Origin of the sequence: Streptomyces sp. NBC_00258, from assembly GCF_036182465.1 — a bacterium.
GTDB lineage: Bacteria > Actinomycetota > Actinomycetes > Streptomycetales > Streptomycetaceae > Streptomyces.
Genome location: NZ_CP108081.1, coordinates 10,330,421 through 10,388,091, shown reverse-complemented (window position 1 = coordinate 10,388,091; position 57,671 = coordinate 10,330,421). Strand labels below are relative to the sequence as shown.

The window sequence follows — 57,671 nt, the reverse complement described above, 5'->3', positions numbered from 1 at the left end:
GAGGACGGGGGCTCCGCCGGTGCCGTGCCCGAGGTCGCGGTGCGTCGGCGCGTGAGCATTCCGGAGGGAGCACCGCTCGCCGAGGTGACGGAGGAGGCGATGCGGGTGACCGGGCGGCTGGCCGCACTGGACGGGGTCGTCGGTGCCGCTGTCGCCGTCGATCCGCGTCACTGGGAGGTCGTGCACTTCTCGCTCTGGGCCCATGACTCGCCCAAGGCGGCCGGCGAGGTGTACCGGGTGCTGCATCTCTCGGCACCGGAGCGTGACCGGCTCCGGCGGGGGCGGCAGTGGTGAACGCGGCGCCCGGGGCGCGTCCGGTCTGTGCGACCGGTACCGTGCGGACGGTCCTCGGGGACGTCTCCCCAACGGAGTTGGGGGTGTGCGACGCGCACGACCATCTCTTCTTCAGCAGTCCGCGACTCCCCGGTGAGGAGTTGCGTGACGCAACCGCGGCGACGGCCGAGCTGGTGGCGTTCCGTGCGGCGGGCGGCGGGAGCGTCGTGCAGTGGACGCCGTACGGGCTGGGGCGGCGGGCCGCCGATCTGCCGCTGCTCGCCCGCGCCGCCGGGGTCCACATCGTGGCCGCCACCGGACTGCACCAGGCCGCCCACTACTCCCCCGAGTCGATCGACCGGCTGCGGGACGGTCTCGCCGGTCTCTTCGTGGCCGAGCTGACGGAGGGCCTGGCCACTTCGGGGGTCCGGGCGGGGTTCATCAAGGTCGCCGGCGGCTTCCACGCCCTCGACACGCACGCCCGCTGGACGATGACCGCGGCGGCCGAGGCGCATCACGCGACGGGAGCGCCCATCGCCGTGCACCTGGAACTCGGTACGGGCGCGCTCGACGTACTCGACCTGCTGTGCGGGGAGTTGGGGGTGCCGCCGGACCGGGTGATCCTCGGGCACCTCAATCGCTCGCCCGACCCGGTGGTGCACCTTCAGGCCGCGGAGGCCGGTGCCTATCTGGCTTTTGACGGGCCGTCACGGGCCAACCACGCGACGGACTGGCGGATGCCGGAGGCCGTACGGGCCGTCGCCGAGGCCGGGTTCGGGGATCAGCTGCTGCTCGGCGGGGACACGACGACGGCCGGGGCCCGCTCGGTCGACGGCGGCCCCGGCTTGCCGTATCTGCTGCGTCGGGTTCGCCCCCGGCTCGAACTCGCCCTGGGCGAGGACCTGGTGGAGCGTGTCCTGACCGAGAACCCCGGACGGGCTTTCGCGACGGAGTGGCGTCGGCCGTGACATGGCGGACGCGGCCGGTACGGTCGCCGGAGGCCCCGGTCAGCCCTGGGCCAGCGCCGCGATCGGGTCGTCGAGGACCGGCTGCCACGCCAACTCGGCGGCTCCCACCAGGCTGTTGTGGTCCAGCGTGCAGGCGAGGATCGGGACGCCGCCGCTCTGTCCCCACAGGCTCCGGTCGGCCACCACGGCGCGCAGCCGCTCGGGGTCCGCGTCGAGGAGGGTGCGGTGCAGTCCGCCGAGGATGATGCGGTCCGGGTTGAGGATGTTGACCAGGCCCGCGAGGCCCAGGCCGAGCCGGTCGATCAGTGCCTCGACGGCCGTGCGTACGGTCGGGTCGGCGTACTGGGTGCGGATCAGGTCGTTGGACTGCTGGAGCAGTGACACTTCGGGGCCGGGGTCGCGGCCCGCCGCCGTCAGGAACGCCAGGGGGTCCGCCTCGACGTCCAGGCAGCCGCGGCTGCCGCAGTGGCACGGGCGCCCCTCCGGATTGACGGTGAGGTGTCCGACTTCCAGCGCGAGCCCCGAACTGCCCATGTGCAGACGCCCGTCGAGGACGAGCGCGCCGCCGACTCCGCGGTGCCCGGTCGCCACGCACAGCAGGTCGCGGGAGCCGCGGCCCGCGCCGTGCCGGTGCTCGGCGAGTGCGGCGAGGTTGACGTCGTTGGCCGCGAACGCCGGTCCGGTGATCCCGGCCGCGCGGACGCGCTCCGCGAAGATCTCCCGTACGGGTGCGCCCGCCGGCCAGGCCAGGTGGAGGGGGTTGAGGGCGGTGCCCTCGGGTTCGGCGACGGCCGACGGTACGGCGAGGCCCGCGCCCACACAGCGGCGTCCCGTCTCCCGGAGCAGTTCGGCGCCCGCCTCGACGACCGAGCCGAGCACCTTGGCCGGGTCGGCGTCGACGGTCTCGCAGCCGGGTGCGGTCGCGACGAGCCGGCCTCCGAGGCCGACCAGGGCCGCGCGGAAGCCGTCGGCGTGCACCTGGGCGGCGAGCGCCACGGGGCCGTCCTCGGCGAGTTCGAGACGGTGCGAGGGGCGGCCCTGCGAGCCGGCGGCCGCGCCGGGGCGCGCGTCGACGTGGATCAGTCCGAGCGCTTCGAGTTCCGCGGCGACCGCGCCCGCCGTCGCACGTGTGACGCCGAGCTCGGCGGTGAGTACGGCCCGCGTGGGCGCGCGTCCGGTGTGCACGAGCTCCAGGGCGGGTCCGAGCGCACCCCGCCCCCGGTCCAGGCGTGTCCTGGTGCTTCCTTCTCCCGCCGCTCTGGGGGCCGCATTGCCGCTCATGAGGGCGAGTCTCCCATGATCCGGTCGTCCCGTGGCCAGGGCAACGATCCGAACGAACCGGACGGGCCGGACGAACCCACCGGCCTAGAGGCCGCTCACCCGCAGCGTGACGTTCAGGCGGCCGGTCAGGCCCAACTCTGTTGGCGTCGTGCCCGCGTGCACGCGCGGCACCCCGTGGTACGCGAGCCGGGCGTCCCCGCCGAACACGAACAGGTCGCCGCTGCGCAGTTCCACGTCCGTGTAGGGGCGGGTCCGCGACTCGGTGTTGCCGAAGCGGAAGACGCAGGTGTCGCCGAGGCTCAGCGACACCACCGGAGCGTCGGACTTCTCGTCACTGTCGCGGTGCATGCCCATGCGTGCGTCGGCGTCGTAGAAGTTGATCAGTGCGATGTCGTACGCCGCCGTGGCCGCCTCCGGTCCGAGCGCGTCGGTGACTGCCCGGCGCCCCAGCTCCCCCAGCCACTCGGGGAACTCCTTCACCGGCGCCCCGTCCCCGTCGACGACTGTGCGGGCATACCCGTACGGATACCAGTGCCAGCCGAGGCAGACCTGCCGGGACGTCATCGTGCCGCCGCCCGGGGTGTGGACCGTGCGCAGCCCCGCGGGCGGGCGTGCCCAGGCGCGGCAGGCGTCGAGCAGCTCGCTCTGGCGCTCGGCGGTAAGCCAGTCCGGCAGGTGCACGGCGCCCGGCGCGATCTCCGTACGGGCCCGGGGAAACAGCTCGGCGTCCATGGCTCCCATCCTCGCGCACGTGCTCGGGTGGACGCCGGAAACCCCCTGAGCTGCGCCTCGGATAGCCTGGACCCAATGACCGACCGTATGACGACCCCCTCGGCCGAGCTGCAGCTGGCCCGCTTCCCCGAGGACTCCCGTGACCAGCTCCGTGCGTGGGACGCCTCCGACGAGTATCTGCTGAAGCATCTCGCGGACGGCGACCAGGCACTCGACGGCACGGTGGTCGTGGTCGGCGATCGGTGGGGCGCTCTCACCACGGCCCTCCGGGAGCACCGGCCGGTGCAGATCACCGACTCGTTCCTCACCCGGGAGGCGACCCGCGCCAACCTGGCGCGCAACGGCTCGGACCAGGATTCCGTACGTCTCCTCACCTCCCAGGACCCGCCGGTCGACCGCGTCGACGTGCTGCTGGTGCGGGTGCCGAAGAGCCTCGCGCTCCTGGAGGATCAGCTGTTGCGTCTGGCGCCCGCCGTGCACGAGGGGACGGTCGTCGTCGGCACCGGCATGGTGAAGGAGATCCACACCTCCACGCTGAAGCTGTTCGAGCGGATCATCGGCCCCACCCGGACCTCGCTGGCCGAGAAGAAGGCCCGGCTCATCTTCTGCACCCCGAATCCGGGGATCACCAGACCGGCCAATCCGTGGCCGCACAGCTACTCGCTGCCCGACGGAATCGGTCCCGCCTCCGGCCGTACGGTCGTCAATCACGCTGGTGTCTTCTGCGCCGAGCGTCTCGACATCGGCACCAGGTTCTTCCTCCAGCACCTGCCGTACGAGGGCGGCGCCGAGCGGGTCGTGGACCTTGGCTGCGGCAACGGAGTCGTCGGTACGGCGATGGCGCTGGCGCACCCTCGGGCTCAGACGCTGTTCCTGGACGAGTCGTACCAGGCGGTGACCTCGGCGGAGGCGACGTACTGGGCGAACACCGACGACACGGTGGAGTACGGCAAGGCGGAGTTCCGCGTCGGCGACGGGCTGGAGGGCGTTCCGGACGCGAGCGTCGACCTCGTGCTGAACAATCCGCCCTTCCACTCGCACCAGGCGACGTCCGACGCCACCGCCTGGCGGATGTTCACCGGGGCACGCCGGGCGCTGCGGCCGGGCGGCGAGCTGTGGGTGGTCGGCAACCGTCATCTCGGCTACCACGTGAAGCTGCGCCGTCTCTTCGGCAACAGCCAACTGGTCGCGAGCGACGCGAAGTTCGTGGTTCTGAAGGCCGTCAAGGAGTCCGCGGAGTCCTGAGGGCGGAGTCCTGAGGGTCGTTCGCAGGCGTCCGGTGGGGCTCAGGCGGCGCTCGTCTCACCGCGCAGGGCTCGCGGGGACGCTCCCAGTTCGCGTCGGCACGCCTTGTTGAAGGCCTGCAGGTCGGGGATGCCGACCGACGCGGCGACCGCCGGGATCGACAGGGTCGAGGCCCGCAGCAGATGGTGGGCGCGGTCGAGCCTGCGGCGCCGGATGTACGCGACGACGGTGCCGCCCGTGGTCGCGCGGAAGAGCCGGGTCAGGTGGTTGTGCGAGACGCCCGCGGCGTGGGCCACGGCGGGCACGGTGAGCGGGGCGGCGAGGTTCGCCTCGATATAGGCGATCGCGGCGGTGACGGCGGGGTGCGGTCCGGGCCGCTCGGCCGCCGGGGCTAGATGGGCGATGCGCCACAGAGCGGTCCAGATCTCGGCCCGGGTGCGCTCCGGCTCGCCAGGTACGGAGGCGACCGCCTGGAGCAACAGCCCGGTCAGCATGGGGAGTTCGGGTCCGGCGTCCTGCATCACTGGCACGGTGTACGGCGAGCCTGCGGGGGCGATGCGCAGATGCGCGTACAGGTGCTCCGAGCGGCCCCGGTAGCGGTAGCGGACCGTCGTGCCGGGCGGTACGAGGCTGACTCGACCGGGACGGATGAGGTGCGCCGTTCCGTCGACGGTCAGCTCGGCCTCGTACTGGTACAGATGCAGCTGCCACAGCTCCGGCAGGCGGAAGACGTCCGTACGGCTCGCGACGCCGTGCACGCCGACGCCCGCGTTGGCGACGACGGGCGGCTCCCCGAGGTGGATCTCCGTCTCCCGCATGGTGAAAAACTACCAGCGGTGGTGAAACGGGCCAACGCGACGGGCGGGCTCCGCTCCGTACGTTCGGACCATGACGAATCCCGAACATCCCCCGCTTCCACCCCCTCCCCCTCCCGTTCCCCCTGTGGCTCCGCTGCTGAGTTCGGTGCGGATGGCGCATTTCGTGGCCCACGGTTCGTTGCGCCTCGACGCGGTGGTGCCGGCGGAGATGAACGCCGAGGCGATCGGGTTCCTGGGGCGGGGTGTCCCGGGCGTGCCCTACGGCAGTGCGGTGGCGGACGCCTACCCCGAGGGCTCCTTCACCCGGCGGCTCCTCGACATCCCGGCCGTGGCCGGGGCTCTGCGCAGTCTCGTCGGCCCGAACCCGCGCGTCGACCATCACGCGGTGCATGTCCGCGAGCCCCGCGAGGGGTCGGCGCAGCCGCTGCACGGTGACGCGATCATCGACGTGCGCACCGATGCCTTCGACGTCCAGCTGATGTACTACCCGCAGGACGTGTCCCTCGACATGGGCGGCACCCTCAGCGTGCCGGGCAGCCATCTGCGGCGCACGAACGAAACGGACACCGGCCGCTACCAGAATCTGCTCGGTCAGTCCCGGCTCGTCTGCCCGGCCGGCACCGTGGTGTTTCTGCACCACGGCCTGTGGCACGGTGGGCGGCGCAACGACAGCGACGTGGTGCGGTACATGTTCAAGATCCGCTTCAATCCGGCCGTACGTCAGCGACGGCTGTGGGACACCTCGGACCTCGGTGACCCCCGGGTGGCCGAGGAGCTCTCGACGACCTTCCCCTGGTACGAGCATGCGACCGGCCGGCTGGAGATCTACAACCGCGTGCTGCTGTGGCGGTCGCTGACCGGCGACGAGTCCTTCGACCTGGACCACTGGGTGACCCGTGTCTCCAACCACCCTCAGGAGGAGGTCGCATGACGTACCGTCAGCAGGTTCTGGTGCTCTATCTGGGAACGTCGGCGCTGGACTCGCCGGTGGTCGGCTGGTCTGTGTACGACGGCACGGGGCGTACGTCGCCCACAACCGGGGACAGCGACGAACCCCCGTACAAGTCCGGGGTGGACGCCCTGCGGGACGGCTGGCGGCTGTTCCAGGCGGCCCAGTTGATCCCGCCGTACCCGGGGAGCGAGTACGACGTGTCGTTCCTCAAGCACGAGTTCTTCTTCGAGAAGCTCGTGGAGGGATCGGAGAGCACGGAGGGTCCAGAGGGCTCGGAGGGTTCAGTGGGCGTGGAGGTCGTGGACGCGGGCTGAGCCGTCAGCCGGTGGCGCCGAGGACTCGGATGATCCGTGTCACCGTCTCCGCCATCGCCGCCCGTCCCACGGTCAGGTACTTGCGCGAGTCGACCGCTTCGGGATGGGCGGTGAGGTAGTCCCTGATCGCGCCGGTCATCGCGATGTTCAGAGCGGTGCCGACGTTCACCTTCGTGATGCCGCCCGCGACGGCCGCTCTCAGCTCGGCGTCCGGCACACCGGACGAGCCGTGCAGCACGAGCGGCACGTCGAGGGCCGCGGCGAGACGCTTGAGGAGGTCGTGGTCGAGGGCGGCCGTGCGGGTGGTCATGGCGTGTGTGCTGCCGACGGCCACGGCCAGGGCGTCCACGCCGGAGTCGGCGACGAAGGCACGCGCCTCGGCCGGATCGGTACGGGCGCCCGCCGCATGGGCGTCCAGCGGCGGCTGCCCCGTCTTGCCGCCGACCTCACCCAACTCGGCCTCGATCCACAGCCCTTGGGCGTGGGCCCAGTCGGCGGCGGCCCGGGTTGCCGCGAGGTTCTCGGCGTACGGAAGGCGGGCCGCGTCGTACATGACGGAGCCGAAACCGGCGCCGGCCGCCTGTCGCAGCAGCTCGTCGCTCTGGACGTGGTCGAGGTGCAACCCGACGGGCACGGAGGCGTGTTCGGCGGCGGCGCTCGCGGCGTGGGCCAGCGGGAGCAGCCGTCCGCCGCGGAACTTCACCGCGTTCTCGCTGACTTGGAGGATGACGGGCGCCTCCGCGACCTCGGCGCCGGCGACGACGGCCTCGACGTGTTCCAGCGTGATGACGTTGAACGCGGCGACGGCGGTGCGGGACGCGGCCGCCCGGGCGACCAGCTCTCCGGCTGCTGCGAGAGGCATGGAATCCCCCTTCAGTGTGTGGTGAGGACGACCGAGCGGGTGAGGTGGCGGGGCTGGTCGGGATCGAGGCCGCGGGCCGCGGCGACGGCCACGGCGAGGCGCTGGGCGCGGACGAGTTCGGCGAGCGGGTCGAGACCGCCCTCGACCCACAACGCGCCCGTGTCCCGGACCTGTTGGGCCAGCCCCTCGGGTGCCTCGCCGAGCATCCAGGTCGCGGTTCCCTCGGTGGTCACGCTGATCGGCCCGTGCCGGTACTCCATCGCCGGATAGGCCTCGGTCCACGCGAGTGAGGCCTCGCGCATCTTGAGCCCGGCCTCGTTCGCGAGCCCCACGCTCCAGCCTCGGCCCAGGAACGTGAACTGCGTGCAGTCGACGAGCCCTTCGGGCAGTGGCTCCGCCAGCGCGGTACGGGCGTCGGCGACGACGGCGTCGGTGTGCAGCCCGAGGTGGGCCCGCAGCAGGGTGAGCGCGGTGGTCGCGAACCGCGTCTGCACCACGGACTTCTCATCGGCGTAGTCGAGCACGACGATGTCGTCCGCCGCCTCCATCACGGGAGTTCGCGGATCCGCGGTGACCGCGACCGTGCGCGTACGCCCCTTCAGCCGGCCGAGCAGGTCGAGCACCTCGGTGGTGGTGCCGGAGCGGGTCAGGGCGACCACACGGTCGTACGAGCGGCCGTGCGGGAACTCGGAGGCGGCGAAGGCGTCGGTCTCGCCCTGGCCCGCCTGCTCACGCAGCACCGCGACGGCCTGCGCCATGAACCACGACGTGCCGCATCCGACGACGGCCACCCGCTCCCCCGCGGCGGGCAGCGCGTCCCCGTGGGCCGCGGCTTCCCCCGCGGCCCGTACCCAGCACTCGGGCTGGCTCTTCAGCTCGTTCTCGACATGGCTCACGCCCGCGACCTCCCCGCTGGAATGATTGTTCTTGCAAGATATAGCGAAGTTTCGAGCACAATCAAGCATTCCTGGGTGAACGGTGTGCGTTAGGGTCGCCGAAAGATCAGATCCATGGGCGGATCCAGGGACGGGTCGATGGCCGGATCGACGGACGGAGGGTGCGGATGTCGCGCGACGCCCGCTGGCAGGCGCTGCTGGAGCTGCTCGTGGAGCGGGGCCGGCTGGATGTCGAGGAGGCGGCGGCCGAGCTGGCGGTGTCGGCGGCCACGATCCGGCGCGACTTCGACCAGCTAGCCGAGCAGCAGATGCTCGTACGGACCCGGGGCGGCGCGGTCGTGCACGGCGTCTCGTACGAGCTGCCGCTGCGCTACAAGACGGCCCGCCACGCCTCCGAGAAGCAGCGCATCGCGAAGGCCGTGGCGAACCTCGTCGCGCCCGGCGAGGCGGTCGGCCTGACCGGTGGCACGACCACCACGGAGGTGGCCCGCGCACTGGCCGTCCGCAGTGATCTCGCGTCCGGCTCGCCCGCCCTGACGATCGTCACGAACGCCCTCAACATCGCCAACGAGCTGGCGGTGCGGCCCCAGTTCAAGATCGTGCTGACCGGCGGCGTCGCCCGCCCGCAGTCGTACGAGCTCGTCGGCCCTCTCGCCGACGGCGTACTCGGCCAGATCACCCTGGACGTGGCCGTCCTCGGCGTGGTCGCCCTCGACGTGGCCCATGGCGCCGCTGCGACGGACGAGGCGGAGGCCGCGATCAACCGCTTGCTCTGCGAGCGCGCCGAGCGTGTGATCGTCGCTGCCGACTCCAGCAAGCTCGGGCAGCGGGCCTTCGCCCTGATCTGCTCCGCGGAGTCGGTGGACACGCTGGTCACGGACGTGGCGGTGAGTGAGGACATGGTGCGGCGGTTCGAGGAGGCGGGGGTCACGGTCGTCGCCGTCTGAGGCGTCGGCGGACTGCTCACGCGTACACGTCCCAAGGACCGTTCGCCGGTACACGGGGTCCCTCGGCGCGCAGTCGGTCGAGTCCCAACACCGAAGACCTGAGCCGCACACCAACCGACACTTCCGAACTCTTCTTACCCCTGTGCGGCAAAGGGAGTCACGGCATCCCTTGTCCCTGGTTAACCGTCAGTTGCCATGCTAATTTCACTGCTTGGTCAGGCAGGCGTACCGACTCATGGGGGAAAGTCGGTGGAGACGGGCGTGGCTTTCGACGAGTCCGGCGGTAGTTCCTGGCATGGGCCAGGAGTTGAGCTGTTGTTGCGACTGACCGAGGTGCTCTGCGAACTGGGCTGCATGCAAGACGCTTCCGGACGAGGGCAGTTCGCCGTACTGCTCGGAGACCAGCTGCACCAGCACATCGACCTGCGCGGCGTCAGGCTCCGCGAGGACGTGGTGACACTGGTGCGTGCCGCGTTGAGCGCACCGGGCGGGGAACGCGTACTCGTGTGGGTGGTCGATGTCTGCGAAGGGACCGAGGCGGCTGCCGAGTTGAAAGCGGTGGTCGACTCCGCCACCGCGCCATCCGCCTCGATGCCGCCGCCCGGCCCGCTGTCCGGCTACGACGAGAGCACCGCGCACGCCCTTCTGAATGCTGTCAGAGAGAACGTGCCGACGACCCGATTACGGGACGCACTCGTCGAGGAGTTGCACGGTATGGACCTCCCCATCGGGCGGACCATCGAACAACTCTTCACCTATACGGTCGAGTTGAATGCCCAACCGGACGGACTGCCGCCCGCCGTACTACTGATCGACCATGCCGCCCGGCTCGTCGGGGCTGCCGACCATCGCAAGGCACTCTCGGACTGGGTCGAGGCATGGGCACGGCACGCGGACCTGCTGGAGCCCCTGGAGCGACGCCGGGCCCGGCGCGCCGCCACCGAGTACGATCCCGAGATTCCGCGCTGTCTGGTCGTGGCCGTCGAACCGGCCCGCGACGGTTCCGACGAGATCGTCGTACGCCCTTGGCTCAACACCGCGCCTGGACGCTGGCAACCGCAGCCCGGTGAGCCCGTCACGACGACTCTCGGCCGTCTCGGCCCCGCCGTCGAAGGTGTGCTTCGCCAGGGGGCCCGGCTGTGGGCGGTTCGCCCCGAACCAAAGCAGGAGGACCGGGAACAGCCACCGCCGTACATCGAGTTCGTCCTTCCGTATGACCTCCTCAACCACGATGTGGCCAGGCTGAGGCTCACTACCGGAGGCGGGAACGCGCTTCCGCTCGGCCTGAGGTACGGGGTGCACCTACGCAGTCTGGATCGCATGCGTACCGATGACGTACTCGTCATGGACCAGTGGCGGGAGCGCTGGCGCACCATGCAGCAACACGGGATCTCGGTGCGGAGCTGGGGCGAGCCGGATGGCCTGCGGGTCGACGACTGGCAGGTGTCGCTCGCCGAGGAACACGACCGGACGGCCGTGGTGCTGGACGCCCCCGCCGAGCCGCTCGCACTCGAGGCACTGAAGGCAGCCATCGCCGAGGGCATAGGTCTGGCGGTCTGGGATCGCAGGGGCGTTTTCCTCGATGAGCGGCGGGAAGTAGTGACCGCCGTGTTCGCGTCAGTGCCGACGCCCGCGCAGGTTCCGATGGCCGTCCACCGCCTTCGCCGAAAGGCCGAAGCCAATCCTCAAGGTCCGCTGCTTCTGGGAAGGCACATTGCCTTCTTCTGGGACGACCCCACACGACTCGTCGACATCCAGACCACCGATCCCGGCGATCTCGCCAGCGAGGAGGCTCCGGCATGACCGCACACGAGCAGACGGGCGCGAACGGCTGGCGGGTGTTCGAGGCCAGTGGACTCCCGCCCCGGGACCAGCCGCCGGCGCTGCCCACGGCGCCGCCCTGGCGCCGGTTCCGCGGAACCCCGGTGCAGCCTCCGCCGCCGGGCGGGGAGGAGGCCGCGCTGCGCCGTCTGGGACTCGGCGACACGATCCCCCAACTGGGTCCCGACGAGATCGACATCGTCAACGCCGCGCTGGTGCTGCGGCGTCCGCTGCTGGTCACCGGGCCCCCGGGCATCGGCAAATCCACACTCGCGTACCTCGTCTCGCGCGAGATGGGCCTGGGCCGGGTTCTGGAATGGAGTGTCGTCAGTCGCACGGTGCTGCGGGACGGCCTCTACGTCCACGACGCGATGGGACGCGCACAGGCCATCGCCGCATGGCAGGCCGGGCTGAACATGGCCGCGGATCAGAAGGCGGCCGCGGCAGCCGAAACGGACGGCGAGGGCGGCGGTGCCGTTCGGTCCGGCGAGGCCGGTGCGGAGCCGCCGGCCGACAGCCGCAAACCGCCCTCTCTGGGCGACTTCATCACCTTGGGGCCGCTGGGCACGGCGCTCCTGCCCTACGAGCGCCCACGTGTCCTCCTCATCGACGAGCTGGACAAGAGCGACATCGATCTGCCCAACGATCTGCTGCACGTCCTCGAGAACGGCAGCTTTGAAATCCCGGAGCTGGAACGCGCCGCGGCTCGCAGCGCACGCGTGCACACCGCCGACCCCGGAGGGCATGCCCTGGTGCAGCACGGCCGGGTCGAGTGCCTCGAGTTCCCGGTGGTGCTGATCACGAGCAACGGCGAGCGGGAATTTCCGCCGGCCTTCCGCAGGCGCTGCCTTCCGCTGGAGATGCGCACCCCCACCCGGGAGCAGCTTCTGGCCATCGTGGAACGCCACTTGACGACCCGCCCGGAGGGCACGGAAGCCCTGGTCGACCTGTTCGTACAACGTGTGCAGGGCGGCGGAACACACGCACTCGATCAGTTGCTGAACGCTGTCCAGTTGACTACTGCGGGTGGTTTCCAGGCCGACGGAGAGGGGCGTAAGCTCGTTGAACTGCTGCTCCGCGATCTCGCGAAGGGCCGCTGAATGACCGGCTTTCCCAGGGAGCGTGCATCCGGCCCCGGCGACACCGACCCCACCTCGGAGGTGTCGTCGCTCTTGGCGTTCCCTGAGACCGAGTCCGCGCCCCATTGGCAGCAGCTCGGCGACGCCGTCTGGCTGGCGGCCCTCTGGGCTCGCCACGGCCGCACCGCCGGCTCGCCGTCGAGCCCTCTGCACGACGGCATCACGGCCGCGCAGCGGCCCGACCACCGTCCGGCGGCCTTGGACGCCGAGGAACGGAACCGCCCTCGCGACGAAGGCCGACCGGCGGACACGCCGTCCGACGGCATGTCACGCAGTGGCTCACCGGAACCGGCCGCGGATCCGGGTTCACGGCCGGGTGCCCGGGACGCCTCCGGGCACGACGCACTGTCCGGGCGACCGTTCACGGGGGCTCCGGGGCCACCTTCCAAGCTGTCGCTCGTCCCCGCCCCCGAAGGGCCCGACGCCATACACCTGGAGCGCCCTCTGCTGCCCGTCTCCGGCTCCGGACCGACGAAACCGAGCCGTGGCAGTCGCACCGCCCAGCTCGCCCGGTCCCTGCACGGGCTCGCGCGTCGCGTGCCTTCCCGGCGTGCGACGGAGCTGGACGAGCGGACCACGGCGGAGCGAGGCGTCGTGGACCAGCTCTGGCTGCCCTTCCACCAGCCCGTCCGCAGTTGCGCCTTCGACCTGGTGTTGCTCGTCGACGACGCCCCCACCATGCAGATCTGGCAGGACACCGTGGCCGGCCTCGCCGAGGCCGCCGAGCAGAGCGGCGCCTTTCGGGTCGTCCGCACCGTCCGGGTCAAGGTGCCTCTCACCGGTGATCCGACGCTGCGCTGGCCGACGGGACGGTCCGTCACGGGCTTGGGTGAAGTACTGGACGGCAGCGGCGGCCGGCTCTTCCTGGTCGTCACCGACGGCCTGGCACACGGATGGGCCTCATCGACCGCCGACAGCCTGCTCGGGCGCCTCGCGGCCGCCGGCCCCACGGCCCTGGTGCACCTCTTGACACCCCATCTGCGCCATCGCTCCTCCCTCTATCCGTACCCGGCGGTCCTGGAGTCCGGCGGCTTCGGCGCGCCCAACGCCAGGCTCAGGCATCTCGCGCCGTCCGCCGGGCCCGACCCGATGCGCCCGCTGCCCGAGGCCGGCGACGGATCCGTGCCCGTTCCGGTGTTGTCGCTCAAGGCAGGCTCCATCGAAGCCTGGGCCTGCCTCGTGACCGGTGAGCGTGGGATGCGCCGGGAGTTGCCCGTGGTCCTGGCCGGCAGTCTTTCCAAAGGAACACCGGCGCCTGGACTGCGTGCCCCTCGCATGCCTGCCGCAGCCGACCGGGCGGTGGGTGCGTTCCTCGAACTCGCCACGCCGATGGCTCGCCAGCTCGCAGCCCAACTGGCAGTTGTTCCCTTTGAGTTCGACCTGGTCGAGCAGTTACGGAACCGGACGATGCCGCACACCGGTCCCGGCCATCTGGCCGAGATCATGATGGGCGGCCTGATCGACTGGAGCGGCGACCGGCCGGAGTTCGCCGAAGGCGTCCGTGAGGCGCTTCTGGCAACCACGACCCGCACTCAGCTCGCCCGCACCGTGAGCGTCCTGGGCGATCTTCCAGCTGCGGGGGAGCGCGGTGTGGCCCTTCGCGCCGCGTTGCGCGATCCGGCGGGGACCACGCTCCCCGACCCGGTCGACACGGGATGGCGACGGAGCGAACTGGCTGTGCTCAGGGCCTTGGCAGGCCCGTACTCCGAACGCGCCAAACGTATTGATCCGCTGAGCAGGAGCAGGCCGAGAAATGCGCCCGGTACGGCAAAAGACCCATCCGGCAGGGGGTGGGTCGACAGCGGTCAGGGAAGTGATCACGCGCCGATAGTCCCTGATCCGACTGGAGAGCCCGTGCCGATGCAGGTAACCGACGTGCCCCGCCCTGAAGCCTCGGAGGCTGAGTCCCTCATGCAGAGCACCACGACCGGATCACCTGCCGTTCTGGTGAACGTTCCCCTGCGGAACACATCGTTCGTGGGCCGCACCGAGCTGCTGCGAGCTGTGGAGCACCAGCTGGGAGCCCAGGACACCGCGGCTGTACTGCCACATGCCCTGCATGGCATGGGAGGTGTGGGAAAGTCACAACTGGCGCTCGAATACGTCTACCGGCATCAGCAGGACTACAAGGTGATCTGCTGGGTCCCCGCCGAACGGGAACCTCTCATCCTGGCGGCGCTGGCAGGGCTGGCGGCCAGGCTGCGCCTCACCCCGTCGGGAGCCGAGGGCAGTGCCCCCGCCGCGAACACGGCCGTGCCCGCGGTCCTGGAGGCACTGGGCGCCGGAGGTCAGTACGACGACTGGCTACTGGTGTTCGACAACGCCGAGAACGTGGACGTGGTGCGGAGGTATTTCCCCGCCAACGGCCCGGGGAAGATCATCGTCACCTCCCGCAACCGTGAGTGGGAGCGGGTGGCGACACCACTGCCGGTGAACGTCTTCGAGCGTGCCGAGTCGATCCAGTTGCTCCAGAAGCGCTCTCCGGAACTGTCCGAGGACGACGCCGACCGGCTCGCCGACGCGCTGGGCGATCTCCCGCTCGCCGTGGAGCAGGCCGGTGCCTGGCGTGCCGTCACCGGAATGCTCGTGGCCGACTATCTCGACCTGCTGAACGAGCGCCGACCGGAGATCCTCCAGCTCGACCCGTCCCCCGACTACCCCGTCTCCGTCGCCGCGGCCTGGGACATCTCATTGGCACAGATCGCGGAGAACAGCCCGGGTGCACGCCAGCTCCTCGACATCTGCGCCAGCATGGCGCCCGAGCCGGTTCCTCTGTCCATGCTGCGCGGCCGCCGTGCCATCGACATCACTCCCGAGGTCAACCCCCTGCTGAGCGACTCGGTCAAGCTGGGCAAGGCCATCCGGGAGCTGAACCGCTTCTCCCTAGTGAAGCTGGACCTGCGGTTCGACACCCTGCAGATGCACCGGCTGCTGCAGAACGTGCTCCTCGCCAAGCTGAACAGCGAGGAGCGCGAGCGCATGCGTGAGGCCGCTCATCAGCTCCTGTCGGCAGCCAAACCGGGCCACTACGCCTCGTCCGTGGAGTGGCCCGCCTACCAGACGCTTCTCCCCCACATCCTCTCGTCCCGCGCGGTGACCAGCACGGACACGTTCGTGCGTGAGCTGGTCTACGACACAGTGCTGTTCCTGTACCACTGGGGCGACCACGAGACAGCTGTCGACACCGCGCGGCAAACGCACACGACCTGGCTCGCGGCGTCCGGCGAGGAAAACATCCACGTCATGCGGATCTCCAAGATCCTGGCCTTCCTGCTGCGTGTCGTCGGTCAGATTCCCGAGTCCCTCCCTCTCAACGAAGGGGCTCTGGACGTCTCGCGCCGCACGGGTGTCGAGCCGGAGGACCTCATCGACTCCATGTCCCAACTGGCAGGTGCACTGCGCTACCAGGGCCAGTTCAGGAAGGCGGAGGAGTTGGACCGGGAGGCCACCGAGCAGGGCCGGATCCGGATCGGTCCGGAGGACTTCACCACACTTCAGGCAGCGCACAACTGGGGTGTGTCCCTTCGGCTGTGCGGCGAGTTCGGCAAGGCTCTGAGCCTGGACCGGGAGACCGCCCAGCAGCGCGAACTGCTCCTGGGACCGAACAGCAGCCTGACCTTGGGCACGCTCAGTGCCGTCGGGCTCGACATGCGTGAGGGGGGCGACTACCCGGGAGCCCGTGACTTCCTGGAGGACATCTACCGCAGGGTGCGCGAGTCCCTGGGCGAGGACAACTTCAACACGTTGGGCAGCGCCCGGAACCTGGCGGTGTGCAGGCGTCTGGACGGAGCCGTCGCCGAAGCGGCCAAGCTGTCGGAGGAGACGTTCCGCCGGCTGATGACCGGATACGGCCCCAACCACGGCGAGACACTTCTGGCCGCCGCCGAGGTCACCATCGACCGCCGTCTCATGGGCGACCTCGAAGGCTCACGCGAACTGGGCCAGGACACCATGCGGCGCTACGCGAACAGCCTCGGCGACGATCATCCCAACACCTTGATGACCAAGGCCAACCTGGCCACCACCCTCCGTGCCCTGGGCCACCTGGAGGAGGCGCGGAACCTGGAGGACGACGCGGCCATCCAGCTCACGGAGTCCCTCGGCCCGGACCACATGACAACCCTGACCGTAGCTCTGGGCCGGGCCAGCACGGCGTACACAGGTCTGGACTTCGAACTGGCCAGGGAGATCGACGAGGCCGCTCTGCCGTCGTTGGCACAGGTCGCCGGTGGGAATCACCCGCTGACCCTGGCGTGCACGACCAACCTTGCCCTGGACCTGCGAGGGCTCGGCCGTAGGTCCGAAGCGGACGAGTTGGAGGCCAAGGCGGTGGAAGGCTTCAACCTCGTGGTGCGCGCCGATCACCCCTGGCTGTTGGCCGCCCGTCAACGACGCCGTATCGAATGCGACATGGCGCCTCTGCCGTTGTAAGGCGTTCGTCCACGGGGGCCGCGGCGCGCGGTCCCCGCACCTTGCCCTATTGGATGGTCGAGGATGCCACGTCAGTGGCACAGAGACCTGGAGCGGGACCCACGGGGGGAGCGCATGCCGTCGGTCGTCTTCATTCACGGAACAGGGGTACGCGAGCCGGGTTTCTCCGCACTGACGAGTCGGTTCGCCGCGGGGCTGACGGGCGTGGTGGGCGAGGTGCGCGTGGTGCCCTACTACTGGGGAGGTCCGTACGGCGCCACGCTCGCCGCGGGCGGTGCAAGTCTGCCGCCCGAGGCGGGCAGGTCCCGCGGTGTCTCCGAGGCGGATCCGGACGACGACACCGCAGCCTGGGCCGCCCTGTACGCAGACCCGGACGCCGAGTTGGTCCTCGCCGCCTCCGGCGTGAAGCCGGCCGTGGAGCGGCCGCCCGGTTTCGTCCCGCCTGAGCAGAAGATCCAGTTGCTGCTGTCCTCGCTGACGGCCGAAGGGAATCTTCCCGTCACGGAGTTGGGCGAGCTGGGCCCCGGCCTGGCCCGCGCCACAGCGGACTTGGCCGCCCATCCCCTCCTGGGACCCGCCGCGGCCGCCCTCCAGCCGGACGAACTCGCGATCCTCACGGCCCGGTCGCTGGTCGCCCGCGTCATCGCCGCCGCCCTCGACGACGATGTCCCGTTCGTTCCGGTCGGCGACACCCGCGACATCGTCGTGGACCGGCTCGCACAGGCACTCGGCGCACCGCCCCAGGGCGCCGAACGCGGCCTGCGGACCATGCTGTTACGGTCGGCCGGCTCCGCCGCCTCCCGGGCCGTCGTGCGCCGGCGTCGTGCACTGACCCAGGCCTCCCATCCTGCGGCCGGTGACGTTCTGCGCTACCTCGCACGAGGCGAGCGGGCACGCGCCGGCCTGCGCACCCTGGTGGCCGGACTGGAAGCCCCGGTCACTCTCGTCGGCCACAGCCTCGGCGGGATCATCGCCCTGGACACGCTCGTCACCACTCCGATGCCCCAGGTCCGCCTGCTGGTGACCGCAGGTTCCCAAGGGACCTTCCTGTACGAGTCGGGATCACTGCCTTCCCTCGTCCACCCCGAACCTCTGCCGTCCCACGTGCCCGAGTGGCTGAACCTCTACGACCCCCGCGACCTGCTCGGCTTCATCGGCGCCGGACTCTTCCCCGGAAGAGTCACCGATGTCGCCGTCGACAGCCGCCAGCCGTTCCCCGCCGCGCACAGTGCCTACTGGACCAACCCCGCCGTGTACCGGCACATCGCGGACCGTCTGCCGTGACCGGACCACCGTGGCCGACACGGGGCGTGGACCCGGCCCGGGTCCACGCGCTGATCGTGGGCATCGAGACATACGCCGCCGGGCCCGACTGGGACCTGCCCGGGCCCGCCCGGGACGCCCTCGCCTTCCGTCGGCTGCTGCTCGCCGCCGGAGTGCCCGATGCCAACCTACGACTCCACTTGGCTCCGTTGGCCCCCTTCTCCCCCGACACCCCCTATGCCCCCGCCGACCACGCCACCCTGCGCAGCATCCTCGTGAACGAGGTTCCATCGACGCACGGCGACATCCTGTGGGTGTGGTGGGGCGGCCACGGAATCCTCGACCGGGCCGGTCACCTACGGCTGTTCTGCGCGGATGCCACCACCGCCGACAAACTGGGCGTCGACCTGGAATCCGCGCTGGCGCGCTACAGCAGCGACGCCGTACCCGGGTTCTCCGAGCAGCTGTGGATCGTGGACGCGTGCGAAACCTTCGAGGAGACACTGGCCTTCCGGGAACAACTACCAGCCAATTCCCTTCCCGTGGGACACCGCAATCTGGCACACCGGCAGACGGTGCTGCGCTCGGCGGGCCGCGGCCGAGCCGCTGCCAACGACCCCGCGCGGGCCACCGGTCTCTTTTCGGAGATCCTTCTCGACCTGTTGATGAACCGTCAGTCCCAGCTGCCCGCGTTCCCCGACCCGGAGGAGTTGTTTTCCGCCGTTCGGACACGCATTGCGGACCTCCGAGCAGCGGGCCGCACCCTGCAGCACCCGGAGATCCGGTTGCAGAGCCCGGCGAGGACCGAGATCCTGCCATCGGCGGAGGAGGGCACTGGTCGTCGCCACGACCTGCACGGATCCCCGCTCGCTCCACTGAAACGCGTCGTGGACGTACTCATGTCCTATTCACTGATGGCCGATCCGGCCGAACGGCAGGTCGTGGTCGGGGCGTTGAGCCCACGGGTCACCGGAACTCTGCCCCGTCACTCCAAGGCCCGCACCGATATCACCGGCATCGTGACCGCGCTCGCCCGCCGCCACCCCGGGGCGCTGTGGGAACTGTTCGACGCCATGGTGATCCTCGACGACGACCGGGAACGCGAGCGGGAACTCGCCGACGCCTTGCGAGATTTACTGACATCGAGCGAAAAGCCGCACGATCCACGCTGATCACATGGCGTGATCGCACGGGTTTCCGATACCGACAGGGTCCGTCATGATGGTCGGAGCATGAGGCATCGCGTGCCGCCGTCGGAGAAGGGGGACGCATCTTGGACCAGCCGCCCGCTCTGTTCGATGCCGATACCGCCGAAGACAGGCAGGCGCCTGCAGCAGGCGTCCTCGTCTGGGAGTCGGATCTTGCGGACCTCGCCACGGTGTCGTGCGCCGCCGTGGACCAGCTTGCTCCGCTCCCGTCGACGGCCCGCATACTCCAAGAAGTCCTGCGTTCCCGCAGCGGCATCAGGAGTGGGGGAACCAACCCGAGGGCCGAATAGCCGAGTTGAGCCGTGGCACCGCATGCCCGCACTCACCACCGGAGGAACCCCGGGAATGACCAGCGAGCAGATCCACTCTCCGCTCCGCATGCCCGACCACCTCTTCGCGGAACTCGCCACCGGCGGCGGCTCGCCCGCGGCCCTCACCTTTCTCGAACACGGCGAACGTGCCCGTCGGCTGTTGCTCCTGCGCACCGCGCTCTCTCACATCAGTGCGGTGGCGTCCCCGCTCAGCCCGTCCATGGAAGCCTGGCACGCCCTCAAAACGGCGGCCGAACAGGCGCCCGAGCACGTGGAGCGGCTGCTGCTCGCCCCTCAGACCGGCGGCTGGCTCGCCCACCTGTTGCGCCGTGTGCACGACACCGCGCCGGGGCCACCGCTGTGGGCCGAAGCCGGCCACCTGCACGTACTGGCGGTCACAGCCGCACTGCACACGGAGCTGGAGGTCGACCTTCCGGTTCCTCTGGTGGACGGTGCGCTGAACCTTCCGGGCCTCGGTCTGGCCCGGCTGCCCGGGGTGCGGCAGGGTCTGTCCGTCGGACGTGCCAGGACGAAGGCGGGCGAACTCGAACTCACGACACCAGAAGGCGATGCCTCCTGTGTCTGCCGGCCGCGGACAACGGCCGCGCGGGGCTCAACGGCACCGATGGACGCCATCGGCGCGCCCGGACCGGGTGCGGGGCAATGGATCCCACTGCGCGTTCTGGCCCACACCGGTCCTTCGGGCACCACTGCGATCCCCCTCGACGATCTCGGCCCCTACCGTGACCTAGACGAGCCGATCGCCCCCGACCGGCTCGACCCGGACGAGGCCGCGGCCTGGCAGAAGTTGCTCGAGGAGGCCTCAGGCCTCCTCACAGCCCGGCGCGACCCCGGCCCCGGCCGTCTGGATCCGGCCCGGATCCGGGCCATCGTGCCGTGGGGCCGCACCAGCACCACGCCCCCGCCCCCGCCGGTCGTGGAGCTGTCGGCCTCCAGCGGCGACTCGTTCGGGTCCATGGTGATCACCCGGCCGGCCACGGGGCTCGCGCTCGCCGAGACTCTCGTCCACGAGTTCCAGCACAGCAAGCTCGCCGCCCTCATCCATCTCTTCCCGCTCCTCGACGACGACCGCGAGGAGCGGTACTACGCCCCTTGGCGCAACGACCCGCGCCACCTCACCGGCCTGCTGCACGGCGCGTACGCCTTCACCGGCGTCACCGGCTTCTGGCGGGACCGGATGTCCGAGCCGCAGCACGCACACGTAGCCGCGTACTACTTCGCACTCCGCCGTGTGCAGACACGTCTCGTCGTACGCACCCTGCTGACCAGCGAGCGGCTCACCGCGCCCGGGCGCCGACTTCTCGACGGCCTCGCCCACACCCTGGACGGCTGGCTGCGCGAGCCCGTGGATCCGACGGCCCTGGCCCGGGCCCGTACGGCCGCCGCGCTGCACCGCACCGAGTGGCGGCTGCGCAATGTCGTCCGGCCTCGGGAATCCGAGACCGGACGCGGCACTTCACCCCTCCGCTTCCGTGCCGACCAGACTCCCTGGTCCGACCTGCGCACTCATGCCTTCGCACACCACCCCGCCACCCGCCGAACCGCCGACGACCATCTGGCGGCCGGAGACGCGGCAACCGCCGTCGCCCGGTATGCCGACGCTCTCACTCGCGACCCCGGTGAGCCTCATCTGCTGGCCGGGTGGATCGTGGCCCGCGCCGCTCTCGAAAGCGGCCGTACCAACCGGCAGATGCTGGCCCGGCCCGAACTGGTGCCACCGCTCCCCGGCCGATGACCACAGGTGACCCGGCCCATCACCTCGCCCCACGCCGAGCGCGGGCCTCGCCGCCGGACCGGCATCCGTCCGGGCTACCCGTGAAACCGATACCGCCGCTCGGGCCGCCCCGCCGCCCCGTAGCGCAACGTCACGTCCGCGCTGCCGGTGGTGTGGAAGTGCTCCAGGTAGCGGCGGGCGCTGACGCGGGAGATGCCGGCCAGGGTGGCGCACTCGGCGGCGGAGAGGGTGCCCTCCGCGGCGCGGAGGGTGCGTTCGATCAGTTCGGCGGTCTCGACGCTCATGCCCTTGGGCAGGGTGCCGGCAGCCGAGGCCGGCACGGTCGCTCCGGCCAGGACCCGGTCCACGTCGGCCTGGCCGTGCACGACGGTGGCGAGCAGGCGGCCGCGCTGGACGGCGTAGCGCTCCAGCCGGGCCCGCAGGTCCTCGAACTCGAACGGTTTGAGGAGGTAGTCGACAACGCCGTGGCGGACGGCACCGCGGACCGTGTCGGCCTCCCGGGCGGCGCTGATGACCATGACGTCGCAGTCGTGGCCGGAGGTACGCAGCCGGGGGATGACGTCGAGGCCGAAGACGTCCGGCAGGTACAGGTCGAGCAGGACGAGGTCCGGATGCAGTTCGTCGACGGCGTGAGCGGCCTGCTCGCCGGTGTTGGCGACACCGACGACCCGGAACGGCTCGACGCGCTCGACGAAGGTGCGGTGGACGCGGGCCACCATGAAGTCGTCGTCGACCACGAGTACGTCGATCGTGTCGGTCGTGACGGACGTGCCCGGCCCGCGGGGCGTGTCCGGCGTGCCGGACGTGCCTTGCGTCCCCTTCATCGGGCCGCTCCTTCCGCCACCGCGTCGGCGAGGTGGCTGACGGTCATGCGTGCGGTGAACATGGCCCCCTCGGGGGTGTTGGTCACCGAGATCTCACCACCGTGACGCTCGCAGACCAGCCGGGTGAGCGCCAGGCCGATGCCGCGCTCGCCCTCCTTGGCCGCCTTGGTGGTGAAGCCGTGCAGGAAGACCTCCCGGGCGAGTTCCGGGGCGACGCCGGGGCCTGAGTCCCGGACCACGATCTCCACGCTGGAGGCGTCCTGCCGCAGTTCGACCTCGACCCAGGCCTCGTGGCCGTCCGCCCCACCCGCGACCCCGGCGACGGACGCGGCGTCCACGGCGTTGTCGACGAGGTTGCCGACCACGGTCGCCACGTCCGCTGCGTCCTCCGGGACGAGCCGGTCGAGCGCGGTGCTGTCGGAGATCCGCAGCCTCACCTTCCGTTCGGCGGCCAGGGAGGCCTTCGCCATGAGCAGGGCGGCGACGGCGGTGTCGCGGACACGGCGGCTGAGGGTGACGTCCAGCGACTGGCGTCGCTGGTTCAACGCGCGGATGTAGCGCACCACTTCGTCCTCCTCGCCGATCTCGATCAGCCCGGAGATCGTGTGCAGCTGGTTGGCGAACTCGTGGGCCTGCGCGCGCAGTAGCTCGGACGAGCTGCGGAAGGAGCCGATCTCCCGCTCCAGGCGGGCCAGTTCGGTGCGGTCGCGCAGGGTGGTGACCGAGCCGAGCGGGCGACCGTCCTTGGTCACGGTCATCCGGTTCATCACCAGCACCCGGCCGTGCCGGATCACGACCTCGTCGCGCTCGTCGGGCGCGCCCTTCCGGTCGCCCACCAGGACGTCCCGCAGCCGTCCCTCGATGCCGAGTTCGGCCAGGCTCTGGCCCACGCAGTCCTCGGGAAGGTCGAGCAGGCGCAGGCCCATGTCGTTGGCCAGGGTGAGCCGGTGCTGCGGATCCAGGGCGATCACGCCCTCGGCGATCCCGTACAGCATGGCCTCGCGGTGCTCGGCCAGTCCGGCGATCTCGCGGGGTTCCAGGCCGAGGGTCTGCCGTTTGACGCGCCTGGCCAGCAGCCAGGAGCCCACCAGGCCGAGTCCGCTGGCGATGCCCAGGTAGGCGAGCAGGTACGAGGAGGCGCCGCTGAGGCGCTGCCACACCGTCGGGTCGGCCTCGCCGATCATCACCGTGCCCAGGTACTGGCCGAGGTTCTGCTTCGTCGCACCGAGTACCGGCACCTGCGCCACGAGCTGGCGGCTGCCGTCCAGGGTCAGTGAGCCCGACCAGCCCCGGCCCTCGGCGGCGCCCTCGCCGAGCGCCAGTCGGTCGCCGATCGTCGTGGGGTTCGTGGAGCTGACGATCCGGCCGTCGGCGTCGGTCACCGTCACGGAGGTGACCCCGGACTGGGTCTGGGTGGAGTTCACCAGGGGGGCGAGGGCCTCCAGGGGCACGGGCCGTACGAGCTGGCTGCGGACCAGGGGGTTGGCGGCCAGCTGCTCGGCGAGCGCGGCGACACGGCGGCCCTCCACACGGTTGAAGGTCGCCTCCGACTGCGCGAGGGAGACCGCGGCGACGGCCAGCAGCACCACCACGACGATGGCGAGCTGGAGTACCAGCATCTCGCCCGCGAGGGTCTGACGGCGGAAGGTGGCGACCACGACGTACTCAATCTCTCGGGCCGACACGGCGTTGGGCGGCTCGTCCTGGGGTCGCACCATCATGGACCCCTCCCGTGGCCGGGAAAAGGGGTGAGCGGGGAGCCGGGACAGGCAAGGCGCCGTACGATCCGCGCACGCGACCGGCGCCGGTGGTCACAAAGACCACAACCTCCGTTGGTTCCGGAAGAGAGACAGGCGGCGGGTGTACGGGCAACATGTGGCCCACGTCACCCTCCCCACAGGGCTTCCCCCGACCTCATCGACGTACCGACAGGTGGTGGCATTCGTGCGCCTGCGCACCCTCCTCGCCCTGTTCGGGGCCGCCGTGCTCGTCCTCGTGGGCCCTCCGTTGCTCACGGCGGGCAGCGACTCCTCGACGGGCACGCAGATCCCGGGCCTGCGCTTCATGGTCCCCAACACGCCCGGCGGCGGCTACGACATCACGGCCCGTACGGCCGCGAAGAACGCCGAGGACGCCGAACTCACGCACAACATCGAGGTGTTCAACCTGCCCGGCGCCGGCGGCACCGTCGGACTGAGCCGGCTGGTGAGCGAGCACGGCAACGGCAAGCTCGCCATGTCGATGGGCCTCGGTGTCGTGGGCGCCGTCCGCTCCAACGACGCGCCCAAGACGCTCGCCGACACCACCCCGATCGCCCGGCTCACCGAGGAGCAGGACGTCGTCGTGGTCGGCAAGGACTCCCCGTACAAGACGATCGATCAGCTCGTCGAGGCCTGGAAGAAGAATCCGGGCAAGCTTCCGGTGGGCGGCGGTTCCTCGCCCGGCGGGCCCGACCATCTCGCGCCCATGCTGATGGCGAAGGCAGCCGGAATCGCCCCGAAGGACGTCAACTACGTGCCCTTCGACGGCGGTGGCGAGCTGCTCGCCTCGATCCTCGGCAACAAGGTCGCCTTCGGGGTGTCGGGTGTCGGGGAGTACCTCGACCAGATCAAGGCGGGCGAGCTTCGGATTCTCGCGGTCACCGGCCCGGAGCGGGTCGGCGAGCTCGCCGACGCGCCCACGCTGAAGGAGTCCGGCTACGACGTGGACTTCACCAACTGGCGGGGCATCGTCGCCCCGCCCGGCCTGTCCGACGCCGAGCGCGACAAGCTCGTACGCCTCGTCGAGGAGCTGCACGACTCCCCCGAGTGGCAGAAGTCGATGCAGCAGAACGGCTGGGACGACGCCTTCCTCACCGGCGAGAAGTTCGGTGACTTCCTCGACGCCCAGGACAAGCGCGTGGTTTCGGTACTGAAGGAGCTGGGACTGTGACGACGCCGACCACCGACATACCCGAGACACCCTCGAACGATCGGCGCTCGTGGCTGCGCGACCACTCCGAACTGGGCGTTTGCGTCCTGCTGTTGGCCCTCGGCGCGCTCGTCCTGGGCGACGCGCTCACCATGGACGTCGAGATCACCCAGCGCGGTCCCGTCGGGCCGAAGACCGTGCCGATCGTGGTCGGCATCGGGCTGCTCGTCATCGCCGCCCTGCTCGCCGTGGACGTACTGCGCGGCGGCCGTGGCGAGGCCGAGGGCGGAGAGGACATCGATCTGTCCGAACCGGCCGACTGGCGCACGGTGTTGCTGCTCGCCGGGGTGTTCCTGGGCGCGGCCGTCCTCATCGAGCCCGCCGGTTTCCCCGTCGCGGGTGCGCTCCTCTTCTGGGGAGCGGCCTTCGCGCTCGGCAGCCGCCGCTTCGACCGGGACCCGCTCATCGCGGCCGTGCTCTCCCTCGCCACGTACGTGATCTTCAACAACCTGCTCGGAGTACCGCTGCCCGGCGGCCCGCTGATGGGAGTGCTGTGACATGGACGCCCTCAACTCCCTGATGGACGGGTTCGGTACGGCGCTCACCCCGATCAACCTGCTGTGGGCCGCCATAGGCGTGCTGCTCGGCACGGCGATCGGTGTGCTGCCAGGTATCGGCCCCGCGATGGCGGTCGCCCTGCTGCTGCCGGTGACGTACGGCCTGAACCCGACCGGCGCGTTCATCATGTTCGCCGGCATCTACTACGGCGCGATGTTCGGCGGCTCGACCACCTCGATCCTGCTCAACACGCCGGGCGAGAGCGCGGCCGTGGTCGCGGCCATGGAGGGCAACCCGATGGCCAAGTCGGGGCGCGGCGCACAGGCGCTCGCGGCCGCCGCCATCGGCCATTTCGCGGGCGGCCTGATCGGCACGATCCTGCTGGTGATGCTCGCACCGACGGTCGCCGAACTGGCGGTGGACATCGGCGCGCCCGACTACTTCGCCATCATGGTGCTCGCGTTCATCGCGGTGACGTCCGTCCTGGGCTCGTCCCGTATCCGGGGCCTCGCGTCCCTGCTGATCGGACTGACGATCGGGCTCGTCGGCCTGGACCAGATGACCGGGCAGCAGCGGCTGACCTTCGGCTCGCTCCAACTCGCCGACGGCATCGACGTGGTGATCGTCGCGGTCGGCCTCTTCGCGATCGGCGAGGCCCTGTGGGTGGCCGCGCATCTGCGCCGCAGTACGGGCGAGCCGATACCGGTGGGCCTGCCGTGGCTGGGCAAGGCCGATGTGCGGCGAACGTGGAAGTCGTGGCTGCGCGGACCGTTCATCGGTTTCCCGTTCGGCGCGATCCCGGCGGGCGGCGCCGAGATCCCCACCTTCCTGTCGTACGTCACGGAGAAGCGCCTGTCGAAGCACAAGGACGAGTGGGGCAAGGGCGCGATCGAGGGTGTGGCGGGGCCGGAGTCGGCGGCATCCGCCTCGGCGGCAGGCACGCTCGTGTCCATGCTGACCCTGGGGCTGCCGACCACGGCGGTCGCGGCGGTCATGCTGGCCGCGTTCCAGCAGTACGGTATCCAGCCGGGCCCGCTCCTCTTCGAGCGCGAACCCGACCTGGTGTGGGGCCTGATCGCCTCCCTGTTCGTCGGCATGGTGCTGCTGCTCGCGCTCAACCTGCCGCTGGCGCCGGTGTGGGCGAAGCTGCTGCGCATCCCGCGTCCGTACCTGTACGCCGGGATCATGTTCTTCGCGGCGGTCGGCGCGTACGCGGTCGGCGGCGAGGTCATCGACCTGGTGATCCTCCTGATCATCGGCCTGATCGGCTTCGGTATGCGGCGCTACGGGCTGCCGGTGCTGCCCGCCGTCATCGGTGTCATCCTCGGCCCGAACGCAGAACAGCAGCTCCGGCGCGCCCTGCAGATCAGCGACGGCAGCGTCTCGGGACTGGTCAACACGCCCTTCTCGGTGACCGTGTACGCGGTGATCGTGCTGCTGCTGGCCTGGCCGCTCCTGAAGAAGCTCGTGATGCGCGGCCGCGCGGAGGCCTGACCGATCCGTCCACAGTGCCCGTCGGGGCGGGCCGAACCATCCGCCCCGACGGGCACTGTGGTGTTTCCTTTCCCGAGTCGATCTCCGGCTCGCCGGGAACTCCAGGGGCTCGTCGCGGGCGAGCAGCGCCCGCTGCTCCTGACCGCGAGCGGCTCCGCCCTCGACGCCGGAATCGCGCTGGGCCCGATCGCCGCCGCCCCCTTCGTGCTCAGCGCATCGGCGGGCCTCTTCACCACGGTCGCCGTGCAGTGCGCACTGCTGCCCCCGCCGTTGATCCACGCGTCGGGCCGCCCCCCGCCCTGGTCCCAAAACCGACCACTGAACCCTTCACATCGGATCTATCTTCGGCTCACCACCATCATTGACGCCTTATGCGGCCAGTTCTACTCTTCGTCAGGCAATAGATCCGATGAATCGCTCGAATCACTCGAACCGTTCCGAGGATTGGATTGGCATGCCCTCCTCAAACCCATCGAGACGTACCGTTCTCGCCGCCGGAGGCTTACTCGCCGGAGGTGCCGCCTGGGCGATGACCCCGTCGACGTCCTCCGCTGCCGCCTCCGCCGCGTCGCCCACGGACGGCTGGACCAGGACCCCGTTCACCTACGGCATGCAGAAGCCGTGGAACCTGGACCTGGGCGACCGGTACAGCAACAGCGGCGGCGTCCACCGCATGTGGGTGTACGACACCGACGAGCCCATGTCGCAGGGCAGTTCCACCGACCCGCGCACCGAGATGCGCTGGAGGCAGGAGTACACGTCCGGACAGCACATGTGGGACGCCGACGTGTACCTCCCGTCCGGCACGAACGGCGCGACCTTCGTACAGATCCTCCGTGTGATCCACCCGTCGGGCACACCCGCGACGGACTTCATGCTCAACGCCTACAGCGCGAGCGGCGGGACGGTGAGGGCGTACGACAGAACGGTCCTCAGGACGAACGCCTACAACACGTGGTTCAACGTCAAGCTCGAACACAACGCCTCCAGTGGCGGCGTCAAGGTCTACTTCGACGACGAGCTGGCCCTGACGACCGAGGACCGGGGACCCGCCACCCGCCACTTCAAGAACGGTGTCTACCACCACGGCAGCGGCCGGGCCGAGGCACGCTTCCGCAACGTCACGTACTGGACGCGGTGAACCGTGTCGCATCTTGGAGGCACCCGCAAATGACCTCTAGAAGAGTTGTGCTCGGTTCGGTGCTGGGCGGCACGGCGGCCGCCGCGCTGCCAGGAGTCGCCGAGGCGGCACCGGCCCAAGTCCCGGACGCCGTCGGCGAGGACCTCACGGCCGGTTCCGCCGGCGGCCGTTGGAAGCTCCGCAACCGCATGGGCTCGGACGGCGCGTGGACCGACTTCCTGCGCCGTCAGGACCTGGTGTGGCGCAGGATGCCCACGCTGTGGCACGAGGGGCCGTTCCTCGGTGACGGGCGGCTGGGCAGCATGGTCTACAAGGAGCCGGGCGCGAACAGCGTCCGCTTCACCGTCCAGCACGGCGAAGTGCAGGACCACCGGCCCGAGTTCGGCAGCGGCTGGGGCACCTGCCGGCTCCCCGTGGGACATCTGACCCTCGACCCGGTCGGCACCATCGGCACGGTCGACTGGCGCCTGAGCCTGTGGAACGCCGAACTCACCGGCACCATCACCACCGACAAGGGCACCCTGACGCTCTCCGCCCTCATCCACGACGGAATCCTCGCCGCACGCGTCACGGCCGACGGCGACGAGGAGGTCCGCTGGACGTTCCACCCCGAGGAGGCCGTCAGCCCCCGGAAGATCAGCGAGGCACCGCCGACGGGTTACGTCGCCAACCCGCCCTGGACCACGCGCACCACCGGTGACGTCGAGCAGGTGCTCCAGCCGCTCGTCGGCGGCGGCCAGACCGCGACGGCCCACCGCCGCTCCGGCGACACCCTGCTGCTCAACGTCGCCCACAGCCACCCCTCGGACACCCGGGCCGGGGAGGCCTCGCTCAAGAAGATCCAGCGTGCCGCTCCCTACGCAGCGCTCCGCAGAGAGCACACCCGCTGGTGGCACGCGTTCTACCGCAGGAGCTTCGTCTCGATCCCCGACGAACGGCTGCAGAGCTTCCACTGGATCCAGCTCTACAAGATCGCGTCGGCCAGCCGCGAGGGCGGCCCCCCGATGGCCACCTGTGGGCCCTGGCTCGAACCCACCCCCTGGCCCGCCGTGTGGTGGAACCTCAACATCCAGCTGGAGTACTGGCTCATCCACGGCTCCAACCACCTGGAACTCGACTCGCTCACCAGCACCCTGAGGCAGAACCAGGAGCAGCTGATCGCGAACGTACCGGCCGCGTACCGGGCGGACAGCGCCGGAGTCGGCCGCAGTTCCGACATGTTCGCGAACCGCGGCGTCCCCGTTCCGGGCAGCGGGGGCGAGGCGGGCAATCTGACCTGGGCCCTGCACAACGTATGGCTGAGCTACCGCCACAGCATGGACGAGGACCTGCTGCGCGACACGGTGTACCCGTTGCTGCGCCGCGCGATCAACTACTACCTGCACTTCCTCCAGCCGGGCGACGACGGCAAGCTGCATCTGCCCTCCACGCTGTCCCCGGAGTATCCGGTGGTCCCCCCTAAGGACACCAACTACGATCTGGCGCTGATCCGTTGGGGCTGCGGAACGCTGCTTGAGGCGTCCGAGCGCCTGGGCGTCGACGACCCGCTCGTGCCGCGCTGGCAGGAGGTGCTGGCCAGGCTGACGCCGTATCCCGTGGACGACAACGGCTTCATGATCGGCGCGGACACGCCGTACGCGCAGTCCCACCGCCACTACTCGCATCTGCTGATGGTCTATCCGCTGTATCTCGTGAACTGGGAACAGCCGGAGCAGCGCGAGCTGATCGAGAAGTCGGTCGTCCACTGGCACGCGCTGACCGGCTCCCACCGCGGCTACAGCTATACGGGCGCCGCGTCGCTGTACGCGATGATGGGCCGCGGTGACACCGCGCTCTCGTACCTGAAGAAGTTCTTCGACACCAGCACGCGCTACCCGTGCCGGGCCAACACCCACTACACGGAGGCCGGGCCGGTCATCGAGACACCGCTCTCGGCGTCCCAGTCCCTGCACGACATGCTCTGCCAGAGCTGGGACGGCGTCGTACGGGTCTTTCCCGCCGTGCCGGACTCCTGGGCCGATGTCACCCTGCACGACTTCCGCACCCAGGGAGCCTTCCTGGTCAGCGCGGTCCGCAGCGGCGGCGTCACACGCTTCGTACGCGTGCGGAGCCTGGCGGGTGAGCCGCTGCGGCTCCGGCACGGTCTGACGGGCGGGCGGGTGACCGCCGTCCTGGACGACGGCAGGCCGGCCCGCACCCACACGACGGACGACGGCGTCCTCGCCGTCGAACTGCCCAAGGGACGCGAGGTGTTGCTGTACGCGGGTAGGCGACCCGATCTCGTCATCGCTCCTGTCTCACCGAGCGAACCGGGAGAGCCCTGGGGACTGCCGTAGCCGGGTCGGCGTGGCCGGGCGGCCCGCAGACCAGGAACAACACCGCTGCCCGGTCACGCCGATATCCCACATGCGGTGGCCGCGACCTTCCGCGGGCCGTCGCGTCGCTCAATGTCCGCGGAACGCCTCCTCCAGCCACCAGGCACCTCGGTCCGCGACCACCTTGGCGTCGATGAGCAGGGGCGCGGAGCGTGGCCCGGCCAGCCAGTCCTCGACGGCCTTCAGATCCGCCCGCGTGCGTACGGTCACCGCTTCGAAGCCGTAGCCCCGCGCCACGGCGGCGATGTCCGTCGGCGGGAACTCGACGGTGTCCAGCGGATGTCCGTCCGGTCCGAAGTGGTGGACCTCGGCCCCGTAGGCATCGTCGTTGTAGACGACGACCACCATGGGCAGTCCGAGCCTGCGTACGGTGTCGAGTTCCGCGGCGCCCATCATCGCTCCGCCGTCCCCGAGCGCGGCCACGGGAAGCCGGTCCGGCCGTGCCAGTGCCGCGCCGATCGCGGTCGCGAGGCCGAGGCCGATCGACTGGAACGCCTGGGTGAAGCACAGGCCGTTCTCGTCCGGCACCGACAGGTACATGCTCGGGTAGCCCATGAAGTTGCCGGAGTCCACGCCGATCACCCGCTCCGCGGGCAGGATGTCGTCGAGCGCGACACTCAGTGTGCGCGGGTCGATCCGCTCGCGGCTGCTCGTGTCCTCGAACGGCACGTCCCGCCAGCGCACGCGTGCGGCGATGGCCGCGCCGATGTCGGCGGTCCGAAAGCCCTGTCGGGCCTGTTGCCCTTGCTGGGCCTGTTCCTCTTGCTGGGTCTGCCGGTTCGCGGCGCCCGTCTCCAGCGCGCGTCGGGCCGCGAGTTCCACGTCGCCGGTGATTCCGAGGTGCAGTTCCCGGTGCGCGCCAAGGGCGGACGCGTCGTCGTCGACCTGTGCGAAGGTGGTGTCCGGGCCGATCAGCCGGCCGTGCCGCATGGTCCACATGTTCAGCGCGCAGCCCCAGCCGACGATCAGGTCGGCTTCCTGGATCAGTTCGGCCGCCAGGGGCGACGCGAAGCCTCCGGACACGTCGAGCGACCATGGATCGCCGTGGAACAGGCCGCGGGCGACGGCCGAGGTCGCGAGCAGCGCGCCATGCTGTTCGGCGAGCGCCGCCAGGGCGTCCCGGGCACCGGGCGAACGCGCTCCCCGGCCGGCCACGAAGACCGGCCGCCGGGACCTCTCCAGCACCCGCACGAGCGCCTCCACGTCGGCGAACTCCGGCTCCACCGGGGCCCGTTCGGGCGGCACGACGGCGAGGGTCGACTCGTCGTCTGGTACATCGGGTACGTCGAGGGCCTGTACTCCCAGCGGGAGGTTGAGCAGCACGGTCCGCCGCTCGCGCACGGCTCGCCGAACGGCATCGAGGGCCTGCGTGACGGCGTCCTCCGCCGAGGTCACGCGCGCCGAGACCGCGCCGACCGATCGCGCCAACGCCTCCTGGTCGACGTAGAAGTTGGACCGCGGCTCGGTCACCTCGGCCGCCAGCACGAGCAGCGGCGTACGGCTCTTGGCCGCCTCGGCGATGCCGGTCATGGCGTTCGTCAGGCCGGGGCCCTGATGAACGCTCAGCGCGGCCACGGTTCCGCTCATCCGGGCGTACGCGTCTGCCATGGTCGCCGCGCCGCCCTCATGGCGCGCAGCCACGAACCGCGAACCCGCCGCGACCATGGCATTGGTGAGATGGAAGTTGCCCGAACCGACCACGCCGAAGACCTGACCGACCCCGGCCGCGTACAGGGCCCGCCCGACGGCCTCGGCGACCTTCACGAACGTTCCACCAGGGCGAGCACCCGCGCGGGAGACCCGGACCCCGTGACGATCGGCAGCGGCCCCGCGACGACGACGCAGCCGGTCGCCGGCAGCACAGCCAGGTTCTGCAACTGGGTCAGCCCGTACTTGTCGCTGCCCATGAGGTACGAGTGACACGGGAAGGCCGGGTCGAACGAGTGCGCCCCGCCGGCGTCGGTGCCCACCGTCTCGACCCCGAGTCCGATGACGGGCGACTCCTGAGCCACCCAACGGGCGCATTCCGACGACAGGCCAGGAGTGTGCGGGCCGTTCTCGTCCGCGTTCAGGAACGGCTCCTGCGCATGCGAGCGCGCGTCCCAGCCGGTGCGCAACAACAGCCAGCCGCCGTCGGGCAACGGCCCGTGCTCCGCCTCCCACGCCTTCACATGGTCGACCTCCACGAGGAAGTCCGGGTTCTCCCGCGCCTGAGCGGTGAAGTCCAGCACGGCGGCGGGTGCGACCAGCCGGTCCACCGGTACGGACGCCACGTCGGCCAGGTCCTTGCCGGTCACCCAGTGGTTCGGGGCGTCGAAGTGGGTGCCGGTGTGCTCGCCGCTGCGGAAGTTGTTCCAGTACCAGGCCGGCCCGCGGTCGTCGTACCTGCTGATCTCGTCCAGCTCGAACACCGCCGTCTGGCCGAACTCGGGCGGCAGCTGGAGTACCGGTGTCGACGACGACAACGGCGCTGTGAGGTCGACGACTTCGATCGCCCCACTCCGCAGTGCGGACACCAGCGAGGCGAGGACGGACGGTTCGGGCATGAAGACCTCCATGAGGCAGCGCGGAACTGACAGCATGGCACCGGACATGGCGATTGCGGTTCCGTGGTACTCACAGTCCGGTTGGGTCGGTCGACAGTGACGGGCGGGGGCACAGTGTTCGGAGGGCGTACGGCCGCGATGGTGAGGATGGCGGCGTCGGTGGTCGCGGTCGCGGTACTGGGGGTGACCGGCTGCACGTCCGAGTCGGGCGACGGTTCGGCGGAGTCGCCGGATCCGGCGGGAACGGCAGGTACGGCGGCCAGTAGTGCGCCTCCTTCATCCGCCTCGCCGCCGGTTTCACGCACGCCCTCCCCTTCCGACTCCGCTTCGGCCTCGGCTTCGGCTTCGGCTCCGGCTTCGAGGAGCCCGACGCCCGTGCCCGTCACCGGGCCCAAGCAGAAGCTGGTGACCATGACGGTCACCGGCGGCTTCGCAGGGGTCAACCAGAAGGTGGTTCTCCGGGGCGACGGCAGCGTCCTCGCCGAGGACAAGGGCGACCCCGTGGTGCGCCGTACGAGCGCGGTCCAGTTCACGGAGCTGCGCACGCTGCTCGGCGATCCGGCGCTCGACGATGTCCCCGAGTTCACGATCAACACGGGGGCGGCCGACTTGTTCCAGTACGCCCTGCAGTTCGACGGCCGCACGGTCATGACGGACCGCTCCGCCGACCAGCCGGCACTCGACCGCCTCATCGACGCGCTCGGCGAATGGCTGCCGGGGCACTGACCTCACAGGCCGAGCGAGAAAGGGGCCAGGGGTAAGGGCACGTAACTCATGATCTTGCCCCTCGTTGGTCCGCCCGGACATCAAACCGGACATCACGTCTCCGACGACGCCGGACCCCACCGGCCCGGAGCGATGGACGGCAAGACACGACGCCCGGTCGGGCCCGGAAGACTGCTTGAGGTCGCTTCACATGCGCAGCATCACCAAGAAGATCACTGCGGGAATCGGAACCCTTGCCGCGGCACTCGGCTGTGTCATCGTCGCCGGGCCGCCCGCGGCGGCGGACGGCAAGTGGTGCAACAACTCCGTCTGCATCCAGACGTACGACACGGGCACCTACCTGGGCAGGGTCGAGGTCTCGGTCACCAACACCAACCAGCCGCACCGCATCAGCGCCCGCGTCTGGACCACCAACGGCTGGGGCGCCAACACCAAGGTGGAGGACGTCTCCGCGTTCAGGACCTACCGCGACCAGGCGTACCCCCAGCGCCACTTCCCCGCGGGCACCCGCCTCTGCGCGGAGGGTTTCCGGGGCGGCGCGAGCGTGGGCCTGCCCTGCGTCACGCTCACGAACTGACGGGCGGACACCCCAGGCCCGACGTTTCGGGCCGGACGTTTCGGGTCGGGGTCAGTGGTGGAACGATTCGGCCCGTACGTGGCGCATCACGCGGCTCGTCACCCGGTACCGGCCGTTCGGCACGGAGGGGCACTTGGTGACATGCACCGCGAGGGGTCCGGCCCACGCATAGCCCTGGCTCTCGCCATGCCGGAGCAGGCTGTCGGTGAGCACCTGGTCGACGCGACCGCCGTTCCGCTCCAGTTCCTGATGGACGGACTCGGGCAGTTCGACACCGTAGGCGTTGGGGACGACGACCAGGCTCTCGCTGCACACGACGGCGTGGTCGTCGCACTCCCTGCGCAGGGCGGCGACCAGTTCGACCGGTTCCTTGTGGCGGAACTGCGCTAGCAGCAACGCTCCGAAGCGCTCCAGCGCTCGTTCCAGACCGGTGAGTCCACTCGCGCCCTCGGGCTGCTCCAGCACCGGGTCGCTGTTCGCGGTCTTGCGACGTTTCTCTTCTGAGACGGTCACGGCGGGCGGGACTCCTTGTTGGTGTCAGTTCATGTCGTTGTGCTCCATTCGTCTCCATCGGGTTCCCCGGGAACGGAGAAAGACTCGCCCCCGGCACGTGCCGAGGCAGGTCACGTGGCAGCACTGCCGACGGGACCTGCCCATGACGGGATCGACGACCGGCGCAACGGGTCAGCCGCTGACCGGTGTCCAGCGGATCCGGGTGCTGCACAGGGACACCACGACCGCCGCGGCCGCGACCACCCCCAGCCCCCACACCAGGCTGCTGGCGTTCGCCACGAAACCGATGAACGGCGGGCCCGCAAGCAGGCCCGTCGTGCCCGTGGCGGCAACGAGGGCCAGCGCGTCCGAGCCCTGCTTGGCCGCGGCCACGTACACGCACGGGGTTACGGCCGCGCATCCCAGTCCGACGCAGGCGAACCCGATGAGGGCCGGGACCACTCCCCCGCTCACCAGGGCGAAGGCCAGCCCGGCGGCGGCCAGCGCGCTGCCGAGGAGAACGACCCGTCCGTCGCCCCAGCGACTGCGCCAGCCGTCGGCGAAGAGGCGGGCCACCACCATCATTCCCGAGACCACGGCGATGCCCATGGGCGCCAGTTCCGCCGACGCCTTGGCCACGTCCTTCATGTAGAGGGCGGACCAGTCGGTCATGGCGCCCTCGGTCACGGTGCCGAACGCCATGGCGCAGCACATCCACAGCGTCATACGGGACGGAAGGTTCCATCTGCCGCGGGTCTTCTGCTCCTTCGCCTCGACAGGGGCGTCCTCGCCGAGAAGACCGGGGCGCGCGGCGGCGGCCAGCAGGACGAGGATCACGGCCGCCACGCCGAAATGGGCCCCGACCGACGAGGTCGCCGCGTTCATGCCGGAGGCCAGGAGCGCGGCGAGCAACGAGCCACCGCTGAATGTCGCGTGCAGTCTGGCCATGGTGTTGCGTTCGTACCGTGTCTCGAGGGCCGCGCCCTGCGCGTTCATGGCGACGTTCAGGCATCCCACGAAGATGCCGTCGGCGCACATGACCAGCAGGGCGACCGGGTAGTTGGGCGCCGCGGCCAGCGCCAGGAGCAGCAGGGTCAGGCAGAGGGCCGACAGGAGCGCGAGCCGCGCCGAACCCAGCCGCTTCATGAGCACCGGGACCACGGGGAACGACGCCACCGCGCCGATCCCCGCCGCCATCAGCAGCACACCGACCTCGGCCGCGGTCAGGCCGAGGTCCGCCTTGATGGCCGGGATCCGCGCGGCCCAGGTGGCGTACTGGAAGCCGAGGGAACAGAACAGTGCGGCGATCGCCAACTGGCTTCGAAGGAATGGGTCATGGACACGGGACACGCGCATCAGCTCGCTTCGTGGGGACGGAGGGGCCGCGCGGCACCACGCCGGTCGGCTCAGGCTGTGCACCCGGGTCGGCCGGCACCGCCTTGGACATGTAGACGGCGTTCGCGCCGTAGCCGCCGGGCGAGACTCCCGGGTGTGCGGTGTAGCCGCGCGCCGACCAGAACGTGTCGCTGCGGCCCACGGCGATGAGCGAGATCCGTTCGTACCCGCGCGACCGGGCCGTCAGGGTGAAGTGGTGAAGGAGGCGCTGGCCCAGTCCCCTGCCCCGAAGACCCTCCTCGACAACGATGTCGTGCAAGTGAAGATTGCGGGAGGCGGGCGCGGGGGGCGGCGGGACCACCGCCTCCTCCGTCCGTTCCAGGTCTGGGTAACTGAGGGCCGGATAGGGCAGCGCCAGGAGGTAGCCGGCCGGGCCGGATCCGATATCCAGGACGAAGCACGTACTCGGCGAGATCTCCGCCCGCGACCGCAGCGCCGCGCGGCCCTCCGACAGGCCGAGTCCTGTGTAGGCACGGGACTCGATCTCCACGATGCCGTCCCAGTCGGCCTCGGTGATGTGGCGTATGTGTACGACGTCACTCACGGGCGGCCCGCCCTCGTCCAGGTGTACGGGAGCGGATCGAAGCCGTTGAAGCCCTGGGTCATGTAACTGATCGCGTAGGCACCGCTGGACATCACCCAGACCGGATCCCCGGACGCCAGGTCCTTGGGTACGTCGACGAGACCGCCGTGTTCATGGAGGTAGGCGTCGTCGCTGTCGCAGGTGGGTCCCGCCACGACGGCGGGCACGCACTCGGCATCCGGGTGCGTGGGAAAGACGAGACGGTACTGCAGCGCGTCCATCTCGTAGAGCCCGTTGAACTTGCCGCAGCTCAGATAGAGCCAGTGCTGGCGCTCGCCGTTCGGTCCCCGCCGCTCGGCGAGCCGGGCCACATGGGCCCGGATGGCTCCCTGGTCGGCGACCAGATGGCGTCCCGGCTCCATGACGAACCGGAGGTGGTCGCCGTGAACGCCTCTCAGGTACCGCATTCCCTCGCGGATCACGGCGAAGATCTTGTCCATCGGCGGATCCAGGGGCATGCCGAACCTGTCGAGGTATCCGAGTGCCGGAAGACCGCCGCCGAGGTTGACATGGTCCAGGGTCATCCCGCGCCGCCCCAGGGCGGTCAGGACGTCTCCCAGGGATTCGACGGCACTGTGCCAGGCGTCCGCCGTCATCTGCTGGGACCCGACGTGCACGGACAGGCCCGACGGTGTCAGTCCCTGTTCCCGTGCCGCCTCAAGCACCTGTACGGCGTCGGCGGGTGAGCAGCCGAACTTGTTGCTGAGGCCCCACAGCGCCCCTTCACCGCTGGTCGTCAGTCTGCAGAACACCCGGGCTCCGGGAGCATGGGCCGCGATGGCCGCCACGTCCTCCAGACTGTCGGTCGCGAAGTCCCTGACACCGAGGCGATGGGCGTCGGCGATGTCCCGGTCGGACTTGACGGTGTTGCCGTAGTGCATGCGGTCGAGCGGCACCCCCGCCCGCAGCGCCTGTTCCAGTTCACGCGGGCTCGCCCCGTCCACGCCGGCGCCCTTCGCCGCCAGGCACGCGAGCACCTCGTCCACCGGACAGGCCTTCATCGCGAACCGCACGAGGACTCCGGGCAGTTCGCGCCGCAGCGTCTCGTAACGGTCCTCGATGCCCGTCAGATCGAAGACGATCCGGTCCTCGTCGGCGGCCTCCAGTGCGGCGAGCAGGGCCGCGGACTCACGCCTGGCCGACTCACGCCTGGCCGGCTCATGCGTTGCTGACTCATGCGTCGAAGCCGCCCTCACCCCGGCCGCCCCGGTGAGGTGTGTACGGGGGTGTGCCGCGCCGCGCGCACCAGCGGACCCCATGCCTCGGTCAGGAGGGCGAAGTCCTCCATGTCGCTGCGGGCCTCGTCGAGGAGCCGTTCGCGGCGCGTGGCCAGGAGGTCGGCGAACTCGGCGTACGCACCGCCCAGTTTCCGGTACGCGGTGTCGAGGGCGTCCAACCGCTGGACGTTCTCGGTGCGGTCGAGCCGCGTGCTCTCGCTCACCAGCCGGGCGATGACGGACGCGCGCACGTGTCCCCGCTCGTCGGTCAACTCCGGGCCTGCCTCGGCCATCCCGTCGTAGACGACGTTGAAGTAGAGCATCGACAGGAGGAACTTGACGTAGCGCATCTGGTAGGCCGTGAAGCCCGCGTCCGTTCTGCGTTCGCCGGTGTAGAAGTTGACGATGTTCCGGTTGTGCAGCACACCGGGCAGCGCGGCGTCGTGGACCAGATGGATCAGGAAGTAGTCGCTGCCGATGGTGTCGGTGGCGGGTGGCAGCGGCACGTGTTCGTGCACCCCGTGGAAGCTGATGTTGCACATGTCCAGGCGCATGGGGTCGACCAGGTCGAGCGTCGAGTGGTCCCGGACGAACGTGTCCGTGCCCGCCCCGCGGAAGGACTCGTCGACGAGTTCCCTCTTCCGCTCGCCCGACCAGTGGACGGGTGCCCACAGGCTGACCATGTCGTAGTAGACGTCGCGGTCGATCCGGAGGATCTCGCCGATGTCCACGGACAGTTCGCCCACGAAGGAGCTGCCCACCATCGCGACGCGCTTGTCCGCGTGTTGTGCGGCCAGCGCGTTCTCGGTGACGTGGTGCGCGGCGTCGGACGCGCGTCGGCCGAGCGAGGTGAGTTCGTGATGGATGGGGAAGACGGTCTCGCCGTTCACGACCTGGTATCGGCTGTCGGAGTCCCTGCGGTGCACGGACTCGCAGCCGAGCGCGGCGCCGATGAGGAACGCCCGGTTGGTGCAGGCTCCGTAGGAGAGGCCCGCGGGGAGCATCAGTTCCAGCAGGAGGTCGGGCTTCGTGGCTGCGGCCCGGCCGATCGCCCGCCGGAGGAAGTCCCGCTGCCGCGCCTCGTCGAGGTGGTGTACGACGATCCGCGGGCCGACCGGGAGGCGGCGCACGGTCTCGGCGTGTTCCGCGTAGGCGGGTGTGTCGCAGGAGTCCAGGATCAGCAGGTGCACCTCGGTGTCGAAGTGCTCGGCCGCGTAGGCCGCTTCCTCACCGATGGCCTCGATCGTCGCGGAACACGGCCTGTTGGTGGGAAGGGTCAGACATATTCTGCGCATGCCGCTTCTCCGACCGGCTCGTCCAGTTCCGCACCGTTCCAGGACGCGAGGCCCAGCAACTTGGCGCCCAGGTCGCTGAGTTCGGCCCTGCCGTACCGCAGGGACTCGTGTCGCGTGGCGTCGCCGAGCAGGGTCCCGTTCCAGTCCGGCGTGCTGAGGGTGCGCCACGATTCGACCCGTGAGTCCCTGAGGGTCCGGTGGGTCTCCAGCGCCGGCATCATCGACAGGTACTGCACCGCCCGCACGCCGTTGCGGGTGGAGGTGTTGGGGGCCACTCCGTGTGCCAGGAGGCCGTTGAAGATCAGCAGGTCGCCGGCCTCCAGTTCCGGCCGTACGACGGGGAGTTCGGCCCGGTCGATCCTGGGCCGGATCGGGTCGCGGTCGTCCGGCTGGAGTGCCTTCCACCGGTCGAGCTGCCGGAACAGCTCGGGGCAGCACTGGAATCCGCCGAGTTCCGGACTGGTGTCGTTGAGCGCGATGATCCCCTGGACCCGCTGCGGCGGTATGCCGAGCGTGGTGTCGACGTCCCAGTGCAGTTCTATGTCGAAGCCCTCGTCCGTGCTCGGGATCAGGGCACGGTCGCGGTTCTTGATGTTGGGCGGGTTCAGGTTGAGCCGGTCGAGGGTGACCCACAGCTCTTCGCAGTCCCACACGTCGACGAACGCGTCGTAGACCCGCTGCGCCTGGCGGCTGTCCCAGAGGAGTTGGTGCTGATAGGCCTCGACGAAGCCGTAGATGTGAAGGTCACGGTCCAGGTCCGAGCGGTACTCGCGATCCTCGTACCAGGTGTCCGGGCGCTCGGGGTCGAGTCCCTGGAAGTCCCAGGTGAAGTCCAGCAGGTTCCGGGCCGCCGAGGCGGGGATGGCCTGCTTCACCACGACGTAGCCGTAGGTCTGCCATAAGGCCAGGTCCTCTTCGGACAGCACCCTGAGCGGGACGGTCTTCTTCAGGTCGCGCAGAGGTGTCTGCGCCAGATAGGTCTCGCCGTCCGCACTGAAGTAGGGGACGCGAGAAGCGGCTCGATGGAGATAGTCGTCAGGCATGGGCATGCAGTGCTCCGGACCTCGGGGTTCCCCGTCGACGGAGACGTCGACGAGGACGGCAACGCGGTCACCGGTGGCTCGCGGCACGTGAATCGCGTGGATCCGGACGGGCGGCGGTCTGCGCAGCTCGATTCCGGACGCGCACCGGCGCTGTACGACGACGCCGGAAGCAGCGCACGTCGCACGGCATGAGGAGAGACGGCCGGCCTGCAGGGTCACTGCATCGGGCGCCGCGCCAGCCCCCTCGAACTCGCGTGCCACTAACCTGGACTAGACCAACCGTCGTGTCAAACATGGTCGTTGACTGCGTGTCGCACCCAAATCGCCTGCGCAAAGGCCCGGTTGAGAGCACCTGGGATGCGGGCCACCTGGCACAACAGCCCCAGGGCAATACACGCGCAGCAACCCAACACGCCTCTTGACACAAGCGGTTAGCCTGAGCGGAGACTCATTGGTCTGTACCAAGCTGTGTCATGGTGTCGATGCGCTGTCATCGGCGGCACCGACGCGCGGGCTCTACCCGAAAGGCGAACGCACTCGATGGTCTCCAGCAAGCACAGCAAGGGGTTGCGGCAGCTGGCGCTCTCCGTCCTGCAGCCGGGGTTCGTGGGCACCGAGGCACCGGACTGGGTTCTGCGCGAGATCGGCGACGGACTCGCATCCGTCGTGCTCTTCTCCCGCAACATCGTCTCGCTGGACCAGGTCGCCCGGCTGACCGGGCAGCTGCGTGCAGAGAACCCCGAGTTGATCATCGCCATCGACGAGGAGGCCGGCGACGTCACCCGCATCGAGTCCGCGACCGGCTCCACCCGGCCGGGCAACTTCGCCCTCGGAACCGTCGACGACACCGAACTCACCGAATCCGTCGCCGCAGGTCTCGGCCGTCAACTGCGTGCCGTCGGCGTGAGTCTCGACTACGCGCCCAGCGCGGACGTGAACTCCAACCCCGACAACCCGATCATCGGGGTCAGGTCCTTCGGCGTCGACCCGAAGGTGGTGTCCCGGCACACCGCCGCGTGGATCCGGGGACTCCAGTCGGCCGGGGTCGCCGCCTGTGCCAAGCACTTCCCCGGCCACGGTGATGTCGCCGTCGACTCCCACCACGGTCTGCCCACGTACGGTGCCGACCGCGAGGAGATCGCCGCCCAGGCCCTGCCCCCGTTCCGGGCCGCCCTGGACGCGGGTGTTCGCGCTGTGATGAGCGGCCACCTCCTGGTACCGGCGTACGATCCCGACCTGCCCGCCACGCTCAGCCCGCGCATCCTGGGCGACCTGCTCCGCGGTGAGCTCGGATTCGAGGGGATGACGGTCACCGACGCCATCGAGATGGGTGCCGTCACCGACCTCTACGGGATCGACGGCGCCACGGTGAAAGCCGTCGCCGCCGGTGCCGACGCGGTCTGTGTCGGCGGCGAGAACGCCGAGGAGGCCACCGTCGGCCTTCTCGCCGACGCTCTCGCCGACGCCGTGGCCCGCGGTGACCTCACCCGGGAGCGGCTGGAGGAAGCAGCCGGGCGTGTCCGGAATTTCGCCGACTGGTCGGCCGGCCTGGTCCAGGCCGACACCGTCGACGCGATCAGCAGCGACATCGGCTTCACGGCCGCCCGCCGCGCCATCCGGCTGGCCGGAGCGGCCCGGGACACCCTGCCCCTGTCCGCCGCGCCGCACGTGGTGGAGTTCGTGGCCACCACCAACCTGGCCATCGGCAAGGAGACCCCGTGGGGTGTCGCAGCCCCGCTGAGCGAGCGGCTGCCCGGCACGACCACCGTCCGGGTGCGGCACCAGGAGCTGGACTCACGGACCGCCGCCCTGACCGCCCTCAGGACCTGCGCGCTGGAACCGGCCGCCGGGCGCCCCTTGGTCGTCGTGGTCAGGGACGCCTCCCGGCACGACTGGATGGCCCGCGCCCTCGCGGACCTCATCGCGGAGCGTCCCGACGCGATCGTCGTCGAGATGGGTCTGCCGAGTGCCGCTGTTCCGGGGGCGGTACAGATCTTCACCCACGGCGCCACCGCCGCCTCCGGGGTGGCCGCCGCCGAGGTGCTGGTGGGGGCTCGGTAGGCCGTTGGGCGGGGCTGGTGGGCCGTAGCGTCTTGGGAGGCCACGGCCTGTCCGAGCACAGGGGCGGGCAGGTGTGCCGGTCCGCTCTCTGGCCGGCCTCGCCCTCAGCCCGTTGCCGCCGCTGTCGCCGCCCGGAAGGGGCGGAAGAACTCGCGCAGCTCTTCCGCGTACAGCTCGGGCTCCTCGAACGGTGCGAAGTGCCCGCCGCGCGGGGGTTCGGTCACGCGTACGGCGTTCGTGGTGCGTTCGAGCCAGGCCCGCGGTGGGCGGACGACGTCGCCGCGGAAGAGTGAGAACCCGGACGGCACCTCGACCCGGCGGGCGAGCTGCGCGGGCGGGATCGCGCCGTTCGCGTTGTACATGCGCATCGACGAACCGATCGTCCCCGTCAGCCAGTAGAGCGTGACGTTCGTGAGGATCTCGTCCTTGGTGAAGCTCCGCTCGATGTCGCCGTCGCAGTCGCTCCACGCCCGGAGCTTCTCGACGATCCACGCGGCCAGTCCGGCCGGCGAGTCGGTGAGCCCGACTGCGGCGGTCTGGGGCTTGGTGCGGTGCATGGCTGCGTAGCCGCCCTCGGTCGCGCTCCAGGCCGCGACGCCCTCGATCCATGCGCGTTCCTCGGGCGTAAGGTCCTCCGGGTCGCCGGTGAGGACGGGCAGGCCTCCGTCCGTGCGGTGGACGGCCACGACCCGGTCGGGGTGGTCGAGCGCGAGGTAACGGCTCACGTGGCTGCCGATGTCCCCGCCCGCCGCGCCGAACCGCTCGTAGCCGAGGACGCCCATGAGCTCTGCCCACAGTCCGGCGACGGCGATGGAGTTGAGCGGCCGGCCCGTGGGGCGGTCGGAGTACCCATAGCCCGGCACGTCGGGAACGACCACGTCGAACGCGTCGGCGGGGTCGGCGCCGTGCGCGCCGGGATCGGTGAGGAGCGGGATGACCTTCGTGTAGCGCCAGAAGGAGTCCGGCCAGCCGTGGCTGAGGACGAGCGGCAGGACCGGCCCGGCCGGCGCGACGGCCCGGGCGTGTACGAAGTGGATGCCCAGGCCGCCGACCGGGACGCGGAAGCGGGGCAGCCGGGCGAGCGCCGCCTCCTGCGCCGGCCAGTCGAACCCGTCCGCCCAGTAGGCGACGAGCTCGCGGAGGTAGGCGATGTCGGTGCCGAGCGACCACCCGGCGTCCTCGGGCGCATCCGGCCAGCGCGTCGCGCGCAGTCGCGCACGGAGATCCTCGAGCACCGCGGGATCGGTGTGCGGTGTGAACGGTTCGGGGCGGGGCGAAGCGTCCGACATGCGACGACCCTACAAGCAGCGCCCCGGCGTGTTCGCGCTGTCTCCACCGGGTACCGGGGTCACGGTGGCCCCGAGGACCGCTTCCTCGGGACCCCCACAACGCCGGACACGGCGGCCCTGAGAATGCGGCGGAAGGTGGGGCATTCCATATGGCTCGGCGCGGGACAGGCAGCGGCGTGTCGCAGGGAATCGCGCAGTACGCCGAGTTCGCGGATCGTCCTGTCCAGCTCCTCCGCCTTGGTCGTGAGCATCTGCCGGTCGATGCGCGGCTGCCCGTCGGGCGCGACCATGCGCGCGATCTCGTCGAGCGAGAACCCGGCGGTCCGCCCCAGCGCGATGAGCGCCAGGCGCTCCAGTACGCCGGGATCGTACTGACGGCGCAGGCCCCGCCTGCCGATCGGGGCGATCAGCCCCTTCTCCTCGTAGAACCGCAGCGTCGAGGCGGGAACCCCGGCGCGGTGCGCCACCTCGGAGATGTCCAGGTCTGTCATTCTCTTGACCTCAAGTCGACTTGAAGTAGCACGCTTTCACCCAGGCCCGTCGAAGGCAAGCGGAGGAGACGAAGATGGATGCTGCACGCAGGACCCATGACGATCAGGCGGCACGCTGGAACGGGCCCGCCGCCAATGCCTGGGTCGAGGCCCAGACACTGGTGGACGGGGTGCTCAAGCCCTTCGAAGACCTCCTCGTCGAAGCAATGTCCGCCGATCACGACGGCCATGTGCTCGGCGCCGGAGGCCGTGTGCTCGACGTCGGCTGCGGCACCGGCACCACCACGCTGGCCGTGGCGCGGCGGCTCGGTGCGGCAGGGCACATCGTCGGCGTCGACATTTCCGAGCCGATGCTCACCGCGGCCCGGGCGCGCGCCGAGCAGGCGGATGCACCGGCGTCCTTCATCGAGGCCGACGCGCAGGAGTACGCGTTCGAACCCGCAACCTTCGACGCTGTCATGTCGCGCTTCGGGGTCATGTTCTTCAACGACTCCGTCCGAGCCTTCGCGAACCTGCGGCGTGCCGCCAAGGACGGGGCCGTGCTCCGGTTCATCGCGTGGCGCGGCCCGGCGGAGAATCCGTTCATGACGACGGCCGAACGCGCCGCGGCACCGCTCGTTCCGGACCTTCCCGCCCGTCGGCCGGACGAGCCGGGACAGTTCGCCTTCGCGGACGCGGACAGGGTCCGGCGCATCCTGGCGGAGGCCGGGTGGACCGGGATCGACATCCAGCCGAAGGACGTGACCTGCACGCTCCCCGAAAGCGAGTTGATCCGCTACTTCACCCGGTTCGGTCCACTCGGCCTGACCCTGGGCAAGACTGACGAAAAAACCCGCGCGCAGGTCGTCGAAACGGTCCGCGCCGCCTTCGATCCCTTTGTGCAAGGCACGGAAGTCCGCTTCACCGCGGCCAGTTGGATGGTCGGCGCTCGCGCATCGTCCGCGTGAACGGGGTGGCCGAAGGGCCGGCCCGACCCACTCCTGAGCGGCGGACCATGGCCCCGGGCGTCGCTTCGACTGCGTCCCGGGTCAGCGCCTGGCGAACTGCACCCGGGTCGGCTGAACGGCGTTCGCCGTCAACGCGACCCCGTTGAGGGTGAGTTGCTCTCCGAAGATGTCCGTGACCCTGATCGCCCCGCCGCACCCGCTGCCGTCGTCGGAGATGAAGTAGTTGTATTCGGTGCGCGACAGCTGACGCCAGCCACTGCCGGCACGTACTTCGAGCCGGGCCAGCGGATTGCGGTGACCGATGACCTGGATGCCGCACCAGTAACGGGTGGACCCGGTCTTGTACCGGATCGAGACCGTGTCGGCGGCACTTGGGCTCGACAGCGTCCAGGTGATCGGAATCTTGCCGGCCGAGGGCTGTGCGAGTCTGGCGAAGGCCTCGGCACTGAGGTCGATCTGACCGGGTGCGCAGTCCCCCGGGCACTCGTTGGTGATGCGCACCGTGACAGAGGCGCCGTTGGCCGCGCGGACGAGTACGTACGCCCCGCATGCCTTGGCGGTTTCGTAGTCGGTGCTGTTCATCGCCCCGGTCATGACGTCGCCGCTCGCGTCGTACATGCAGGCGCCCGTACCGTCCGAGTCGTAGAACGTGGCGACGCCTCGGTACGTGGCACCGGGCCGTATGCGTCCCGCCAACGGCGCGGCGGCGGACCCGGTGCGCGGGGTGTCCGCGGCCGAGGGCTTCGCCGACGGGGCGGTCGCGCGGGCGGACTCCTTCCGCGGCGTGCGCTTGGCCGACGGCGTTGCCGATGCTTCGGTCGCGCTTGCGGACGCGGTCGGAGACACCGTCGCGGGCGGGACGTCCGCCTGGGTGCCGGCGGCGGGCTTGGCCTCTGCGTCCCCTGTGTCGCCCTTGTGGTCGACGAGGAGTCCCACGATCAAGGAGGCGACGATGAGCGCCCCGGCCGCCGCGATGAACAGCCAGCGTCTGTGCACCGGACCTCCTTGGCTGCCGCGACCTGTTGCGGGCGCGGGGTGAGCGATCGTCCCAGACCCGGGAGCCGGGCGGCAAGCGTGAGTTTGTGGGGGGGTGGGGCCCTGCCCCGTCAGATGGAGGTCCAGCGCCACGCGTTCGCCTTGTACGCGCACTTGATCTTCGTACCGGCGGCGGTGGTGGTCGTCGCCCCGTGGTCGCTGTTCCGGCAGAACTGTCCCGCCGAGTAGCAGTTCCCCGAGTTGGAGACGATCGAGCATGTACCGACGCTGTCCTGGCCACCGCCACCACTACCGCTGTCACTGTCTGCGGCCGCGGCCGCTGCCGTCTTGGTGACGGTGACCGTGGGGCGGGGCTGCGTCTTGGCTTTGACGGTCTCGGTGACCGTCGGCGCGGGCTCGGGAGTGGCCGTCACGGTCGCGGTGATGGTCGTCGCGGGCTTGACCCTGGTCTCGACGGACTCCTGCCCGTCGCCGGGGCGAGGTCGGTGGCGCTGGGCCACTGGGTGATCGGGTGTGCCGGGGGCGGCGGTCAGGGAGTGGTGTCCCCGCTCGGCCCTGGATGGCGACGAACCTGGTGGCTCAGAGTGTCCGTCGGGTCACGCGAAAAGGGTTCGGTGTGGATGTCGAGAACGGGGTGACGGTTCCGTCCCAGGGGCAGAGGCGGCCACCGTGGCCGCACGGTCCCCGGGAGGCCCGCCATGACGAACGACCGGATCACCGAGATCCTCAGTCGCCCGCTGAGCCAGGAGCTGCTGGCCCGTGACCTGTGCCGTCTGGCCTACGTGGCCAAGGACGGGACACCGCGGAACATCCCGATCGCCTTCGCCTGGAACGGCAAGGAGGCGGTGATGTGCACGTCGAAGAACGCCCCGAAGCTGGCGTCGCTCCGTCACAACCCGGCCGTCGCCATCACAATCGACACCGAGGTGCACCCGCCCAAGATCCTGCTCGTCCGCGGCACCGTTGAACTCGACGAGGTCGACGGCATTCCCGAGGAGTACCTCGAGATGAACGGCTCCTACACCATGACGGCCGAGCAACGCATCGAGTGGGAGGCCGAGGTCCGCTCGCTCTACGACGGCATGGTCCGCATCGTGATGACACCGACGTGGGCGAAGCTGATCGACTTCGAGACGACCCTGCCCAGCGCCGTCGAGGAACTCATCCAGCAGCGCGCCGAACGTCAGCAGCACAGCGGCAACAACGAGCGGTCCGACGAGTCGACACCGTCGAAGTCGTGAGCATCCGGTCCACGGAACGCGCCACCCGGCCCCGACCGGAGAACCCCCACCACCCGGCCGGGCCACCGCCGCCCCCTCCCCTGCCGCATGGTCTGCCGCGTATGCCGCCGACCATCGAAGCTGCCCCTTCGGGCAGGCCGCTGTGCCTCGATGACCGGTGACGTCCGGACAGGGGGCAACTAGCGTTCGAGCGTGAGCCTGAACATCCCGCCGACACCACTCCCAGCCGCACCACCCCCGTGCAGCCGGCCCGGCACGTGACCGTGGAGAGGGAAGGCGCGGCATCCGTCCACGAGGCGGCGGGCACGGACGAACGAGCCGGTGCCGAAGGGGCGTTGAGTCGGCACGGCACACATACGGAGTCGGCAAATCATGCCGGGCCGGACGGTTCGGCGGATGCCGCGGCGCCCGAGGACGTCACCCCCGAGGACGTCACCGATGAACCGCCGCGGCATGAACATCCGTCGGCGACGCCGACCGCGGACGAGGAACAACGACCGCGTCGCCGCGGTCCCGGCCCCTTCGCCCTGATCGTGGCGCCCAGTCTGTTGGCGCTGATCGGGGTGTCGGGATACCTGGCCCTGAACGGCGGACTCTCCCCCGACCAGTCCCAGGGACCGGATCCGGCACAGACGTCCGTCGGCAACGTCGACGCCTCCTACGTTCCTTGGCTGCGCAAGGCGGCCGACGCCTGCACGGTCGTCACCCCCTCCCTCCTCGCCGCTCAGATCGATCAGCTCTCCGGGTGGAGCAACGACAGCGCCAGCCTGTCGCAGCAGGGGATCGCAGGTTTCACGGACGCCCAATGGCGGACCTGGGGCCGGGACGACAACGCCAACGGCCGTTCCTCACCGCACGATCGGGAGGACGCCATCATGGCCCTCGGCCGGCAGGACTGCGCTCTCGCCGAGAAGGTGACCGATCTGAGGACCGAGGGAACCGTCAGCGGCAGCCTCGTGGACCTCACTCTCGCCGCGTACACGGTCGGGACGGACACGGTGAAGCGGGCGGGCCGCGTGCCCGCCGACGCACGTACGTTCCTCGACCAGGTCAAGGATCGGCTTCCGCGGTACGACGCGCTCGTCCGTCGAACCCCCGACCAGAACGGCGGCCAGAACGCCACCGCGGTGCTGACACCTCCCGTCAGCACACTGACGGTCACCTCGTCCTTCGGGTCACGTACACATCCGTTGACCGGGGTCACCAAGCTCCACACGGGAGTGGACTTCGGCGCACCTCAGGGTGCACAGGTGTCCGCCGCACGTGACGGCCGGATCGAGTTCGCGGGTACCACCACGGCGTACGGCATCCGTGTGGTGATCGACCACGGCGCGATCGACGGCAAGCGGCTGCAGACGACCTACAGTCACCTGTCGGCCCTCCAGGTCACCGCGGGCCAGACCGTGACCGCCGGCTCCCCGGTCGGGCTCGTCGGCTCCACCGGCCTGTCCACGGGACCCCATCTGCACTTCGAGGTCCTCCTCGACGGGCAGTACATGGATCCGTTGCCCTGGCTCGGCACCGCCCGCTGACCTTCACACGGGAGGAGCCGCGGCGGCTGTCCGCCGCGGCTCCTCCCGTGTGTACGAGGTTCAGCCGATGCGGCGTACCCGCTGGGTGGTCAGTTCGTAGCGGGCGCCGACGATGGCCAGCGCGCCCGAGTCCACCTTGGCGGCGAGGTCGGGCTCCGCCGCGAGCTGTGACCGGATGAGCCGTATGTTGGCGTCGATCGTCGCGTCTATGCGGGCGTCGCCCTCCTTGCTGCGATCGATGGCCGGGCTGATCCGGTCGGCCAGGTACTGGATGTGGGCGGGCAGTTCCTCGCCCGACTCGTCCGCCTGGACCGTGGCCTTCACTGCCCCGCACGACTGGTGGCCGAGCACCATGAGCAGCGGGATCCCCAGTTCGAGCACCCCGTACGCGAGGCTGCCGAGCACGGCCTCGTCGAGGACCTGGCCCGCACTGCGTACGGTCATCAGATCACCGAGACCCTGGTCGAAGACCAGTTCCGGAGGCACCCGGGAGTCGATGCAGCCGAGCACGAGCGCGAAAGGGTGCTGAGCGGTCGTCAACGACTGCCGGACGGCGGGAGACTCGTCGGGATGCCGCTCGCGGAAGGTGCTCCAGCGGCGGTTGCCCGACGCCAGCTCACGCAGGGCCTCCTCGGCGGTGGTGGGCCGCTTGCGCGCGGCGGCGGTGGGGGGCGCGGCGGCCGCAGGTGCGGCGCCGACGGCCAGACCGGCGCCGAGGACCGCGGTCCCGGTGAGCGCGGCGCGGAGGAGGGAGCGCCGGGCAGGGAGTGTCGCGCCGGAGAACGGGGCGACGGATGCCGTCCGCGACGGGCGGACAGCTCTGTGGGGTGCTGGGTCAGAGATCACGAACGGGAACGTACGTCCGACCCGACACCCCTCCGTTCGGGTTGCCGAATCATGGACGAGCGTTGATGAACCATGATCAAGTGTTGAGTTGTTCTTGGGAATTCCGAGGTGAACCCTTGGCCAGAGCCCCCTGCAACGAGCAAGGGCCGCGGACTTGCAGCGTGAACTCCCATCACGGGATCGATCCGTGCCGCAAGCCGTGACGGAAAGTGGGTCACGAAGCGCTGTCGCGCACGTCCAGGTGGGACCACAGATCCTCGACCGGCGGCTCCGCGGCGGCCTCTTCCGCGGCGGCAGCCGCAGCCGCCTCCACCTCGGCACGCTTCGAGAACGCCACGGCGCGACGGGCCTTGGCGATGACCTCGGCCTGCTCCGCACCGAACCTCGCGGAATCGAGCCGGGCGTTGAAAGCGGTCAGCACGTCGGGGTTGATCACCTCGAGCGCGGCGCGCAACTCGGCGAGCGTCTGGGGGCCCTCGACGTATTCAAGCTCGTACGGGTCCGATTCAAGCTGGTACGGGTCCGAATCGGCCTGTGGGCTCGGCTCGTGCGGTAGCGCGGACATGTGCGTGACCTCCGGTCTTGATGACTCCACGGTACGCGGTTGATGTGCCCCGCCGTGCAGGGGTACGAACGATCAGCAGCCCCTGGCGGCCCGTTGACCCTGAGGCGTGAAGGGAAAGCGGAGCGTGACAATGGCGGAAGATCTGAACATGGAAAGCCTAGTCACGCCGGAGGTGGCGAAGAACACGTCCGGGGGATATGAGCGCTTCGCCGGCCGGTGCACCGCTTCGACCCGTCGCCACTGACGCACCATCAGGCTCCCGCCAAACCCCTTGCGGTACAACCCTGTTGGGCCTGCGGACCCGAATGCGCAGTCTCGAGGAAAGATCAAGTATGTCCATGATCGGTCAACGGTGTCCCATTCCATACCGGGCGCCGCATTCGGTATCCCCACTGGCGTTCACTGCGCGCGGGCACATACTCAGTCATGCGCTGCTGCTTCTCCGCTCCCCTCGCGGCCATGTCGGCCCTGCCCTCTCCCTGTGAAGTCCTGCGATCCGGCGCCCTCCTCGCCCCCACGCTGCTGCGTGCCGCCGCCGGGGCCCTCCACGGGCCCGGACGAAAGAGCCACGCCCATCACCCCGACGCCTTGGCCGCCGTTCATCTGGAACTGGTCACCCTGACCGAGGACCGCGCCATCATCACCTGGTACACCGGGGTGCCCGGCACCAACGACGGGCTGGGCCACATGCTGCCCGCCGTCACGGAGGGTGAGGTCGTCTACGGCACTCACCCCTCCCGGCTGGACCGCACCGCGTCGGAGGGCCGGCCCACGGCGCACCACCATGTCGAGCTCACGGACCTGGAGCCCGGGCAGACGTACTACTACCAGGCACGCTCGCGGGGCAAGGCCGCCACACCCACGCCGCTGCACCTCATCCGCGGCAACGCCGTCGGCACCAACCGCTACGGGCTCGGTTCGAGCAGGGGTCCGTACTCCTTCACCACACCGCAGCCCCCGCCGGGGCGGCATCTGCTGTCGATAGCGCTCTGCAACGACTTCCACATCGGGGAGACGACCGCCGGTCTGATGGCCGGCCTGCCCCTGCTGCGCGGCGTGGCGCAGGAGCCGGGACTCGCGCCGTATCCGGAGATCATGAGCCGGGCCCTGGTCGAGGAGGCCCGGCGGCGCGGAGCGGATCTGCTGCTGGCCGCGGGGGACATCTCGGCCGGCGGCGCGCCTCGGGACCTGGCGGAGGCCAAACGGATCCTCGACGGCTTCGGCAGCCACGGACAGGACTACTTCGTCGTACGCGGAAACCACGACCGGCCCCGTCACCGCGACGCCGGCGACGCCTTCCGCGAGGGATTCCTCGGCGGAGCGGGGCCCGCGTACTTCGCCCGCGACCTCGGCGGACTGCGGATCATCGGGCTCGACACGTACGAGAAGGACGGCAACGGCGCCGACGCCGGCGGGCTCGGTGACGAGCAACTGTCCTGGTTCCGGGCCCGGTTGAAGGAGCGCGGCGACCAGCCCACCGTCGTGTTCGGCCACCATCCGCTGACCGTACGGGACTCCCTCTTCCCCGTGAGCGGTGGGCAGCGCCTCGGCCGCCGCCAGGCCCGCTCCATCCTCGACGCCTACGCCTCCGCACCCGGTGTCTTCCTCCACCACGCGGGCCACACCCACCGTAACAAGCGCACCCTCCTGCCGCAGGCGCCGCACGTCACACTGCAGGAGGTCAGCGCCGCCAAGGACTATCCAGGCGGCTTCTGCCTGCTCCGGATCCACTCCGGCGGCTACGCCCTCAACCACTACAAGACCAGCGGCGCCGCGGCCCGTGAATGGGGCGAGCGCAGCCGCCGCGTGGCCGGGGGTCTGTGGCCGCACCACGCCCTGGGCCGCGCGGTCGCCGATCGCAACAGCATGACCGCCCACGACCTGTCCGGCGTCAGCCCTCGCAGCCTTCAGGCCACAGCAACGGCAGGCTCCCGTCCCGGCCTGGGCACCGCCACCTCATAGACATTCCGACCCCCTGGCCGGAGCACCAGGAGGTGGCGGTCGCCGGGAGGCCGGGGCGGCTCGGGTGGGCGACGGGCGCGGCCGGGAGGGTGAGGACCATGGTGAGGCCGCCGCCGGGGTGTCCTCGGTGGTGAGGGTGCCGCGCCGGAACCGCTCCTCGGCGGGGCTGTACTTCACCGCGTTCTCGACCAGGCTGGCGACCGACCGTTCCAGCAGGCCGGGGTCGACGGCGACCATCGGCAGGGTCTCGGGATGCAGGTACTCGTCCACCCGGTCCGCCACCCACAGCAGCGCCAGCTCGCGCAGGGCGGTCAGGTTGCCGGGGCGGAAATAGTTGGAGAGGGCCGCATCGACCTTGTCCGGCTTGTAGATGTTGCCGTGGGCCATCCGGCGGCGCAGCGCCTGCGGGGATGTTGACCGTCGTGATCACGTCGACGCCTGCGGCGAGGAGTTCCTCGACGTCCTGCCAGCGCTTGGTGTTGCGCGAGCCGGGGGTGTTGGTGTCGCGCAGCTCGTCGACGAGAGCCACCGGCGGCTGCCGGGCGAGCACCGCGTCCACGTCCATCTCGGTGAAGACCGTGCTCCGGTACTCCAGTTCCTTGCGGGGTATCTGCTCCAGGCCGTGCAGCATCACTTCCGTACGCGGCCGGTTGTGGTGCTCCACGAACACGACCACGCAGTGTCGAGGCGGGGTGGTGTGCCAGGGGCGTCGGTGTCCGAGGCCCTGTGTCAGCCTTCGAAGCGGTATCCCATGCCGGGTTCCGTGATGAGGTGGCGGGGGTGGGAGGGGTCCGTCTCCAACTTGCGGCGCAGTTGCGCCATGTAGACCCGGAGATAGTTGGTCTTGTTGCTCTGGGAGACGCCCCACACCTCCTGGAGCAGGTGCTTCTGCGTGATGAGACGCCCGGGGCTGGTGACCAGGATCTCCAGCAGATGCCATTCGGTCGGCGTGAGGCGTATGTCGTGTCCGGCCCGGGTGGCCTTCTTGGCCAGCAGGTCGATGGTGAAGTCGCCCGTCGTGACCATGGCGGTCTCCTGGGTGAGCGGTGCGGTCTCGGTACGGCGGACGGCGGCCCGCAGCCGGGCCAGCAGTTCGTCCATGCTGAACGGCTTGGTGACGTAGTCGTCGGCGCCAGCGTCGAGCGCCGCCACCTTCTCGTCGGAGGCCCTGCGGGCGGAGAGCACCAGGATCGGTACACGGGTCCAGCCACGCAGGGCCTTGATGACGTCCACACCGTCCATGTCCGGCAGGCCCAGGTCGAGAACGACCACATCGGGCCGGCGCACGGCGGCGAGGCGGAGCGCGGTGGCACCGTCGGGTGCCGGGTCCACTCCGTACTTGCGGGCCTGAAGGTTGATCACCAGGGCCCGGACGAGCTGAGGGTCGTCCTCCACCACCAGTACCCGGGTCATCGGTGTACGCCTTTCCTGTTGCACGGAGGGCCGAGGTCGTGCGGAACACGCTTCATGGCCACGGGAGTTGACGATTCAAGGTGTCACCCCGACCGCCGACTCCCGCATGGTGCGCGTAAGGCCATCAGCTCTTCGCCACAAGTTCCTTGAGCGCGACGTTGAGTTGGAGGACGTTGACCGTGGGCTCTCCGATGAAGCCGAGCGTCCGGCCGTCGGTGTGGTCGTCGACCAGCTTCTGGACCCGGTCGACGGACAGCCCGTTCTTCTCGGCGATCCGGTGGACCTGGATGTCGGCGTACGCCGGGGAGATGTCCGGGTCCAGGCCGGAGCCGGAGGAGGTGACCGCGTCGGGCGGCACGCTCCTGACCGTGTAGCCGTTCACGGAGTTGTCCTTGATGACGGCTGCCTTGGCGGCGACGACCCACTGGCAGAGGGTGGCGTCCTCGGCCTTCGCGGGGTCCTTCGGGCACACACCGTCGACCGCGCCGTTGTCACCGGAGCGGTTGGTGGCGCCGGAAAGGATCAGCTTGTACTGGGTGTTGACGCTGTTGGTGCCCAGGCCGTTCTGGGGACGCCCCTGGAACCACTTCAGGTCCGGCTCCGGGGTCTCCTGTCCCTTCTTCAGCGGCAGGTTGTACGCCTGGCCGATGAGCGAGGAGCCGACGACCCGGCCGTCCGCCTCGATCTCCGAGCCGTTCGCCTTGTCGTTGAAGAGGCCCTGGGCGACTCCGGTGATGGCCAGCGGGTAGATGACGCCCGTCACCACCGTGAGGACCAGCAGCGCGCGCAGGCCGGCCCAGAGCAACCGGGCGGTGTTGGATACCGAGTTGTTCATAGTTGATCAGCACGCTTTCAAAAAGTTACAGCCCGGGGATGAGGGAGATGATCAGGTCGATGATCTTGATGCCGATGAACGGGGCGATCAGCCCGCCCAGGCCGTAGATCCCGAGATTGCGCCGCAGCAGCTTGTCCGCGCTCACCGGCCGGTACTGCACGCCCCTCAGGGCGAGCGGCACCAGTGCGATGATGATCAGCGCGTTGAAGATGACCGCGGACAGGATCGCGGAGTCGGGCGAGGACAGCTGCATGATGTTCAGCTTGTCCAGGCCCGGATAGACCGCCGCGAACAGCGCCGGGATGATCGCGAAGTACTTCGCGACGTCGTTGGCGATCGAGAACGTCGTCAACGCGCCCCGGGTGATGAGGAGTTGCTTGCCGATCTCGACGATCTCGATGAGCTTGGTCGGGTTGGAGTCGAGGTCGACCATGTTGCCGGCCTCCTTCGCCGCCGACGTGCCCGTGTTCATCGCCACGCCGACGTCCGCCTGGGCCAGCGCGGGGGCGTCGTTCGTGCCGTCGCCGGTCATGGCGACGAGCTTGCCGCCCGCCTGCTCCCGCTTGATGAGCGCCATCTTGTCCTCGGGAGTGGCCTCCGCGAGGAAGTCGTCGACGCCGGCCTCGTCCGCGATCGCCTTGGCGGTCAACGGGTTGTCACCCGTGATCATGACGGTCTTGATGCCCATGCGGCGCAGTTCGTCGAACCGTTCACGCATGCCGTCCTTGACGACGTCCTTGAGGTGGATGACGCCCAGCACCCGGGCCCCATCGGTGTCTTCGATCGCCACGAGCAGCGGTGTGCCGCCCGCCTCGGAGATCCGGTTGGCCAGGATGTCGGCGTCCTGGGACACCTCGCCGCCCCGCTCCCGGACCCAGGCCATGACCGAACCTGCCGCGCCCTTGCGGATCCTGCGCCCGTCGACGTCCACGCCCGACATACGCGTCTGGGCGGTGAAGGCGATCCACTCGGCGCCGGACAGCCCGCCCTGGTTCCTCTCACGGAGCCCGTACCTCTCCTTCGCCAGGACGACGACGGAGCGGCCCTCGGGCGTCTCGTCGGCCAGCGAGGAGAGCTGGGCTGCGTCGGCCAGGACGGCGTCGGTGGTGCCGCTCACCGGCACGAACTCGGCGGCCTGGCGGTTGCCGAGCGTGATGGTGCCGGTCTTGTCGAGGAGGAGGGTCGACACGTCGCCCGCCGCCTCAACTGCCCTGCCGGACATGGCCAGTACGTTCCGCTGCACCAGCCGGTCCATGCCCGCGATGCCGATCGCGGAGAGCAGCGCGCCGATCGTGGTCGGGATCAGACAGACGAGGAGGGCCACCAGCACGACCATGGTGAGGTGAGTGCCCGCGTAGTCCGCGAACGGCGGGAGCGTGGCGACGGCCAGCAGGAAGACGATCGTCAGCGAGGCGAGCAGGATGTTCAGCGCGATCTCGTTGGGCGTCTTCTGCCGGGCCGCGCCCTCGACCAGGGCGATCATGCGGTCGATGAAGGTCTCCCCCGGCTTCGTCGTGATCTTGATGACGATGCGGTCGGACAGCACCTTCGTACCGCCGGTGACGGCGGACCGGTCGCCGCCGGACTCGCGGATGACCGGGGCCGACTCACCGGTGATGGCCGACTCGTCCACGGATGCCACGCCCTCGACGACGTCACCGTCGCCGGGGATGATGTCGCCCGCCTCGCAGACGACCAGGTCGCCGACGCGCAGTTCGGTGCCGGGCACCTGCTCCTCGGAGCCGCCGTCCTTGGACAGCCGGCGCGCGACGGTGTCGGTCTTGGCCTTGCGCAGGGTGTCCGCCTGGGCCTTGCCGCGGCCCTCGGCGACCGCCTCCGCCAGGTTGGCGAAGATGACGGTGAGCCAGAGCCAGGCGCTGATGGCCCAGCCGAACCAGTCGCCCGGGTCCTTGAAGGAGAACACGGTCGTCAGGACCGAGCCCACCAACACCACGAACATCACGGGGGACTTGACCATCACGCGCGGGTCGAGCTTGCGACAGGCGTCCGGCAGCGACCTCAGCAGCTGCTTCGGGTCGAACAGGCCCGCGCCGACGCGTCCTTCGTCCTTGTGACCGGTCGGCACATCGCTGTGCGGCGCCCGGGTGGGAGTGGTCGTGGACACGGTGTCCTCTTGCTTCTCTGTGCGGGTGGTCATGACGCCAGCCCCTCGGCCAGCGGCCCCAGCGCGAGCGCCGGGAAGTAGGTCAGACCGGTGATGATGAGAATCGCGCCCACCAACAGCCCGGTGAACAGCGGCTTTTCGGTGCGCAACGTGCCCGCGGTCGCGGGCACCGGCCTCTGCTCGGCGAGCGATCCGGCCAGGGCGAGCACGAACACCATCGGCAGGAACCGGCCGAGCAGCATCGCCAGACCCAGCGTGCTGTTGAACCACTGTGTGTCCGCGTTCAGACCCGCGAAGGCCGAACCGTTGTTGTTCGAGGCCGAGGTGTAGGCGTACAGGATCTCGGAGAAACCGTGTGCGCCGCTGTTCGTCATCGAGTTGCCGGGTGTCGGCAGAGCCATCGCCGCGGCGGTGAAGACGAGCACCAGCGCCGGGGTGATGAGGATGTAGCAGGCGGCGAACTTGATCTGGCGGGTGCCGATCTTCTTGCCCAGGTACTCGGGCGTACGGCCCACCATCAGACCGGCGATGAACACCGCGATGACGGCCATGATCAGCATGCCGTAGAGGCCGGAGCCGGTACCACCGGGCGCGATCTCGCCGAGCTGCATGCCGAGCATGGTGATGCCGCCGCCGAGGCCGGTGAACGAGGAGTGGAAGGAGTCCACCGCGCCGGTCGAGGTCAGCGTCGTCGCCACCGCGAAGATCGACGAGGCGCCGACGCCGAAGCGGGTCTCCTTGCCCTCCATCGCACCGCCCGCGACATCGAACACCGGGCCGTGGTGGGCGAATTCGGTCCACATCATCAGGGCCGTGAAGCCGATCCAGATGGTGACCATCGTGGCGAGGATCGCGTAGCCCTGCTTGAGCGAGCCGACCATCCGGCCGAAGGTCCGGGTGAGCGCGAACGGGATCAGCAGGATCAGGAAGATCTCGAAGAGGTTGGAGAAGGCGTTGGGGTTCTCGAAGGGGTGG

General features: G+C 70.1%; 49 protein-coding genes and 1 pseudogene (2 of these 50 running past the window's edge). 24 read left to right on the top strand and 26 right to left on the bottom strand.

Features of this window, described 5'->3' with window-relative positions:
• Together OG718_RS46080 and OG718_RS46075 are read left to right on the top strand one after the other, a co-directional pair.
• A protein-coding gene (locus tag OG718_RS46080; RefSeq protein ID WP_443055273.1) for a DUF4865 family protein crosses the window boundary here: on the top strand, positions 1-294 show its 3' portion. The gene continues 246 nt to the left of window position 1, outside the view; the window shows 294 of its 540 coding nt (coding positions 247-540); the start codon falls outside the window, past its left edge; it ends in the stop codon at positions 292-294.
• A 41-nt stretch (positions 295-335) separates the two neighbouring features.
• Positions 336-1,241 (top strand): phosphotriesterase family protein, encoded by a 906-nt coding sequence (locus tag OG718_RS46075; protein WP_328846960.1) that lies wholly within the window; start codon positions 336-338, stop codon positions 1,239-1,241.
• Positions 1,242-1,280: 39 nt separating this feature from the next.
• Here the strand turns inward: OG718_RS46075 and OG718_RS46070 are convergent, their stop codons facing one another.
• Together OG718_RS46070 and OG718_RS46065 are read right to left on the bottom strand one after the other, a co-directional pair.
• Complete coding sequence (locus OG718_RS46070) at positions 1,281-2,522, bottom strand: ROK family protein (protein WP_306941384.1); 1,242 nt, start codon at positions 2,520-2,522, stop codon at positions 1,281-1,283.
• A gap of 84 nt (positions 2,523-2,606) precedes the next feature.
• A complete protein-coding gene (locus OG718_RS46065) occupies positions 2,607-3,254 on the bottom strand; it encodes an alpha-ketoglutarate-dependent dioxygenase AlkB family protein (protein ID WP_143633393.1) in 648 nt (215 codons plus the stop codon).
• Between the two features lie 87 nt (positions 3,255-3,341).
• Between OG718_RS46065 and OG718_RS46060 the strand changes: the two genes are divergently transcribed.
• Entirely contained in the window at positions 3,342-4,499 is a 1,158-nt protein-coding gene (locus tag OG718_RS46060; RefSeq protein ID WP_143634131.1) for a methyltransferase, read from the top strand.
• A gap of 41 nt (positions 4,500-4,540) precedes the next feature.
• Here the strand turns inward: OG718_RS46060 and OG718_RS46055 are convergent, their stop codons facing one another.
• Positions 4,541-5,317 carry an AraC family transcriptional regulator gene (locus tag OG718_RS46055; protein WP_328846959.1) on the bottom strand — a complete coding sequence of 259 codons (777 nt, stop codon included), beginning with the start codon at positions 5,315-5,317 and terminating at the stop codon, positions 4,541-4,543.
• A gap of 151 nt (positions 5,318-5,468) precedes the next feature.
• On the opposite strand from OG718_RS46055, the gene OG718_RS46050 reads away from it, so the two are divergent.
• Both OG718_RS46050 and OG718_RS46045 read left to right on the top strand, forming a co-directional pair.
• Positions 5,469-6,248 carry a phytanoyl-CoA dioxygenase family protein gene (locus OG718_RS46050; RefSeq protein WP_328847948.1) on the top strand — a complete coding sequence of 260 codons (780 nt, stop codon included), beginning with the start codon at positions 5,469-5,471 and terminating at the stop codon, positions 6,246-6,248.
• Entirely contained in the window at positions 6,245-6,583 is a 339-nt protein-coding gene (locus OG718_RS46045; protein ID WP_328846958.1) for a hypothetical protein, read from the top strand. The genes OG718_RS46050 and OG718_RS46045 overlap by 4 nt, the downstream gene beginning before the upstream one ends.
• A 4-nt stretch (positions 6,584-6,587) precedes the next feature.
• Here OG718_RS46045 and OG718_RS46040 read toward each other — a convergent pair whose 3' ends face one another.
• A complete protein-coding gene (locus OG718_RS46040) occupies positions 6,588-7,445 on the bottom strand; it encodes a class II fructose-bisphosphate aldolase (RefSeq protein ID WP_143633390.1) in 858 nt (285 codons plus the stop codon).
• Between the two features lie 11 nt (positions 7,446-7,456).
• Positions 7,457-8,341: an SIS domain-containing protein gene (locus OG718_RS46035; protein ID WP_328846957.1), complete on the bottom strand. Its 885-nt coding sequence runs from the start codon at positions 8,339-8,341 to the stop codon at positions 7,457-7,459.
• A gap of 167 nt (positions 8,342-8,508) precedes the next feature.
• Here OG718_RS46035 and OG718_RS46030 point away from each other — a divergent pair, with 167 nt between their 5' ends.
• From OG718_RS46030 to OG718_RS46000, 7 genes are all read left to right on the top strand, one after another.
• Positions 8,509-9,288, top strand: coding sequence for a DeoR/GlpR family DNA-binding transcription regulator (locus OG718_RS46030; protein WP_328846956.1), 780 nt, complete (start codon positions 8,509-8,511; stop codon positions 9,286-9,288).
• 261 nt (positions 9,289-9,549) lie between these two features.
• Complete coding sequence (locus tag OG718_RS46025) at positions 9,550-11,091, top strand: VMAP-C domain-containing protein (protein WP_328846955.1); 1,542 nt, start codon at positions 9,550-9,552, stop codon at positions 11,089-11,091.
• A complete protein-coding gene (locus OG718_RS46020) occupies positions 11,088-12,209 on the top strand; it encodes an AAA family ATPase (RefSeq protein WP_143633384.1) in 1,122 nt (373 codons plus the stop codon). Before OG718_RS46025 ends, OG718_RS46020 begins: the two co-directional genes overlap by 4 nt.
• A complete protein-coding gene (fxsT, locus tag OG718_RS46015; RefSeq protein WP_143633382.1) occupies positions 12,210-16,679 on the top strand; it encodes an FxSxx-COOH system tetratricopeptide repeat protein in 4,470 nt (1,489 codons plus the stop codon).
• A 114-nt stretch (positions 16,680-16,793) separates the two neighbouring features.
• On the top strand, positions 16,794-17,963 hold the full coding sequence (locus tag OG718_RS46010; protein WP_328846954.1) for a hypothetical protein: 1,170 nt from the start codon (positions 16,794-16,796) through the stop codon (positions 17,961-17,963).
• On the top strand, positions 17,960-19,114 hold the full coding sequence (locus tag OG718_RS46005; RefSeq protein WP_328846953.1) for an effector-associated domain 2-containing protein: 1,155 nt from the start codon (positions 17,960-17,962) through the stop codon (positions 19,112-19,114). Before OG718_RS46010 ends, OG718_RS46005 begins: the two co-directional genes overlap by 4 nt.
• Positions 19,115-19,495: 381 nt before the next feature.
• Positions 19,496-21,217: an HEXXH motif domain-containing protein gene (locus OG718_RS46000; protein WP_328846952.1), complete on the top strand. Its 1,722-nt coding sequence runs from the start codon at positions 19,496-19,498 to the stop codon at positions 21,215-21,217.
• 74 nt (positions 21,218-21,291) lie between these two features.
• Here the strand turns inward: OG718_RS46000 and OG718_RS45995 are convergent, their stop codons facing one another.
• Both OG718_RS45995 and OG718_RS45990 read right to left on the bottom strand, forming a co-directional pair.
• Positions 21,292-22,041 (bottom strand): response regulator, encoded by a 750-nt coding sequence (locus OG718_RS45995; protein WP_443055270.1) that lies wholly within the window; start codon positions 22,039-22,041, stop codon positions 21,292-21,294.
• The gene (locus OG718_RS45990) at positions 22,038-23,699 is read right to left on the bottom strand and encodes a sensor histidine kinase (RefSeq protein ID WP_143634128.1); all 1,662 of its coding nucleotides are present in this window, start codon (positions 23,697-23,699) and stop codon (positions 22,038-22,040) included. The genes OG718_RS45995 and OG718_RS45990 overlap by 4 nt, the downstream gene beginning before the upstream one ends.
• Before the next feature lie 286 nt (positions 23,700-23,985).
• Between OG718_RS45990 and OG718_RS45985 the strand changes: the two genes are divergently transcribed.
• The 5 genes from OG718_RS45985 to OG718_RS45965 all read left to right on the top strand — a co-directional run bounded on the left by OG718_RS45985 (position 23,986) and on the right by OG718_RS45965 (position 30,480).
• The gene (locus tag OG718_RS45985) at positions 23,986-24,972 is read left to right on the top strand and encodes a Bug family tripartite tricarboxylate transporter substrate binding protein (protein WP_186001057.1); all 987 of its coding nucleotides are present in this window, start codon (positions 23,986-23,988) and stop codon (positions 24,970-24,972) included.
• The gene (locus OG718_RS45980; RefSeq protein ID WP_143633372.1) at positions 24,969-25,508 is read left to right on the top strand and encodes a tripartite tricarboxylate transporter TctB family protein; all 540 of its coding nucleotides are present in this window, start codon (positions 24,969-24,971) and stop codon (positions 25,506-25,508) included. Before OG718_RS45985 ends, OG718_RS45980 begins: the two co-directional genes overlap by 4 nt.
• Before the next feature lies 1 nt (position 25,509).
• Positions 25,510-27,003, top strand: a complete 1,494-nt coding sequence (locus OG718_RS45975) for a tripartite tricarboxylate transporter permease (RefSeq protein ID WP_143633371.1) — start codon at positions 25,510-25,512, stop codon at positions 27,001-27,003.
• A gap of 529 nt (positions 27,004-27,532) precedes the next feature.
• Positions 27,533-28,144 (top strand): polysaccharide lyase family 7 protein, encoded by a 612-nt coding sequence (locus tag OG718_RS45970; RefSeq protein ID WP_328846951.1) that lies wholly within the window; start codon positions 27,533-27,535, stop codon positions 28,142-28,144.
• 29 nt (positions 28,145-28,173) lie between these two features.
• Complete coding sequence (locus OG718_RS45965) at positions 28,174-30,480, top strand: glycosyl hydrolase family 95 catalytic domain-containing protein (protein WP_328846950.1); 2,307 nt, start codon at positions 28,174-28,176, stop codon at positions 30,478-30,480.
• Positions 30,481-30,588: 108 nt separating this feature from the next.
• Here the strand turns inward: OG718_RS45965 and OG718_RS45960 are convergent, their stop codons facing one another.
• Complete coding sequence (locus OG718_RS45960) at positions 30,589-32,283, bottom strand: thiamine pyrophosphate-binding protein (protein WP_328846949.1); 1,695 nt, start codon at positions 32,281-32,283, stop codon at positions 30,589-30,591.
• Positions 32,280-33,065 (bottom strand): cyclase family protein, encoded by a 786-nt coding sequence (locus tag OG718_RS45955; RefSeq protein WP_143633364.1) that lies wholly within the window; start codon positions 33,063-33,065, stop codon positions 32,280-32,282. Before OG718_RS45955 ends, OG718_RS45960 begins: the two co-directional genes overlap by 4 nt.
• A 375-nt stretch (positions 33,066-33,440) precedes the next feature.
• On the opposite strand from OG718_RS45955, the gene OG718_RS45950 reads away from it, so the two are divergent.
• Both OG718_RS45950 and OG718_RS45945 read left to right on the top strand, forming a co-directional pair.
• The gene (locus OG718_RS45950) at positions 33,441-33,791 is read left to right on the top strand and encodes a hypothetical protein (protein WP_328846948.1); all 351 of its coding nucleotides are present in this window, start codon (positions 33,441-33,443) and stop codon (positions 33,789-33,791) included.
• Between the two features lie 190 nt (positions 33,792-33,981).
• Positions 33,982-34,368 carry a hypothetical protein gene (locus OG718_RS45945; protein ID WP_143633360.1) on the top strand — a complete coding sequence of 129 codons (387 nt, stop codon included), beginning with the start codon at positions 33,982-33,984 and terminating at the stop codon, positions 34,366-34,368.
• A gap of 51 nt (positions 34,369-34,419) precedes the next feature.
• On the opposite strand, the gene OG718_RS45940 is transcribed toward OG718_RS45945, so the two are convergent.
• The 6 genes from OG718_RS45940 to OG718_RS45915 form a co-directional block, all read right to left on the bottom strand.
• Positions 34,420-34,830 (bottom strand): DUF3662 domain-containing protein, encoded by a 411-nt coding sequence (locus OG718_RS45940; RefSeq protein ID WP_373466411.1) that lies wholly within the window; start codon positions 34,828-34,830, stop codon positions 34,420-34,422.
• A 222-nt stretch (positions 34,831-35,052) separates the two neighbouring features.
• Positions 35,053-36,216 carry an MFS transporter gene (locus OG718_RS45935; RefSeq protein WP_186001033.1) on the bottom strand — a complete coding sequence of 388 codons (1,164 nt, stop codon included), beginning with the start codon at positions 36,214-36,216 and terminating at the stop codon, positions 35,053-35,055.
• Entirely contained in the window at positions 36,194-36,799 is a 606-nt protein-coding gene (locus OG718_RS45930) for a GNAT family N-acetyltransferase (RefSeq protein ID WP_328846947.1), read from the bottom strand. The genes OG718_RS45935 and OG718_RS45930 overlap by 23 nt, the downstream gene beginning before the upstream one ends.
• A complete protein-coding gene (locus tag OG718_RS45925) occupies positions 36,796-38,034 on the bottom strand; it encodes a type III PLP-dependent enzyme (protein ID WP_443055269.1) in 1,239 nt (412 codons plus the stop codon). Before OG718_RS45925 ends, OG718_RS45930 begins: the two co-directional genes overlap by 4 nt.
• Entirely contained in the window at positions 38,031-39,350 is a 1,320-nt protein-coding gene (locus OG718_RS45920; protein ID WP_328846946.1) for a DUF6271 family protein, read from the bottom strand. The genes OG718_RS45925 and OG718_RS45920 overlap by 4 nt, the downstream gene beginning before the upstream one ends.
• Positions 39,332-40,399, bottom strand: coding sequence for a phytanoyl-CoA dioxygenase family protein (locus OG718_RS45915; RefSeq protein ID WP_328846945.1), 1,068 nt, complete (start codon positions 40,397-40,399; stop codon positions 39,332-39,334). The genes OG718_RS45920 and OG718_RS45915 overlap by 19 nt, the downstream gene beginning before the upstream one ends.
• A gap of 534 nt (positions 40,400-40,933) precedes the next feature.
• Here OG718_RS45915 and OG718_RS45910 point away from each other — a divergent pair.
• A complete protein-coding gene (locus OG718_RS45910; protein WP_328846944.1) occupies positions 40,934-42,454 on the top strand; it encodes a glycoside hydrolase family 3 protein in 1,521 nt (506 codons plus the stop codon).
• A 104-nt stretch (positions 42,455-42,558) separates the two neighbouring features.
• On the opposite strand, the gene OG718_RS45905 is transcribed toward OG718_RS45910, so the two are convergent.
• Positions 42,559-43,743: an epoxide hydrolase family protein gene (locus OG718_RS45905; RefSeq protein WP_328846943.1), complete on the bottom strand. Its 1,185-nt coding sequence runs from the start codon at positions 43,741-43,743 to the stop codon at positions 42,559-42,561.
• 59 nt (positions 43,744-43,802) lie between these two features.
• Positions 43,803-44,234 (bottom strand): helix-turn-helix domain-containing protein, encoded by a 432-nt coding sequence (locus tag OG718_RS45900; protein WP_328846942.1) that lies wholly within the window; start codon positions 44,232-44,234, stop codon positions 43,803-43,805.
• A gap of 74 nt (positions 44,235-44,308) precedes the next feature.
• On the opposite strand from OG718_RS45900, the gene OG718_RS45895 reads away from it, so the two are divergent.
• Positions 44,309-45,181: a class I SAM-dependent methyltransferase gene (locus OG718_RS45895; RefSeq protein ID WP_143633345.1), complete on the top strand. Its 873-nt coding sequence runs from the start codon at positions 44,309-44,311 to the stop codon at positions 45,179-45,181.
• 81 nt (positions 45,182-45,262) lie between these two features.
• On the opposite strand, the gene OG718_RS45890 is transcribed toward OG718_RS45895, so the two are convergent.
• Together OG718_RS45890 and OG718_RS45885 are read right to left on the bottom strand one after the other, a co-directional pair.
• On the bottom strand, positions 45,263-46,177 hold the full coding sequence (locus OG718_RS45890) for an expansin EXLX1 family cellulose-binding protein (protein ID WP_328846941.1): 915 nt from the start codon (positions 46,175-46,177) through the stop codon (positions 45,263-45,265).
• 110 nt (positions 46,178-46,287) lie between these two features.
• Positions 46,288-46,677 carry a hypothetical protein gene (locus OG718_RS45885; RefSeq protein ID WP_260694891.1) on the bottom strand — a complete coding sequence of 130 codons (390 nt, stop codon included), beginning with the start codon at positions 46,675-46,677 and terminating at the stop codon, positions 46,288-46,290.
• A 198-nt stretch (positions 46,678-46,875) separates the two neighbouring features.
• On the opposite strand from OG718_RS45885, the gene OG718_RS45880 reads away from it, so the two are divergent.
• Together OG718_RS45880 and OG718_RS45875 are read left to right on the top strand one after the other, a co-directional pair.
• On the top strand, positions 46,876-47,418 hold the full coding sequence (locus tag OG718_RS45880) for a pyridoxamine 5'-phosphate oxidase family protein (RefSeq protein ID WP_328846940.1): 543 nt from the start codon (positions 46,876-46,878) through the stop codon (positions 47,416-47,418).
• A gap of 257 nt (positions 47,419-47,675) precedes the next feature.
• Positions 47,676-48,950 carry a M23 family metallopeptidase gene (locus OG718_RS45875; protein WP_328846939.1) on the top strand — a complete coding sequence of 425 codons (1,275 nt, stop codon included), beginning with the start codon at positions 47,676-47,678 and terminating at the stop codon, positions 48,948-48,950.
• Between the two features lie 60 nt (positions 48,951-49,010).
• Here OG718_RS45875 and OG718_RS45870 read toward each other — a convergent pair whose 3' ends face one another.
• Positions 49,011-49,796, bottom strand: coding sequence for a carbonic anhydrase (locus OG718_RS45870; RefSeq protein WP_328846938.1), 786 nt, complete (start codon positions 49,794-49,796; stop codon positions 49,011-49,013).
• A gap of 214 nt (positions 49,797-50,010) precedes the next feature.
• Positions 50,011-50,361, bottom strand: a complete 351-nt coding sequence (locus OG718_RS45865; protein ID WP_143633338.1) for a hypothetical protein — start codon at positions 50,359-50,361, stop codon at positions 50,011-50,013.
• A 426-nt stretch (positions 50,362-50,787) separates the two neighbouring features.
• Here OG718_RS45865 and OG718_RS45860 point away from each other — a divergent pair, with 426 nt between their 5' ends.
• Positions 50,788-52,323: a purple acid phosphatase family protein gene (locus OG718_RS45860; RefSeq protein WP_143633336.1), complete on the top strand. Its 1,536-nt coding sequence runs from the start codon at positions 50,788-50,790 to the stop codon at positions 52,321-52,323.
• A gap of 255 nt (positions 52,324-52,578) precedes the next feature.
• Here the strand turns inward: OG718_RS45860 and OG718_RS45855 are convergent.
• The 5 genes and pseudogenes from OG718_RS45855 to kdpA form a co-directional block, all read right to left on the bottom strand.
• Positions 52,579-53,038, bottom strand: a pseudogene (locus tag OG718_RS45855) (histidine kinase); the annotation flags it as partial.
• Between the two features lie 14 nt (positions 53,039-53,052).
• Positions 53,053-53,736, bottom strand: coding sequence for a response regulator (locus OG718_RS45850; RefSeq protein WP_143633334.1), 684 nt, complete (start codon positions 53,734-53,736; stop codon positions 53,053-53,055).
• Positions 53,737-53,860: 124 nt separating this feature from the next.
• Positions 53,861-54,571 (bottom strand): potassium-transporting ATPase subunit C, encoded by a 711-nt coding sequence (locus OG718_RS45845; RefSeq protein WP_328846937.1) that lies wholly within the window; start codon positions 54,569-54,571, stop codon positions 53,861-53,863.
• Between the two features lie 25 nt (positions 54,572-54,596).
• A complete protein-coding gene (gene kdpB / locus OG718_RS45840; RefSeq protein ID WP_328846936.1) occupies positions 54,597-56,729 on the bottom strand; it encodes a potassium-transporting ATPase subunit KdpB in 2,133 nt (710 codons plus the stop codon).
• Positions 56,726-57,671, bottom strand: the 3' portion of a protein-coding gene (kdpA, locus tag OG718_RS45835) for a potassium-transporting ATPase subunit KdpA (RefSeq protein ID WP_328846935.1). Its footprint extends 734 nt past the window's final position; only the last 946 of its 1,680 coding nucleotides appear in the window; its start codon lies beyond the right edge, outside the window; it ends in the stop codon at positions 56,726-56,728. Before kdpA ends, kdpB begins: the two co-directional genes overlap by 4 nt.

Coding starts and splice junctions, on each gene's coding strand:
- OG718_RS45995 (WP_443055270.1), bottom strand. CDS start 22,041: ATGAAGGGGACGCAAGGCACGTCCGGCACGCCGGACACGCCCCGCGGG.
- OG718_RS45865 (WP_143633338.1), bottom strand. CDS start 50,361: ATGTCCGCGCTACCGCACGAGCCGAGCCCACAGGCCGATTCGGACCCG.
- OG718_RS45955 (WP_143633364.1), bottom strand. CDS start 33,065: ATGCCCGAACCGTCCGTCCTCGCCTCGCTGGTGTCCGCACTGCGGAGT.
- OG718_RS45895 (WP_143633345.1), top strand. CDS start 44,309: ATGGATGCTGCACGCAGGACCCATGACGATCAGGCGGCACGCTGGAAC.
- OG718_RS45845 (WP_328846937.1), bottom strand. CDS start 54,571: ATGAACAACTCGGTATCCAACACCGCCCGGTTGCTCTGGGCCGGCCTG.
- OG718_RS46070 (WP_306941384.1), bottom strand. CDS start 2,522: ATGAGCGGCAATGCGGCCCCCAGAGCGGCGGGAGAAGGAAGCACCAGG.
- OG718_RS46065 (WP_143633393.1), bottom strand. CDS start 3,254: ATGGACGCCGAGCTGTTTCCCCGGGCCCGTACGGAGATCGCGCCGGGC.
- fxsT (WP_143633382.1), top strand. CDS start 12,210: ATGACCGGCTTTCCCAGGGAGCGTGCATCCGGCCCCGGCGACACCGAC.
- OG718_RS46000 (WP_328846952.1), top strand. CDS start 19,496: ATGACCAGCGAGCAGATCCACTCTCCGCTCCGCATGCCCGACCACCTC.
- OG718_RS45900 (WP_328846942.1), bottom strand. CDS start 44,234: ATGACAGACCTGGACATCTCCGAGGTGGCGCACCGCGCCGGGGTTCCC.
- OG718_RS45910 (WP_328846944.1), top strand. CDS start 40,934: ATGGTCTCCAGCAAGCACAGCAAGGGGTTGCGGCAGCTGGCGCTCTCC.
- OG718_RS46045 (WP_328846958.1), top strand. CDS start 6,245: ATGACGTACCGTCAGCAGGTTCTGGTGCTCTATCTGGGAACGTCGGCG.
- OG718_RS45920 (WP_328846946.1), bottom strand. CDS start 39,350: ATGCGCAGAATATGTCTGACCCTTCCCACCAACAGGCCGTGTTCCGCG.
- OG718_RS45975 (WP_143633371.1), top strand. CDS start 25,510: ATGGACGCCCTCAACTCCCTGATGGACGGGTTCGGTACGGCGCTCACC.
- OG718_RS45860 (WP_143633336.1), top strand. CDS start 50,788: ATGCGCTGCTGCTTCTCCGCTCCCCTCGCGGCCATGTCGGCCCTGCCC.
- OG718_RS45935 (WP_186001033.1), bottom strand. CDS start 36,216: ATGCGCGTGTCCCGTGTCCATGACCCATTCCTTCGAAGCCAGTTGGCG.
- OG718_RS46010 (WP_328846954.1), top strand. CDS start 16,794: ATGCCGTCGGTCGTCTTCATTCACGGAACAGGGGTACGCGAGCCGGGT.
- OG718_RS45965 (WP_328846950.1), top strand. CDS start 28,174: ATGACCTCTAGAAGAGTTGTGCTCGGTTCGGTGCTGGGCGGCACGGCG.
- OG718_RS46050 (WP_328847948.1), top strand. CDS start 5,469: ATGGCGCATTTCGTGGCCCACGGTTCGTTGCGCCTCGACGCGGTGGTG.
- OG718_RS45945 (WP_143633360.1), top strand. CDS start 33,982: ATGCGCAGCATCACCAAGAAGATCACTGCGGGAATCGGAACCCTTGCC.
- kdpB (WP_328846936.1), bottom strand. CDS start 56,729: ATGACCACCCGCACAGAGAAGCAAGAGGACACCGTGTCCACGACCACT.
- OG718_RS45850 (WP_143633334.1), bottom strand. CDS start 53,736: ATGACCCGGGTACTGGTGGTGGAGGACGACCCTCAGCTCGTCCGGGCC.
- OG718_RS46055 (WP_328846959.1), bottom strand. CDS start 5,317: ATGCGGGAGACGGAGATCCACCTCGGGGAGCCGCCCGTCGTCGCCAAC.
- OG718_RS46060 (WP_143634131.1), top strand. CDS start 3,342: ATGACGACCCCCTCGGCCGAGCTGCAGCTGGCCCGCTTCCCCGAGGAC.
- OG718_RS46020 (WP_143633384.1), top strand. CDS start 11,088: ATGACCGCACACGAGCAGACGGGCGCGAACGGCTGGCGGGTGTTCGAG.
- OG718_RS46030 (WP_328846956.1), top strand. CDS start 8,509: ATGTCGCGCGACGCCCGCTGGCAGGCGCTGCTGGAGCTGCTCGTGGAG.
- OG718_RS45905 (WP_328846943.1), bottom strand. CDS start 43,743: ATGTCGGACGCTTCGCCCCGCCCCGAACCGTTCACACCGCACACCGAT.
- OG718_RS45880 (WP_328846940.1), top strand. CDS start 46,876: ATGACGAACGACCGGATCACCGAGATCCTCAGTCGCCCGCTGAGCCAG.
- OG718_RS45970 (WP_328846951.1), top strand. CDS start 27,533: ATGACCCCGTCGACGTCCTCCGCTGCCGCCTCCGCCGCGTCGCCCACG.
- OG718_RS45915 (WP_328846945.1), bottom strand. CDS start 40,399: ATGCCCATGCCTGACGACTATCTCCATCGAGCCGCTTCTCGCGTCCCC.
- OG718_RS46040 (WP_143633390.1), bottom strand. CDS start 7,445: ATGCCTCTCGCAGCAGCCGGAGAGCTGGTCGCCCGGGCGGCCGCGTCC.